Annotated in this window: 35 protein-coding genes and 1 pseudogene (1 of these 36 cut by a window edge); 21 read left to right on the top strand and 15 right to left on the bottom strand. The window is 67.1% G+C overall.

Annotated features, from left to right (window positions below; all coding sequences use genetic code 11):
• Positions 1-1802 carry the 5' portion of a hypothetical protein gene (locus J5X86_RS42830; protein WP_208522028.1) on the bottom strand. The gene continues 241 nt to the left of window position 1, outside the view, so the window shows 1802 of its 2043 coding nt (coding positions 1-1802); the start codon lies at positions 1800-1802; the stop codon falls past the left edge of the window.
• A gap of 281 nt (positions 1803-2083) precedes the next feature.
• Positions 2084-2632: a hypothetical protein gene (locus tag J5X86_RS42835; protein ID WP_208522029.1), complete on the bottom strand. Its 549-nt coding sequence runs from the start codon at positions 2630-2632 to the stop codon at positions 2084-2086.
• A 1005-nt stretch (positions 2633-3637) separates the two neighbouring features.
• On the opposite strand from J5X86_RS42835, the gene J5X86_RS42840 reads away from it, so the two are divergent.
• Entirely contained in the window at positions 3638-4729 is a 1092-nt protein-coding gene (locus tag J5X86_RS42840; protein ID WP_208522030.1) for an integrase core domain-containing protein, read from the top strand.
• Between the two features lie 14 nt (positions 4730-4743).
• On the opposite strand, the gene J5X86_RS42845 is transcribed toward J5X86_RS42840, so the two are convergent.
• Positions 4744-5658, bottom strand: a complete 915-nt coding sequence (locus tag J5X86_RS42845; protein ID WP_208522031.1) for a hypothetical protein — start codon at positions 5656-5658, stop codon at positions 4744-4746.
• Between the two features lie 120 nt (positions 5659-5778).
• On the opposite strand from J5X86_RS42845, the gene J5X86_RS42850 reads away from it, so the two are divergent.
• From J5X86_RS42850 to J5X86_RS53085, 4 genes are all read left to right on the top strand, one after another.
• Positions 5779-9708: an ATP-binding protein gene (locus J5X86_RS42850; RefSeq protein ID WP_208522032.1), complete on the top strand. Its 3930-nt coding sequence runs from the start codon at positions 5779-5781 to the stop codon at positions 9706-9708.
• 520 nt (positions 9709-10228) lie between these two features.
• A complete protein-coding gene (locus tag J5X86_RS42855; RefSeq protein ID WP_374229400.1) occupies positions 10229-10603 on the top strand; it encodes an integrase in 375 nt (124 codons plus the stop codon).
• 630 nt (positions 10604-11233) lie between these two features.
• Positions 11234-11434 (top strand): hypothetical protein, encoded by a 201-nt coding sequence (locus J5X86_RS53080; protein ID WP_374229406.1) that lies wholly within the window; start codon positions 11234-11236, stop codon positions 11432-11434.
• A 719-nt stretch (positions 11435-12153) separates the two neighbouring features.
• On the top strand, positions 12154-12549 hold the full coding sequence (locus J5X86_RS53085; RefSeq protein ID WP_374229401.1) for an integrase core domain-containing protein: 396 nt from the start codon (positions 12154-12156) through the stop codon (positions 12547-12549).
• On the opposite strand, the gene J5X86_RS53090 is transcribed toward J5X86_RS53085, so the two are convergent.
• On the bottom strand, positions 12513-12686 hold the full coding sequence (locus tag J5X86_RS53090; RefSeq protein WP_374229403.1) for a VOC family protein: 174 nt from the start codon (positions 12684-12686) through the stop codon (positions 12513-12515). The two genes, J5X86_RS53085 and J5X86_RS53090, sit on opposite strands and share 37 nt — an antisense overlap.
• 527 nt (positions 12687-13213) lie before the next feature.
• Here J5X86_RS53090 and J5X86_RS42870 point away from each other — a divergent pair.
• From J5X86_RS42870 to J5X86_RS42880, 3 genes and pseudogenes are all read left to right on the top strand, one after another.
• Positions 13214-14444, top strand: a pseudogene (locus J5X86_RS42870) (IS110 family transposase).
• Between the two features lie 103 nt (positions 14445-14547).
• Entirely contained in the window at positions 14548-15180 is a 633-nt protein-coding gene (locus tag J5X86_RS42875; protein ID WP_308124886.1) for a hypothetical protein, read from the top strand.
• Between the two features lie 514 nt (positions 15181-15694).
• A complete protein-coding gene (locus J5X86_RS42880) occupies positions 15695-16069 on the top strand; it encodes a hypothetical protein (protein ID WP_208522033.1) in 375 nt (124 codons plus the stop codon).
• Positions 16070-16644: 575 nt separating this feature from the next.
• Here J5X86_RS42880 and J5X86_RS42885 read toward each other — a convergent pair.
• The 5 genes from J5X86_RS42885 to J5X86_RS42905 form a co-directional block, all read right to left on the bottom strand.
• Positions 16645-17883 (bottom strand): tyrosine-type recombinase/integrase, encoded by a 1239-nt coding sequence (locus tag J5X86_RS42885; RefSeq protein WP_208522034.1) that lies wholly within the window; start codon positions 17881-17883, stop codon positions 16645-16647.
• A gap of 112 nt (positions 17884-17995) precedes the next feature.
• The gene (locus J5X86_RS53095) at positions 17996-18358 is read right to left on the bottom strand and encodes a helix-turn-helix domain-containing protein (protein ID WP_374229407.1); all 363 of its coding nucleotides are present in this window, start codon (positions 18356-18358) and stop codon (positions 17996-17998) included.
• Positions 18359-18695: 337 nt separating this feature from the next.
• Positions 18696-19646, bottom strand: coding sequence for a TRM11 family methyltransferase (locus tag J5X86_RS42895; protein ID WP_208522036.1), 951 nt, complete (start codon positions 19644-19646; stop codon positions 18696-18698).
• Between the two features lie 17 nt (positions 19647-19663).
• Positions 19664-20215, bottom strand: a complete 552-nt coding sequence (locus J5X86_RS42900; RefSeq protein WP_308124887.1) for a hypothetical protein — start codon at positions 20213-20215, stop codon at positions 19664-19666.
• Between the two features lie 447 nt (positions 20216-20662).
• A complete protein-coding gene (locus J5X86_RS42905; RefSeq protein WP_208522038.1) occupies positions 20663-20842 on the bottom strand; it encodes a hypothetical protein in 180 nt (59 codons plus the stop codon).
• 426 nt (positions 20843-21268) lie between these two features.
• On the opposite strand from J5X86_RS42905, the gene J5X86_RS42910 reads away from it, so the two are divergent.
• The 11 genes from J5X86_RS42910 (at position 21269) to J5X86_RS42960 (ending at position 34485) form a co-directional block, all read left to right on the top strand.
• A complete protein-coding gene (locus J5X86_RS42910) occupies positions 21269-22048 on the top strand; it encodes a hypothetical protein (RefSeq protein WP_208522039.1) in 780 nt (259 codons plus the stop codon).
• A 318-nt stretch (positions 22049-22366) separates the two neighbouring features.
• The gene (locus J5X86_RS42915; protein WP_208522040.1) at positions 22367-22741 is read left to right on the top strand and encodes a pilin; all 375 of its coding nucleotides are present in this window, start codon (positions 22367-22369) and stop codon (positions 22739-22741) included.
• 308 nt (positions 22742-23049) lie between these two features.
• The gene (locus J5X86_RS42920; RefSeq protein ID WP_308124888.1) at positions 23050-24690 is read left to right on the top strand and encodes a hypothetical protein; all 1641 of its coding nucleotides are present in this window, start codon (positions 23050-23052) and stop codon (positions 24688-24690) included.
• A 6-nt stretch (positions 24691-24696) separates the two neighbouring features.
• The gene (locus J5X86_RS42925; protein ID WP_208522041.1) at positions 24697-25644 is read left to right on the top strand and encodes a PrgI family protein; all 948 of its coding nucleotides are present in this window, start codon (positions 24697-24699) and stop codon (positions 25642-25644) included.
• Positions 25645-25700: 56 nt separating this feature from the next.
• Complete coding sequence (locus J5X86_RS42930; protein WP_208522061.1) at positions 25701-27497, top strand: ATP-binding protein; 1797 nt, start codon at positions 25701-25703, stop codon at positions 27495-27497.
• Positions 27494-29896 carry a type IV secretion system DNA-binding domain-containing protein gene (locus J5X86_RS42935; RefSeq protein ID WP_208522042.1) on the top strand — a complete coding sequence of 801 codons (2403 nt, stop codon included), beginning with the start codon at positions 27494-27496 and terminating at the stop codon, positions 29894-29896. Before J5X86_RS42930 ends, J5X86_RS42935 begins: the two co-directional genes overlap by 4 nt.
• 65 nt (positions 29897-29961) lie before the next feature.
• Positions 29962-30972 carry a replication-relaxation family protein gene (locus J5X86_RS42940; RefSeq protein ID WP_208522043.1) on the top strand — a complete coding sequence of 337 codons (1011 nt, stop codon included), beginning with the start codon at positions 29962-29964 and terminating at the stop codon, positions 30970-30972.
• Positions 30972-31913 (top strand): NlpC/P60 family protein, encoded by a 942-nt coding sequence (locus J5X86_RS42945; RefSeq protein ID WP_208522044.1) that lies wholly within the window; start codon positions 30972-30974, stop codon positions 31911-31913. Before J5X86_RS42940 ends, J5X86_RS42945 begins: the two co-directional genes overlap by 1 nt.
• Positions 31910-32797: a hypothetical protein gene (locus J5X86_RS42950; protein WP_308124890.1), complete on the top strand. Its 888-nt coding sequence runs from the start codon at positions 31910-31912 to the stop codon at positions 32795-32797. The genes J5X86_RS42945 and J5X86_RS42950 overlap by 4 nt, the downstream gene beginning before the upstream one ends.
• A gap of 119 nt (positions 32798-32916) precedes the next feature.
• On the top strand, positions 32917-33753 hold the full coding sequence (locus J5X86_RS42955; RefSeq protein ID WP_208522045.1) for a MarR family transcriptional regulator: 837 nt from the start codon (positions 32917-32919) through the stop codon (positions 33751-33753).
• Between the two features lie 351 nt (positions 33754-34104).
• Complete coding sequence (locus J5X86_RS42960) at positions 34105-34485, top strand: hypothetical protein (protein ID WP_208522046.1); 381 nt, start codon at positions 34105-34107, stop codon at positions 34483-34485.
• A 65-nt stretch (positions 34486-34550) separates the two neighbouring features.
• Here J5X86_RS42960 and J5X86_RS42965 read toward each other — a convergent pair whose 3' ends face one another.
• Positions 34551-35213 carry an HNH endonuclease family protein gene (locus J5X86_RS42965; RefSeq protein WP_208522047.1) on the bottom strand — a complete coding sequence of 221 codons (663 nt, stop codon included), beginning with the start codon at positions 35211-35213 and terminating at the stop codon, positions 34551-34553.
• 206 nt (positions 35214-35419) lie between these two features.
• Here J5X86_RS42965 and J5X86_RS42970 point away from each other — a divergent pair, with 206 nt between their 5' ends.
• Positions 35420-36028, top strand: coding sequence for a hypothetical protein (locus tag J5X86_RS42970; protein ID WP_208522048.1), 609 nt, complete (start codon positions 35420-35422; stop codon positions 36026-36028).
• A gap of 661 nt (positions 36029-36689) precedes the next feature.
• The gene (locus tag J5X86_RS42975; RefSeq protein WP_208522049.1) at positions 36690-36830 is read left to right on the top strand and encodes a hypothetical protein; all 141 of its coding nucleotides are present in this window, start codon (positions 36690-36692) and stop codon (positions 36828-36830) included.
• Between the two features lie 244 nt (positions 36831-37074).
• On the opposite strand, the gene J5X86_RS42980 is transcribed toward J5X86_RS42975, so the two are convergent.
• The 5 genes from J5X86_RS42980 to J5X86_RS43000 form a co-directional block, all read right to left on the bottom strand.
• Complete coding sequence (locus J5X86_RS42980; protein ID WP_208522050.1) at positions 37075-37488, bottom strand: hypothetical protein; 414 nt, start codon at positions 37486-37488, stop codon at positions 37075-37077.
• A gap of 34 nt (positions 37489-37522) precedes the next feature.
• On the bottom strand, positions 37523-37999 hold the full coding sequence (locus J5X86_RS42985; RefSeq protein ID WP_208522051.1) for a hypothetical protein: 477 nt from the start codon (positions 37997-37999) through the stop codon (positions 37523-37525).
• 92 nt (positions 38000-38091) lie between these two features.
• Positions 38092-38847, bottom strand: a complete 756-nt coding sequence (locus J5X86_RS42990) for a DUF317 domain-containing protein (RefSeq protein WP_208522052.1) — start codon at positions 38845-38847, stop codon at positions 38092-38094.
• A 46-nt stretch (positions 38848-38893) separates the two neighbouring features.
• Positions 38894-39613, bottom strand: coding sequence for a DUF317 domain-containing protein (locus J5X86_RS42995; protein ID WP_208522053.1), 720 nt, complete (start codon positions 39611-39613; stop codon positions 38894-38896).
• Between the two features lie 704 nt (positions 39614-40317).
• Positions 40318-40944, bottom strand: coding sequence for a VWA domain-containing protein (locus tag J5X86_RS43000; protein WP_308124891.1), 627 nt, complete (start codon positions 40942-40944; stop codon positions 40318-40320).
• Positions 40945-41019 lie beyond the last annotated feature (75 nt).

Below are 41019 nucleotides of genomic sequence, written 5' to 3' on the forward strand. Positions count from 1 at the left end.
AGTGCAGTCTGCATCCAGTACGCGAATGCCTGGGCCACGATCGGGGACCAGGCATTCGTGGGCAGGGCGCTGCGCCACATGTCGGTCAGCCACTCAGTCGTGATCTGTGAGTCTGTCAGGAGGGCTGGCCCGTTGGGCGTGCGGCGGGTGGCGAGGTGGGCGAAGGTGCTTTGTGCCGCCGACTGCTGGGGCTTGCGGTGGTCCCCAGCCCACTGGGTGAGCTGCTTATGGATGGCCGCTCGTTGGTCGTCCTGGTCCCACAAGACGTTGAGCGCCTGACTGATGGCTGCGGTGGCCTTGTCGCTGTGGACGGTGTCCTGGTGTGCGGGGGTGGCCAGTTCAGCGATTCTGCTCAGCATGCTGGTCGGGTAGATGGTGGCAAGTCTCTGGAAGGCCTGGATGAGGACGACTTTGAAGTCGGTGCTGAGAGCGTCCGTCTCTTTGGCCCATCTCCGGTAGGCGCTGCGGGCCAGAGCGCCGGCGTGGTCGTCGATTGCGGCGAGCACCAGCAGGTCGCATGCGGCATCGGCGTAGGAGGAGGACCATTGTTCGGCCAGCGAGCGCAGGAGGCTCGTCCTGCGGTGGCGCGCGGTGTAGTGCACGGTCCAGTGGCTGACTCGCTGGGCCAGTGGTGCAGCCAGGTCTGATTCGCCCAGCGTGGTGACTTGGGCAGCGGTCCAGCGGGTGAACTCCTCCAGAAGGTGAGGGCGGTCGTCGAGGAAGTAGTCGACGACTGCTTCGGCGTAGTTGTTGTACCGGAAGCGGATGGTGCCGTCGGGCTGCAGGTCGGCGTTGGCTGTGTGTGTCAGTGCGACGACCCCCAGCCCCTGCTGGCCGCTGCGGGGCTCGGGCGTCTCTTTGAGTGCCGCGGCCAGGCTGGCGGACGCCTCGTAGATCTTGTCCGAGCTCGCGCCCTCCAGTACAGCGGCCGCCAGGAGGTAGTTGCGGTAGGCGCTGTCGCTATGGGTGTTGTGCCAGTTGAGAAGCTCGGTGCGCCAGTCTTCAGCGGCCTTGACCACCTCCAGGACCAAGCCCTTGAAGTAGTCGGTGTCGGGCGACGCGTCGGATGCCGGGCGGCCGTTGCGGCGTTCGATGTCCTCGGTGGTGATGATGGCATTCGCCCAGGCGGCCACTTGCGCCGGCAGAAGGGAGTCGAGGCTCCTGCTGATGGGCTCGGGCGAGAGCCATTTCTCAATGTTTATGGCGAATGGAGCCTGTTTCAGCTGCTTGCGCAGGATGTCCTTGCGTGGTGGCCCTTCCAGGGGCCTGGCGATTTCCGTTGCTCCCTGACCGCATTTGGCCCATGCCGTGATGCTCATCAGGACGACGAGACAGGATCCCTCGGGCAGCCGGTCTGCGTCCTCGACCAGTTCGCGGCCGAAGCCGGCGGAGGGCTGCTCCGCGCGCAGATCCAGGATCCATCCAGTCTTGGTCTCTTGCAGTCCTGCCATGCCGAACGGCGCATCTGGTTCCCGGCGCACTTGGCGGGTGTTCTCGCCAACACGACGGCCCAGTACGTCAAGGGCGGTACTGAAGCGGCCACTGCCGTGTACTCCCGTCAGGACGACGACCGGCCATTGGTTCAGGATCTTGTGTATGGCCTGGTCGTCGTCTTCGTTGCGGACGTAGGTCTTCAGCTGTGCAGCGACTTCTGCCGGGGGCAGTGTGACGCCTCGTAGCCGGCGGAATCCCTGCTCGATGAGAGTGCCGATGACGGTGCCGCGGTTTGTGCCGATACGCTGGCTGACCTGTCCGGTCCAACCGGGTTCGGTGATCTCCTCGTGGAGGTCGGTGTCTTCCAAGCTGCCGTCGGCTTCAGGGGTTCGTTGTTGCGTGGGAGCGTCCGGCTTCTCCCGGGTTTGGGGTGTCGGGACGTCTTCGGGGAAGCCGGGGACAGGGGAGACTCCATGCTCGCCAGGTTCGGATGTGTTGGACGACGCCGTGGTTGGGTCAGGAGCGGGCGCCGAGAGGGGGTGTGGTGCAGGGGATGGGGCAGTGGCCGGGGGTGCGTCCGGGGTTTGCGGCGAGGCGGCGCTGGAGGTCACAGGAGGTCCTTCTGGAGGCTGGCACGGGAAGTGAGGATTCAATCCTGGGATCGCCTGGCAGGGCTTCCGATGTTCCGGGCACGCATGCCGGTGACTGTGGCCCCTTCGGCGACAGTGGTGATGTCCTGGTCTGTCTCCGCGTATCCACTGATGGTTTCGTCGGCATGCATGCCGGTGACGTGGCCGTGCACGGTGTCGATCTTCTGCCGAGAAAAGGGACCAGAAGGCTGCCGGTCCCCCTCCCCCTGGAACGTCAGCCGCTGTCCGTAGAGCTCCTCTAGCCTGCCGCGCAGCCGCCCCAGCACCCGTAGCAGCTCGGGATTACCCACGTCGACGGGCGACTCACCGCGGTGGTACGAGCCGAGAGCATCGCGCAGCAGCTCCAGCTCTCCCCGGTGCGTCGCGAGTCGCTCCTCATCGACGGTCAGCGGCAGGGTCAACTCGCCCCGCAGCGGCACGGATGCCGCCAAGTCGGCCTCAGGTGCGCCATGCCGGTCCAGAAGGTTCGCAAGACGCTGGTAGAGGAACGTGAACGTGGCCGGCAGCCCGGCACCGAGCAACGCGGATAGAGCACTGAAGTCAGACATGAACTCCCCCTGGCTCGCGTCGATTCATGCCAGAAATTCTCACTCGCACACCAACGGCGAAATCACCTCTTTGAAAATATGACCGAAAGGCATCCATTCCCCCTCCGTCACAGACGTTTCTCCTATATCAGGAGTCACTTAAGTGAGAACGCTTATGACTTCACGTCTCGTATTCGCGGCCTGGTTCCGCCCTCGGTTTCCCGTGTACAGGTCCCTTGTCATGTCCGGCTCTTGGGCTCTGCGGCGGGAGATGCCCGTGCAGCCGGTAGACCAACTCATCAGGGTGCCTGGCCAGGCGTTCTCGGCGCCAAGCGGCATCGAAGGAGAGCTGGCCACGGCTACGGGCCATGGCCCAAGCGGCACGGCTGCTAGTGATGGGCGACAGCAGTAATCGCGCGAGAGTCAGACGCATACCGTTCAGCGTGACCGTTCGGATTCCGGGCGACTGATGCTTCTCTCGCACTCTTGGGACGCAGGACGCACCCGCATCGCGAACCAGACATCGCGATATTGGCGAGCGAGGCTCTTCCCTCTTGGAGCCTGCACCCTTTAGCTCCTGCAAGGCCAGGTCGATCTCTCCCCGAAATCGCACCTAAAGCGATTTCCTGATCGCATTTCCTGACCGGACGCAAGGGCGCGCTCTGGCCTGTGCCGCTCCTCAGGCCCCAGCGCAGGCCGACTGCTCGGCGGGATCGCACCGCGTGGGCGTCTGGAGGCACGCCGAGATTGCCGTCCAACCGGGAGGCAGTTACTCAATGTCCCTGTGGGTGCCGGAAACTGTGTCACCCGAGGTGACCGGCGGGCTCGGATCTGCCAGAGCACAGGAAGCCGGCGAGTGCTGTGCGGCATCATGCTGGGTCGTGGCGATACGTCTGATCTATCAGCTCTGCGGGTGCCGGTAAATCATCCACGCAGGTGAGAGCTTGATCAGAGATCTTCGACTTTGGCCGATGCTCACCCCGGCGTCTTCACCTGCACAAGGCCCCGACGGCATCATGATCTGTCGTGCTGCTGCGCCTGGCCTACCTCGCCACGACCAACACCCTCGCGTTCCTACGCCTTCTCCCGATGAGCAACAGAGACAAGGACGTCGAGATCCTCGTGCTTCGGCACCAACTACTGGTCCTACAGCGCCAGGCGGGCAAGCCCACCTTCACCGACAGCGACCGCGCCATCCTCGCCGGCCTGCTCCACCACCTCCCCAAAGACAGACTGCGGCACCTTCTGCTGCTGGTCCGCCCCGACACGGTCTTGCGCTGGCATCGCGAACTGCTCAGGCGGCGCCATGCCGCGACTTGCGCACCTAAGCGACGCGGACGCCCACGCACCATCCGATCGATCCGCGCCCTCGTCCTGCGCCTGGCCAGAGAGAACGCCTCATGGGGATACCGACGGATCCACGGCGAACTCGCAGCGCTGGGGATCAAGGTCGCCGCCTCCACAGTCTGGGAGATCCTCCGCGAGCACGGCATCCCACCCGCACCCGAACGGCAGAGCACCACCTGGGCCGACTTCCTGCGCAGCCAGGCCAAGGCCCTCCTCGCCTGCGATCTCTTCGAAGTCCGCACTCTGACGGGGGCGCGCCTGTATGTCTTCGCCGTCATCGAGCACACCACCAGGCGCATCCGGATCCTCGGTGTCACCGCGCATCCGACCGGGGACTGGATCGTGCAGCTCGGACGCAACCTCCTCATGGACCTCGAAGACGCAGGCAGCAGAGCGAAGTTCCTGATACGCGACCGCGACTCGAAGTTCACAACCGCCTTCGACACCCTGATGACCGACGCCGGTCTCAATGTCGTCACCACCGGCATTCGGATACCACGGATGAACTCGCTCATGGAGCGATGGATACAGACCTGCCGCACCGAACTCCTGGACCGGACCCTGATCTGGAACCAGGGCCACCTCCTCCACGCCCTGCGCGAGTATGAATCCTTCTACAACGAACACCGCCCGCACAGAGCCCTGCAACAAGCCGCTCCCTGCCGCCCGCTACCCACACCCATCACGCAACAAGCCCAGCTTGCCCACCTGGACGTCCACAGACGAGACCGACTCGGCGGAACCCTCCACGAGTACCAGCGAGCGGCCTGAACTGCGCGGATGATTTATCGGCACCCACACAGTCCGGCGCGTTGGGCCCCGGTGGGCCGGTAGCCGTAGCGGGCGATGAAGCGGTCGAGGGTCTCGCGCTGGCGTTCGGCGAGGATCTTGTAGAGGCGTTCGGGTATGCGGATCGCAGCGTCGTAGTTGCCGACCTTGGTCTGGTCGTGCCAGAACATCGCCAGGCCGCCGCCGTAGCGGCCGATGCAATCCCAGCGAAGCTTGATCACCTCGCCGATGCGGCGGCCGGTAGTGACAGTGGTCTCCCAGATGTCGCGAACACCGTTGTCGTTGATGTCGTAGGTGGAGGCGAGTTCGGCCAGGTTCGTCTCATCGGCCAGGGCCCGGGCGACCTCGTCGAGGAAGGGCCGCCGCGCGGTCCGGCCGATGGTGGCACCCGCTGTGGGGAATGCGCTTATGAACTCGCGTTCCAGACACAGCACTTCGGCGGTGTCGGTGTCCAGTGCGTCGCGCATCAGTTTGCGGACGGCGTTGAACACGACCGACCGCGTGACGGTGGCGACGATGCTCGCGCTCCCGTCCGGCCGCTTCACGGCCAGCGAGGGGAGCCCTTCACGTTCGCGATGGCGCTGGTCGGCGACGAACCGTTGGGCGTGTTCTTCCCGCAGAATCGCGGGATCGTGGCCACCGCCCGGCGCCTCGACTTCCAGGAAGACTCCCAGCTCACGCGCCGACCGCAAACACGCCACCGCCGATCCTGGCGGAGCGTCAGAACAGCGGGCGGCCTGAAAACCACCGCCCGCCCCGCTCTCGCTTGGCTTTCTCTCTGCTGCGGTGCCCCTGGCCAGGGGCACCGTCACGGCACCGCGCCAGCATTCAGCGGATGTCATCACGTTGCCATCACGTGTCACACGCAGGCAAACAGCGGGCCTGCCATCACTGGCAAACCCGCTGGTCACACCGTCGAGACGACAGGATTTGAACCTGCGCCCCCTTGACCCCCATTGTGGCATTGATGACAAGATGGCGCCGATCGCTCGACGGCACTGGACGACAATCCTCAGAGGTGGGCGTACGGCATGCGAGAAGGTGATGCCCGCAATGTGTTCGCCGGCAAGTCCATGGCGGGGACCGTGGTGCAGGCGCGGTCAATCGGCAGGCTGTATGTGCAACAGGGCGGCCCGGAGGCCGAGAGTCAGCCCGTAACGGACATTGCCTGGGTGCGGACCGCCGTCGGGTCAGCAGTGTGGGAGCACGTGCGAGCGGCGAGTGACGTCGCCTTCTTCCGGCGCCAGGTGGGGTTGATCGTCGAGGAGCTAGCCGGGCTGAGCGACGAGGCAGAGCGGACGCTGGGCGCTGATCCGTGGCGAGACCCTGAAGTTGCGGTGCGTTTCGTGGAACGCCTCGAGTGGCTGATGGGCGACGTGGACGACCAAGCGCCGTTAGACCTCTATCCCGCTGAGGCCGCGTTGCTGGTGCTCATTCCATTTTTCTATCGCACACACGCTCTGCGCATGGCGGCCCAGTACTCGGTGGTCGATCCGGCCCGGCTTACACGAATCCCAGACGCGGACGCCGACCGGCAGTCCTACGAAGCGTTCGCTCAGGGGCACGACATGCTCATCAAGCGTGCGTTGCTGCGTCCCGAAGCAGCAGCGCCGATCGGCTGGTGGCTGTTCCACCGATGGATGATGAGCCGGCGCGACCACGCGAGCCAGGACGGGGCACGCGAGCTCCTGGAACTGATCCATGAGCCCGCGCAGGCGCTAGGAGAAACACTCAGCGCCCCCAGGGTGACCAGGTTTCTGCACGGCGTACGGCGCGGGCCGGACGTTTGCAATCCGGAGTTCCTCGACCTGTTCCCGGCCGATAACCGGGTTCGCGCCCCCGGTCATCAACGCATCCGCGAGCAAAGGCTCTTGCTGCTCGTCACGCTGGCCTACGGGGCCTGCCTCGACTTGACCGCCTTGCCAAGCATCGTCGCCGAGCACCTCGGGATCCCGCATCCGGTGGATCTGGGTTTGCTCCGTAGCACCGTGGAGCTGGCCGTTTGGGGCGGCACGCCGAAACTTCCGGTGCTGCGGGCGGAATGCCATCACGAAGCCGTCATCGAAGGGCTGCGTGATCACACGACGCGCGTGGACGAGATCCTGCACGCGGTCAATCGAACAGTGCTGGAACGGATCCCACATCTCATGCCCGCCCTGCCGACCAGACTGTCGGCCGACGGCGTCGTTCCAGCGGAAGGCGCCTTCGACGGCTGGGCTGGCTTCCGCCTCGACGAACGCCGCATCCGTGACCTACTCATGGGCGTCCAGCTCTACAAGGACCGCGATCTGGCAGTCCGCGAGCTGTACCAGAACGCCCTGGACGCTTGTCGGTACCGCCGCGCCAGAACGCAGTACTTGGACCGCCTCACGACGTCGGCTTCCCACTCGTACGAAGGCCGCATCTCGTTCAAACAGGCGACCGACGACGACGGGCGATCGTACCTGGAGTGCCGCGACAACGGCATCGGAATGGGAGATTCCGAACTGCGGGGTGTGTTCTCCCACGCCGGCGCGCGCTTCGCCGAGCAGGCAGACTTCAAGCTGGAGCGGTCCGCCTGGGCCCAAGTCGATCCGCCGGTGGAGTTCCACCCCAACAGCCGCTTCGGCATCGGGGTTTTGAGCTATTTCATGCTTGCGGACGAGATCCGCGTCACCACGTGTCGAATGGGGCCCACCGGCGTGCCAGGCCCGGTACTCGAGGCCTCGATCTTCGGTCCCGGCCATCTGTTCAGGATCGTGAAGCTGACCGAGCGTGGCGAAGAGCCGGGCACCCGGGTCAGGCTGTATCTGCGCGACGAGCCCCGACGGGCCGGTGCTTGGTCTTGCATCGACGTGCTGGAACGCCTACTAGGCATTGCAGAGTTCCCCACAACAGCACGGCAAGGGAAGCGCCACGCCGAGTGGATACCGGGGCAGCTCAAGCCCAGGAAACAACCCGCTGGCGAACGATTCGGGCTCCATACACACGGTGTGCAGGTCGCTTGGGACGATGCGCCAGCAGGCATTCAATTGATCTGGACCGAAAAGGGCGGCGCGCTGCTGGTCGACGGCCTCGTCGTCCAGCCGGCCACCCGCCGTGGCGTGCTCTCGTCGGCCGACTCTGGTCTGACTGGCGTCGTCATCAATCTCTCCGGCAAATTCGCCCCCGAGCAGCTGTCCGCCGACCGCAGTCAAGTCCTTGACGACCTCTCGTCACCACTACAGGAATTGCTGACACACGCCGCTGACGTACTCCTCACCGTAGAAAAGCAGCTGCCCAGCTTCCAATGGCTCTGCCAGGTGGCCCACGGGAGCCTGGAACTGGCAGATATACTAACCGGTGCAACTATCGAAACGGGTCGCCAGCTGCAATATAAGGGGCTATATTTCGACGTCGCACGGACGGGAGTTCTTCCGTCCGACGCCGAACTCATGCAGGATGGGCAGCATCCATACGAAACTCGTAAAGACATACCCTGGTCATTCGCAGGCGAGATACCTGATCATATCTTCCTATGGAGACTACTCGCTCACCAGCCCAACCGGACGCTACAAGAGCTGACGCACTTCTGCCCGGAACTCGCCGATGCCGGTCCCGTGCTCCCCGCGATGCCGTCCGACCAGTTACTGATTACACACAAGGGCGACAACGGTGAATACTGGAACTGGAACCACAGCCTCGGCCCATCATTGAAGGGCTTCACGGATGCTATGAGGCGCTTGAATCTCTCGCCGCGAGCCGTGGCACACCGCGGCGCTCGGCTTGGAATCCATCACTTGCGCCCCGACGGTTTTCCGGATGACCCGCTGATCTCCGAAGCAAACCTCGCTCCGATCATCCAGGACACCTACTATGGAGGATTATTCCTCACAGATGGTTCACCCACGGTAAATGAGCTGATGTTGGGAGCTTCTCGGGCAGACATGAGCGTCACCGAGATGGCCGACAAGTGGCGCGGGATCGGTCGCGAGGTACCGGACGCGGTGGTAAAACTCGCCCTAGCGGCCGAGACCGACACTTTGCTAGTGGTGGACTCGGAAAGCGCCAAGTTTGGATGGCTGAACCCGGGCGAGCCCGTTCCGCCCGGGCGCATTGCTCAGGCAAGCATGGGACTCGGCTTGCCAGTTCCAGAAATTTGCGCCCGGCTACGCGAATACGGTCTCGACTTCGACCACCGTGGGCTGCCCGATCGACCGGGTCAAGCGACCCTAGTTCTACTGCGTAACCACTGTCAACGTCGGCCATGGTTGAGCGGATCGGCGACCATACCTCCGGCGCAGATTCTCATAGCTGCGGAAAAACTGGGCGTCAATCCGAACGCCGTCTGGCAGCAGTACATCGACCTGGGATTTACGCCCCTCACCCCCTTTCCCAGTGATGCCAGAGCGGAGGACCTCTCCCTCTTCGACGACGGCCCAGGTGGTGATGAGCCGGACTACCTTCCACCCGGACCATTCCCCTATCGAATAATATTCAATGCCATTTCCTCCCAGCGTCCGCTGAAAGCCGTGATCAGTCGACTTCAAGATTACGGATTCGTGATCCCGCTCCGCATCCCTGTTCACCTCGACGCGTTGGATGAGGAACTGTTCCAGAGCTTCGGTCCCTGTTCCTGGTGGGACGTGTACACAGGCGACTCAATGCCCTTCGCCAATCTCGTCGTGGCTGCACGATCGCTGCACCGCAGCCCACACGAGATCGCCGAACGCCTCAACTCCTACGGCATACAGCCCTCTTGCCCCGACCTTCCAGAGGGACTCTCCTTTAGCGACGCGCTAGAGCTCCTCATCGTGGACAGGCACGAGGATCACTACCTCTCCAAGGAAAGCAAGGTGTCGCTGCAGGACCTGCTCGATCGATCACGCTCGATGAGGACCACCGTCGCCCAAGTGGTCGCATGGCTCAAGGAATTAGGCATTCCAGTGCCGGATGTCGGGGAGACGGTGCGGACGGCACTCAGGCGCGTCCCGCGCCCCTGAGCTGGGCGTTTCCTGTGGATGGTGAGGTTGCGCTTGCCGAGAATGTCATCCGCCCTGGTCGGATGCCTGCATCGGGACTGGCGGTCGTCGGCCTCGTCGCTCGAGTAGGCGCTCTCGAGTAGTCGGTGGTTCACGCGTCATGATGATCGCTCGTGTTTCGCTGTCTTGAGTGATCAGGTTCCGGCGGTGGCCCAGGCTGTGAGGACGGCCTGGATTTCTTCGGGTTGTGCCTGGTGGGGGGTGTGGGCCGCGAAAACGGTGGGCGATGATCGTGCGGCGGAGCTTGGCTGTCATGTCCTCGAAGGAGGGCTGGGTTTTGGTGGTGTACCAGCGGGCTCTGGCGCGGTGCTCGTCGGTATCGGCGGTGTGCCGCTCGAAAAGTCATCGCTGCACGTCATGCCGCATATCTTGTGCCGCTCGAAAAGTCGTCGTCGCAGGTGGGAGTGGTACGGTGTGCCGCTCGAAAAGTCATCGCCGCAACTGAACGGGGTGCGGTCAGTTCGCTGAGATCATGCCTTGCATGATCGTGTCCTTGTTGTACAAGGTGACCCGGAAGCTGCTGACCGTTCCATCGGTCCTCCTCCGTCGTGGGACGGCGAAGGACGCGGAACTGTTGGTGCTGCGGCACGAGAACGCAGTCCTGCGCCGCCAATTGACCGGACCGGTCCGCTACGAGCCCGCCGACCGGTTCTGGTTCGCCGCCCTGTCCGGGCTGATACCCCGGCGTCACTGGCATGAGGTCTTCCCTGTCACTTCCGGCACCCTGCTGGCCTGGCATCGTCGGTTCGTCGCCGCGAAGTGGGACTACACCGCGCGCCGACGCTGTGGGGCTCGGTTATTCATCGCTGCTGGTCAAACGCCCCACCCGGCGTGCAGAGAGCTGCGACCATGGTGAGATGATCGTGTCGCTTCTGTACCAGGTGACTCGACGCCTTCTCGCCGTCCCGACGGTGCTTCTACGGCGGGACACCTCGAAGGAGGCCGAACTTCTCGTCCTGCGCCATGAAAACGCCGTGCTACGACGCCAACTACAAGCACGAGTACGGTACGGACCCGCGGACCGCCTCTGGTTCGCCTCTCTGTCCTCGCTAATCCCCCGCCGCCGAATCGACCCCGCACCACGCCGCACCGGCCCAACCTGGCGCGAGTTCCTCTCAGCGCAGGCCACCAGTCTGATCGCCTGCGATTTCCTCCACATCGACACCATCAGCCTGCACCGCCTGTACGCCCTGATCTTCCCCGAGCACCACACCCGGCGCCTGCACATCGCCGGCGTCACCGCACACCCGACCGCGGCCTGGACCACCCAGCAAGCCCGCAACCTCGCCACCGACCTCGGCCTACGCATGGACTCACTGCGCTTCCTCATCCGGGACCGCGACAGCAAGTACACCGACGCCTGCGACGCCGTATTCCAAGCCGAGGACATCGAGATCATCAAGACGCCGATCCGCGCGCCGAAAGCCAACGCCCACTGCGAACGAGTGATGGCACCCTCCGCCGAGAAGCCCTCGACCACATACTCATCCTCGACGAAGCTCACGCCCGCCATGTCCTGGCCGAACACCAGAGGCACTACAACGCACACCGCCCCCACCGAGCCCGACACCAACTACCTCCCCAGGCCCACCAACAACCACCTCCGGTCCTGAAACCAGCCAGCCGACGAGTCCTGCGTACCCGCATCCTCGGCGGCGTGATCAACGAGTACAGCTATGCCGCTTGACCAGGAGCGACGACTATTCGAGCCCCACAAGCTTCTGCTGCTGGCGTAGGGCAGGTGCTGGCGGGACTGGACGTATGCCTGCACGAGATCAGCGACGGGCCTGCGCCGTTCGGAAACCCATCGCTGCTGCTCGGAGCAGGTCTGGCGTTCCATCACGGTCTGCTGGAACCCTGTCCGGGTGATCGTCTCTTTGGTGTACCAGGTGGCTCGGAAGCTGCTCGCGTTGCCGGCGTTGTTGTTGCGCCGGGATGCGGCCAAGGACGCGGAACTGCTTGTGCTGCGACACGAGAACGCGGGGCTGCGCAGGCAGCTCACGAGGCCTGTACGGTGAGAGCCAGCGGATCAACTGTGGTTCGCGGCGCTGTCGTCGCTGATCCCCCGGTGCCGGTGGGCGAACATGTTCCCGGTGACGCCCGCGACGCTGTCCGCGGTGGGGCTACCGACGGATCCAGGGCGAACTCACCCGGCCCGGACGCCCGGTCGGCTCGACGACGGTCTGGGAGATCCTCACAGCGGCGGGCATCGATCCAGCCCCATGCCGGGGCTGCCCGACGTGGCGCGAGTTCCTAACCACGCAAGCCGAGTGCATCATCGTCTGCGACTTCTTGCACGTCGAACCTGATCGACCTGCGCCGCGTGTATGCGCTGGTGTTCTCCGAGCATGGCACACGCCGACCGCACATCGCCGGCGTGACAGCCCATCCCACCGGGCCCGGACGGTGCAACAGGCGAGAAACCTCGCCATCGAGTTGGGTGTACGGGTGGACTCGCCGCGCTTCCTGCTTCGCGACCGGGACGCGAAGTACACCGAGTCCTTCGACGCAGTCTTCACGGCCGACGACAGCGAGATCGTGCCGACAGTGCCTCGGACTCCCCGGATGCACGCGCAATGCGAACGGGTCATCGAAACCCTGCGGCGCGAGGTCCTCGACCACCTGCACATATGGAACGAAACCCATGCCCGGCAGATCCTCGAGGCCTACGTCCATCACTACAACCGCCATCTCCCGCACCAGGCCCGGGCACAGCTCCCTCCCCTCGCCCACGAGCACCCGAAGCCCATGAGCGCTCCGACTGCTCACCGGCTCCTACACACCGAATACTCGACGGCATGATCAACGAGTACAGATACCCTGCCTGACCAGTAGCGACGAGTTTCCGAACGGCACACGAACCCGAGAACCTCCACGTAGAAGGTGATCGCCTCGTCGTAGTCACGCACGACCACGGTCACTAATCCAAGATGAGTCACCCGACGATCACGCCGTCGTCCGGTGCACCTCCTCCAACCCGGTGAACCTAATTCCTTGTTAACGGTGCCGCGAGGAGATGTGAGCCTTGCGGTGCTGTTCGAACGCTGGACCGTGACGTCTAAACGTTGCCTGGCGGCTGACGCCTCGCATCAGAGCGGCGGACGGGCCGGCGTATCTCGTGGTGGCGGTCGCGTGGGCGCCGGGTGGATGCCTTCGGCGAACACGGCGTTGATGCCTCCGCATAGAGCGGTGACGCTCGGTGCCTTCGCGGCCGCCGCCACGTCAAACACCCGTCGCATGATCACTCGTTGGTGTTGGTGATGCGAGCCCACCGCACGGTGACCTCTCGAATCGCCCGAGCCGTTCGAGCTCCCACATAGACCGAGGCACGTGGGGTGAGCTGGTGCCACGAACGGCTGCTGAGGTGGCGGACCGGCCATGGGGTCGAGTCCTTGAATTAGGCCGCTGCGTGGCCCGCATGCACTCGTGACCAGCGCAAACAGCTGATGCTCAGGGGAGGAGCAACTTGATCTACTGCGGAATCGACTGGGCCGAACGAACGCACGATGTTGCCCTCGTCGACGACTCCGGCCAGCTGCTGGCCAAGCGGCACATCACCGATGACGCGGCCGGCTACCGGATCCTGCTGGATCTGCTAGCCGAATACGGTGACACCGGAAACAACCCGATCCCGGTGGCGATCGAGACCTCCCGGGGCCCGCTCGTGGCGGTGCTGCGGACCGGCAAGAGGCAGGTCTTCGCGATCAACCCGATGGCCGCCGCCCGCTACCGCGACCGCCACAGCGTCTCCCGCAAAAAGTCGGACCCCGGCGACGCGCTGGTGCTGGCGAACATCCTCCGCACGGACATGCACGCCCACCGCCCCCTGCCCCTGGACAGCGACCTGGCCCAGGCCGTGGCCGTCCTCGCCCGTGCCCAGCAGGACGCGACGTGGAACAAGCAACAGTCCGCCAACCAGCTCCGCTCCTTGCTCCGTGAGTACTACCCGGCCGCCCTGAACGCCTTCGCCAAGTGGAACAACGGCCTGTGCCGGCCCGAGGCCCGCGAACTCCTCAGGACCGCTCCCACCCCCACCAGGGCCGCCCGGCTGACCCGCACGCAGATCTATGCCGCGCTCAAACGCGCCGGCCGCAAACGCGGCATCGAAGCCGAGGCCGACCGGCTCCGCGAGGTCTTCCGGGCCGAGTGGGCCCACCAGCACGCCGCTGGTCGAGGACGCGCTCGGCAAACGGATGCTGGCTCTATTGGTCCAGCTGGAGGCTGCCTGCACCGCAGCCGACGACCTCGCCGAGGCGGTCGAGGAGGTTTTCCCCCAGCACCCGGACGCTGACGTGATCCTCAGCTTCCCTGGTCTCGGCGTCCAGCTCGGCGCCCTGGTGCTCGCCGAGATCGGAGACGACCGGCAGCGGTTCGCCGACGCCCGCGGCCTGAAGGCATACTCCGGCTCCTCACCCATCACCCGAGCCTCCGGGAAGAAGTCGTCCATCACCCGTCGGTGGGTGAAGAACGACCGCCTCAACCACGCCGGCTACCTGTGGGCCTTCTCCGCCATCACAGCCTCACCCGGCGCCAAGGCCCACTACCGCAGGCGGCGCGATGACCACGGAGACTGGCACGCCGCCGCCCAGCGCAATCTGTTCAACCGCCTGATCGGCCAGCTCTACCATTGCCTCCAGAAGCACACACTGTTCGACGAGAACACGGCCTTCCCCACCGAACTCGCGGTCGCCGCTTGACCTGTTAACCGCCTGAGGTGTCTATGCAGTCACAGCACCTAGCCGTCGCGCAGAGGTACCATCCCCCACCAACATGAAAACGACCGAGACGAGGGAGCTTGTGGTGGACACCTCCGCCAGCAACACCACTCTGAAGTCGCAATACGCGGCGCAGATCACCGCCGATCTGGAACGCAACTCCGCCGAACACGAACGCCTCAGCTCTGAAATCACGGCACTGCAGCAGCAACTGTCGGCGCTGGAAAACAACCGGGCGCTCCTGCTCAGCATGCGGCGGACCCTCGGTGACGAAGCCACCGGTGACGTACCCGAGAACACCGACGTCAGCAGCTTGGAGAATGGCTCGTCCGCTGCGCGGAAGACTGCATCGCTGCCAGGAGCACGCAAGCCGAAGAAGAACACCAGCACGACCACCGGCCAGCGGAAGGGGGCAGAGTCGGCCAGGAACCGCCCCAAGCGGGCGCGGAAAGCGGGTGCACCCACCCTCCGGGACCTCATCCGTGACGACCTCGCCCAGCGCGGGGAACCGCGCTCGGCAATCGAGGTCACCGCCGCCCTCACTCAGGCTATTTCTGACCGGGAGATCAAAGCCACTGTCGTGCGCAGCACTCTGGAGTCACTCGTCGCCAAGGGCGAAGCTCACCGCACCAAGCAGAAGCGGTCCGTCTTCTACTCGACTGCCGCCCCAAACACGGCCGCCGGTACAGCGGAGCCCAGCGAAGGAACCCCTTCCTGAGAGGGATTGCACAGAACATCCGGCGTTGCGCCACGCCGTCCGAGAACCCGCGAGCATCACTCACTGGAGGACGCCGATCCTCAGACGGCAGGGAGAGGGAGGGCTTCAGCCCGGACAGCGATCACGACATTGGCGCCCCAGTGCAGGGTGTTGTAGATGGGGGCAGCTGTCGGTGAAGACTCCGGCCAGAGTCTCGGCTTCCTCCTGGATGACTCCGCTTAGCCGTAGGTCGAGGCGGACTCAGGCGTGCCGGGTGGGGTCCTGCGGGTCCCGTTCGTAGCTGACGTGGGCCTGCGCACATCGGGAACCGAAGCGCATCAGGTGCAGCTGTCGAGCATGCCGGTCAACGCGGCACGTTCCTCCTCGTCTGTGGTGAGGGCATATGTGTGCTTGACCGAGATCCACGCACGCGCGTACGTGCAGTGGAAGCTGACCAGGTCAGGCCCAGTCAGCCCCTGGAGTGATGAGCAGTCAACCGCCGTAATTTCCATGACCCAGTTCCGTTGAGCTGACCATGAAGAAGAAGATCTGTGCAGTCGCTGCGACAGCGTTCCTTCTGGGTGGCACTGCCTGCCCCGCGCACGCCGACGCCACCGTCAAGAAGGGCAAGGTGGGTCTGGTGGTCAAGGGCAAGGGGCTATCGGTCAACCAGGCCGGTGGCTGGATGGACGGCCACGGCACCGGCGTCAGGGCCCGCCTCTACAGCGTCTACAAAGGTGTCTGGACCGATATCACCCGTTGGAAGGATGCGACCCCCACATCCGGGGGGATGACGAGGTTCTCGAATGTGAACTGGAGGTTCAACGGGCGGAAATTTTCGAACGGCGCCTGGTTGTGCATCGAGTTCAACAAGACCGACAGTCGGCCCTGTGCGAAGATCCACCGTTGAGCTCAAGGTGGTTGGGCGGGCCCGCGTCCGCCGTTACGGTCGTCGCTCTGGCGGTGTCGAGGAAGTCGGCTGGCCAGGCCTGTCCACTCAGTTACTCCGTGGTGTCGTCGCAAGGCCTGATGTCTGAGTGCTCTCGCAGGCGATGCGGTAGGTAACGCCTTCGCGCGCGGTCGCGACGCACGCGGTCGTAGTCCCGTACTGTCAGGACGGCGCCCGGCCGACCGTCTCCGCCGTCACCTTTGCGCTGGACTGTCCAGCCCAGCGCAAAGGTGAACTCGGACAGTTCCTGCTCGGCGCCATGTGAGCGGGGCGTCGATGACGACTGCGGACCTGACCAGGCCGGTGAATCGGAAGCCGTGCGGCAGTTGGTGTGTCCGACCAGTTGGTGTCCTGGCCTTCCGCCGACCGCAGCAGGCGCAGTCGCGGATGTGCCAGCGTTCGTACCGCTCGGGCGTCACCGCGTTCAGTCCCCGTCGGTGAGCCGGACCCGGGTAGGGCGCTGGGCGACAAGGTTGATGCGCCGCCCAGCGCGACCGCGGCCGTGCGGCGCACCGAGGGCTGCTCCGCGGTGTGAGTCAGGGGGTGATGGACTGAGGTCCTTGAGGGCCGAGGTTGCGGCGGTAGCGCTCTAGGGAGCGGTGCCAGCGGGTTTCGAGACCTGTGAGGAGGCGGGCGTCGATACTCGCGGTGACGTGAGAGTAGATGTCGTCGATCTTGCCTTCCATGATGTGGCCGAGTCTGCGTGCCTGTGCGACTTGGGGGACGCCGTCTTCGATCAACCAGGTTTTGTGGGAGTGTCGCAGTCCGTGAAAGGTCAGTTCCTTTCGGATGGGGGGCCATGTCTCATCGCGGTAGCGTCCGCCGCTCACAGCCGGGGCCCAGAGGCGGCGTTGGAAGCCGGAGCGACGGAGATGCTTGCCGCGCAGTGTGGTGAAGACGAAGGGGCGGGAGGAAGCAGCGAGGTCGGTATTCAGAAGTTGGGTGAGGAAGGATGGGAGGGTGACGGTGCGGACGCTCGCGTGGGTTTTGGGGTGACCGAGGGTGAGGTGGCCGTTGACTTCGTGGAGGGCTCCGGCATCGGCGGTGATGTGGATGCGTCCGTGTGTGAGGTCGAGGTTGTCGCGGTGGAGGCCGGCGAGTTCTCCCCAGCGCATGCCGGTGTAGGCGGCGGTGATCACCAGCAGACATTGATTGCGGGAGGCTAGACGAAGGATGCGGTGGGCGATGGTCAGGACTTGATGTTCGTCAGCCCAGGCACGCTCGTGCCGTGGTTCTACGCGTCCTCGTCCCCGTTTGCGGGGGCGTACCGGGTTGGTGGTCAGGAGGCGGTTGTCGACGGCGTCGGCCATGAGCATGGCGAAGAGTTTGCGGAGGCTGGTGATGGTGGTGGCAGCGTAGGTGTCGCGGAGTCGGTTGAGCCAGATCTGGACGTCTGCGGGGGTGATCTGGTCGACGGGGGTGGTGCCCCAGCGGGGCAGGATGTGGCGGGTGAGCAGGCTGCGGTAGAAGGCTTCGGTGTTGGGGCCGACGTCTACGGTTTGCCACCAGATCTCGGCCCATTCGGCCACTGCCACCGTGGGCTCCGAGGTGGTGTTGTGGCCAGTCGGTCGGAATGGGGCGGTCGGCGCGGCAGGTGGGGGCGTGGGTTGGCTGTGCTGTCTCGGTGTTTCAGCCTCGGGGTTGGTGGTCAGTTGTTCGGCGTGAGTGAGGGCGGCTTGTTTAATTTCGAAGGTGCCGGGGACGCTGCCTGCTTTGCCGTCCGGCTTCCAGTACCGTACGCGCCATTTGTTGCCACGTCGTTCGACCCATGCCATGAGCAGGCTCCTTGCGGTGTGCGGTGAGCAGGAGGCGACCGATCGGTCGCCGGGCGTCCATGGACGCTCGGCGGGCGGGCGGAGCGGAGTCGCCCTGTCGGGTGAACGTGGGTCAGGATTTGGCTGGGTGGCGCGGTCCACGAGCGCCGTTGCGGATGATGGCGTTCAGGTCGTCGTTTGAGAACCGGAGATGGCGTCCGACTTTGGTGTAGGGGATCTGGTCTGCGGCGGCTTTCTTTCGCAGCCAGGAGGGCGGGACCTGCAGCAGGAGAGCGGCTTGTTGCGCAGTGTGCAGCAGCTGGTAGGGATGGGGTGTGTTCGAGTCCGGCTCGGAGGGTGTGGGAGGGGCTGGCCTGACGTCCGGGTGGTGTGCCGAGGCGGTTGCGTCCGTTACGGAGGGGTGATCGGCTCCGTGGGCAGAGTTGCGACGGGCGCGCGCGCTTGCTACGCGGTCCGTGAGCAAAGGGGGGCGCATGCCGGCGGGCGTGGGGGTGTGGTGCGGTTTCTGCACTGTGATCCTCGGTGTGAATCTCCAGTGGTACGTAAGGCGTGGTGGCTATGGGCTGCGCGCACCTTGAGTCACGTCTTAGGCGGGTGGGCTTGTTGGATTTGCCTGGGTCAGGCCCCTACGCGAGGTCGTGGATGGGGCACGTTTTTCTCGCGGCGATGCACAGACGGGCGCATGTGTCAGGCGACGTGGCCGCCGATGGCGGCCCGGACGCCAAGGTCCAGGCCGCCTACCTGGGAGGACAGATTGCCGATGCGCAAGCCGCTGCGACAGCTGGGCATGGTGGCGGCTGGCTGTGTCGGGTTCACTGCCTGCTCCGTCGGCCGGCCGGGGAGTAGTGACAGCGCCTGGTCGTCGGCAGAGCGGGGCGGTGAGTGCGCGCGCAGGTCCTCGGGTGGGATGGGGCGGTGCACTTCTGAGGGCGGGTGAAGATGAGGACGTCCTCGTGCTGCACCAGGTGGAGGGGGATGCCTTGGCGGCGCGCGTCGCGGACGTTCTTCATCTGGAAGAAGGAGGGGCGAGCGATGAGTCGGTTGCCGCGGATGCCGGCGAGGAGGGCGACGCAGCGTTCCGCTGGGACGAGTCCGGCGGCTTGTCCTGCGGCGAGGACTGCGGAGGGGAGGTCGATGAGTTCGCCGCGTGTCCGCCATGGGCGGGTTGTGATCACGGCGGTGCCGCCTGGGCGCAGCATGCTGTGGCATTGGGTGAGGATCTGGGTGAAGGCGTCCAGGAGCTGGTCGGTGGAGACGTGGGCGAGGTTGTGCGGGTCGCGGCTGTAGCGGTAGTCCTTTTTGACCACGCCTCGTTCTCCGGTTTCGCGGCTGGAGCGGACCTGGCCGTGAACGGATGGTCCGTACGGGGGTGAGGTGACTACCAGTGCGATGTTGCTGTGGTACCGGGTGTCGACGAGGTGGGTCAGTTGGCGGGCGTCGCCGCATACCACCTGGCCAGTGCCGTGTTCGGTGTGGCGTGTGGTGTGGGTGAGGTTGGCGTGGGCGAGCTGGGCCCAGCGGGATTCGTACTCGACTCCGAGTGCGTGGCGGCCGAGGTGGATGGCCTCGACCAGGGTGGTGCCGATGCCGCACATGGGGTCCAGCACCGTCTCCCCCGGCTTGGTGTAGGTGCGGATGGCGTGGGCGGCGATTGCCGGGAGCATCTTGGCCGGGTGTGCGTTCGAGCCTGGCACATAGCGGTCGGTTCGCTGGGCGGGGGCGGAGGTAGGGGCGGTGTTCCATACCGATTCCCGTACAGACATAGCGTTCCCCTCTTTTGTTATGCGCTGGTGATCGCGGACAGGACGAGCAGGTCGGAGTGGATCAGTCCGGGCGGGGCGCCTTCAGGTGGCGTGGGCTCGATGCGGTCGTCAGTGGGGTGTCCGTGGACGATCACGATGTGCTGGAGGTAGCGGAATCCAGCAGTGCGGGCCGAGGCGATGAGGGAGCCGAGGGGGTCGGTGAGGCGTCCGGCATCGCGGTGCTGCCTGGTGGCGAGCAGGAGGATGCCATCGGTGGGCAGAAGACGGTGGGCGCGGTGGAAGAACCCGGACCAGCCGTTCTCCATAGCCCCTGGTGCCTCACCACAGACGAGGGTTGGGCTATCTCCGGGAGAGGAGAGGGTGTCGGGGTGCAGTTCGGCAAGCAGGAGCGGACCTACGGCCGAAACCCTGGCGTGGTTCAGAGCGGTGGGGTAGGTGACACAGCGGCTACGGGCGTCCATGCCCGGCTTGGTGTCGCGAATGGAAATCTTGATCAGGGGCGCGAGGCTTTGGCCGGGATGGCGGGTGAACTCGGCGCGGATCTTGTCGATCGCCCAACACGGCAGCACGCTGCCCCGAGCAGCGACATCGCTGCGGTCGTCTGGGCCGGGGAGCCAGATGGTGGTGGGCAGTGAGCGAGAGGCACCTGAGCCGCTGGGTGCGCGTCCGTGGGAGGGGGATTGGGGCATCGGCTGTGGCACCCGGGGATGGGATCAGGCCGTCTGGTGCTGACGTGGTCAATAGAGATCCCGGGGGTGGATCTTTGCCATCTCGCACGGTGGATGCGGTTCGCTGCTTCCACCAGGTGGGTGATGGCTCTGACACTGGTGGCTCGTCGGTCATTGGGTTGAGCCGCAGGTCAGCGCGGGTACGGGCCGGTTGCGGGCCATCAGGGAGCCAGCTCAGGTCTGCTCCACTGCCCGTCCCTGCCGGGGGTCGCGGGGCTGCACGCCGCAGGGGTTTGAGTGCTGTCGGTCGCTGTGGTTTTGGTCAGAGTGGCGCGGTGAAGTGGTTCCTCAGTGTGCGGTGCAGGAAGTGGCAATCGCCCGTGCCTTGCGCAGCAGCAGCTTGTCGTCGCCCACTTCTGGTTCTGCGGCCCGGTTGTCCCACAACTGGTACCAGCCGGCGAGGGCCAGCAGCAATATCACTGCGGCGAGCAGTCGCCAGCCGTGCTCACCGACAAGGTCCCTGTACAAGTCAGGGAGGAGACCTCCCCTCAAGGTGGTCGCCGCCCATAGCAACCCTGCCCCTGCGGCACCCTCGACGCTCAGGCCCCTGTCCTCGCCCTCGATGAGGATGCGCGGAGCGTACTGCCGATCTTCACACCGCTGATTCCCAAGCGCAGGCTCCGGTCCAGCTCGGGGCATGCGCTGAAGGTTTGAGTTGGAAGGCTGAAGAGTCGGATCGGGGACGTCTTCAAGATTCTTTACGTTCGATTCAGACTGCGCCCGAACGGTCATCGATCCTGCTCACAGGGGGCGAGCCAGTGACGAGACATCGAACGCAACGGGCAACGGTCCTGTTTGTTGTCCGGCACTGGTAGGCCGGTGGGTCGGTGGTGGCGCGGTGGGGTGAAAGGGCTGGCGGCGGAAGTTGTCCGCACCTCTCACAGGAGTCGCGTCATGCACTACCGCCCCTCACCCTGCCGCTCGCACTCGGTCGTCCCCTCGCCGCTGGAGGAGCTGGAGCAGTCGTTTCTTGTACTGGCTCACGCGGCCACACCACTGACTTTGCCTGCTCATCTGGTCTGTGACGAGCCGTCGGAGGGTGTGTGGCCTGTAGACCAGATCCGTACTCGGCTGGCTCATGCCAGCACCCGGCCCGAACTGCGGACGCGTACGTGGTGCGAGGTGGTACGCCGTGCGCAGACGCTCGGGGAGCCGTGGACGGTGGTGGCCATGGCGATGGCGGTTCCGGTGCTGCGCCGGATGCTGGCCCGGTTGTCCCGGCCGGCCCATCTGGAGCGTCAGGAAGTCGAGCAGGAAGCTCTTGCCGCTGTGGCAGCCGCCCTCGCGGAGGTGAATGCGGCTGGTCCGGGGGTGGACCGTGAGCTGTTCGCTGCGGCGGACCGGGCTGTGCACCGGCTGGTCTACGCTGCTCGCCGCCGCGGCGAGCGTGAGGCTGACGAGCCGGCGGTTCACCTGGGCCGGCTGCGTGCCCGTGACAGTGTCGGGGAGGGGGCTGGTGTCGGGGCGGGGGATGAGTATCAGGTGCTGGTTCGCGCGGTGCGGGCCCGGGTGGTGGACCTGGCAGAGGCGCAGCTGATCGCTCGCACCCGGCTGCATGGGGAGTCGATGGGAACGCTGGCTGGCGAGCGCGGGCTGAGTATGCGTCAGCTCTATCGGCACCGCAGCGCGGCAGAGCAGCGCCTGGCCTCTCACCTGCGTCACCGGGCCCAGTAGAGGGCTATGCGAGGGACTCCGGTGCCCAGGGGCGTCAAAAGCTCCGGCCTGGATTCTCTATCTGAGGTACATGGGGGCTTCTCCCGCGCGTCGGAAGGGGCTCTCGGTCTGGGAAGAGCAGCTCGTCAACGCTCGTGAGTTCCAGGCCGTGTGCTGGGTGGGGTGAGCACTGCGTCTCGTGCTGACACCCCGAGAGTCATCCGGTAGCCGCCCGAAGGAGGCCGGCCCCGGGGAAGGATCCGCTCACCCCCTCCAGTTCCCCTCTCGTCCTGTGTTGCCTGTCTTGGCTGCTCTGGTGCCTGCTGGAGGTGCTCTGCCATGCTCAGCCGTTTGCGTCGGCTTCCTGGCGCGCGTCAGTTCTTGCGTTGTGGGGCCCGGCTGGTGTTCGCCGTGCCTGTGACGGCCGGGGTGCTGTTGGCGGATCCGCCTGTGGTGTGGGCCGCGGCCACGATCCCGGAGGTGATCTCCAATCTCCGTGACGAGATCGTGGGTTTGCTTGCTGGGCTGGCCACGCTTTTCTTCACCTTCGGCGGCCTGCGCTATCTGATGGCTGGCGGGGATCCTGGTGAGATCGAGGCATCCAAGCGGGCGTTGAAGGCCGCGGCGATCGGCTATGGGCTGGCGATCCTCGCCCCGGTCCTGGTAATCGTGTTGCAGCAGATCGTGGGCGTTGACGACGGCGGCGGGCAATGACCCTCACCCGCCGTTTCCTCGCTGTCCTGTTCCTGACGCCTCTTGTGCTCGTCGTCAGCGCCGGTCCGCACGCGGTGCCGGACGTGCAGGCGGCTCCTGTGCTTGCATCCGCGTTTCAGGCGCCTGCCGTACCGGCTGATCCGGAGCCACAGCCTGGTCCGGCGTCAAGTGCGCCCGAGCCTGGGGCGGGTCCTACCCGGCCTGAGGCCACGCCCGGGCCGAGCCCGGCGCCTGGCCGTCCCTCTCATAAGCCCTCACGGCGGCCCAGGCTGGAGCCGGCACCCGGCCCGACGCCTCCTGCTTGCAAGGTGACCAGCGGTGACTGCTCCCCAGCGGGCTGGGGCTTGGACGGCTTCTTCGACATCCCCGGGATGATCGTCAACGCGATCACATCATTTCTGGGGATGATCGTCGAGCAGATCATGAAACCGCTGCGGGAGCTGCTCGCCGACACCTTGCTCGCCACGCCCGACGTCACTCAGCACACCGACCTGAAGCGGATGTGGGCCGGGGCGCTGGGCCTCACGGCCGGGATCTATGTGCTGTTCGTGGTCGCGGGCGGGATCACGGTGATGGGATATGAGACCGTCCAGACCCGGTACGCGCTCAAGCAGATCGCCCCGCGCCTGCTGATGGGGGTGATCGCCTCGGCGGTATCCCTGACGGTCATGGGCAAGACCATCGCCCTGGGCAACGCGCTCTCCCACGCGATCCTGGGGATCGGCATGACGGATGCCGGGAAGGGCCTGGTCGAACGCGCCCTGCCCTTCTCGCTCTTCGGCGCCCCAGGGCTCAAGATCTATCTGCTGATCATGTCGATCGTCATGATCGCGCTGATCCTGGCCGTGCTGATCGGCTTCGTGGTGAGGGTCGCGGTCATGGCGCTGCTCGCCGTCTCCGGCCCCTTGGCACTCGCTTGCCATGCTCACCCCCTCACCGACCCCATGGCCCGGCTGTGGTGGCGTGGTCTGGCCGGATGTCTGGTCATCCAGGTCGCGCAGTCGATGACGTTCATCGTCGCGCTCAAGCTGTTCTTCGCCCCCGGCGCTACGGCACTGGGGATTCCGTACTCGGACCAGCTGGGCACGATGCTGGCCGGGCTCGCTCTGTTCTGGGTGCTGTTCAAGATCCCCGGCTGGACGATGCAGGTCGTCTTCCGCTCCACTCCGGTCCATCATCCGCAGGCTCCCACCGCGATGCGGATCCTGCGGACCCTGGCCGTGTACCGGCTCATGGACCGCTACCTGCCCAGCGTGTCCCTGCTGCGCCACGGCTTCGGTGGAGGTGGCCGTCCCGGCGGCGGGGGCGGGCTGCCCGGTCGCGGGCCGGGCAACCGACCGCCAAGACCGGGGCCAGGGCCCGGCATAGGACGGTTCCGGCCCGGCCGTGGCCCTATCCCCACGTCTCCCTCCGGCCCAACGACAGCCTCGCGCACCAGCGCAGCCACCACTGGGGCGCGGAAGCCGGAGGGGCGAGAAAGTAGTGCCCTTACCCCTGGTACGCGGCACGCGGTCCTCGCCGACGGATCGGCGCACACACCGGCGATCAGACGCCCGGCCTCCGGCGCATCGGCTGGCCGTCTGCCGTCTGGGGCGCAGGCCAACACCTCCCGTACTTCGATTCTGAAAGGTCCGCGTGCGGTGATCCACCCTGCACAGGCGCGCCGCAGGCAGCAGCTGACGTTGCCCGTGGCCGCGCGGCGTATCACTGGCCGCTCGCCACGGCCTGTCCAGACCTGGCTTCCGATCCGGGCCGAGCGCATTCCGCGGAGACAGCCCGCCGCGGCCCATGACTCGTTTCTCCTGTCTTCGGCGCGGCCGGCTGCGGGCTCGTCCGCTCCGCGGATGCGCTCGCGTCAGTTGGTGCTGCCGGTGCCAGCCGAACGGGTGCGCCTTCGGCCTGCCCGTCCAGCGCAGTTGCGGCTGCCGCTCGAATCGCCTTGGAGGTGAGTGTTGATGACGGATGTGCACGACGATGGTGTTGCCGCTACCCGCATCCCTGCGGACATCGCGCGGCCCGACCGGGTGCTGGGGCCGCTCACCGCGCGTCAGGCGGCGATTCTGGCAGTCGGGGCGCTGGTGCTGTATGGCGGGTACTGGCTCATGCGCCCGTTCATGCCGCCGCTGGCGTATCTGGTCATGGTGGTGCCCGTGGCGGGGGTGGTCACGGCGATCGCGGTGGGCGCTCGGGAGGGTATCGGGCTGGACCGATTCTTGCTGGCTGCCCTCGCCCACGCCCGGGCCCCGAAGCGGCGGGTGCACGCACCGGAAGGTGTCCCTGCGCTGCCCGGCATCGTGAGCGAGCCGTTGGCCAGGGCGGGCGGGTCTGCACCAGCGGTGATGCGGATGCCGATCGGCGGGGTCGGCCCGGTGGGCACGGTGGAGTTGCGCGGGCAGGGGCAGGCAGCGCTGGCGACGTGCTCGCCGGTCAACTTCGATCTGCGCAGCGGGGCCGAGCAGCAGGGCCTTGTGGCGGCGTTCGCGCGCTGGCTGAACTCGTTGACCGGGCCCACCCAGATTCTGGTCCGCTGCCATCGCACCGACCTCGCTCCCCTGGCTGGTCGGCTTCACGAACACGCCCCGGCCCTCCCCCACCCCGCGCTGGAGCGCGCGGCCCGCGCGCACGCCGACTATCTGGCTCAGCTTGCGGCGGGAGGCGACCTGCTGGGCCGGCAGGTCGTGCTCGTCGCGCGTGAAGAAGTGCCACGGCATCCGCGGCGGTCTGCGGCGGGTAGCGGGCGGGCTGTCCAGCGCGTCCGGGAAGCGGTGCGCGGGCTTGCTCCTGCGGACATCAGCGTCACTCCGCTGGGCGCCGAGCAGACCACGGCGCTGATCGCCGCTGCCTGTAATCCCGAGGCCCCAGCACTGCCGCTCGGGACGGACGTGGAAGGAGGCAAGGCGTGATCCGGCATTGCAGAACCCGGCGCATTGCGGGTGATGAGCTGGTCCGGGCCGGGGCTTTGCTGGAACCTTCGGGCCCGGAGGCTATCGAGGTTCATGCCCGCGCTCTGGCGATCGGGGGCCACTTGGCCTCCACGCTGGTGGTGACCGGCTATCCGGCCGAGGTCACCCCTGGCTGGCTGTCGCCCCTGCTCAACTTCCCCGGGCACCTGGACGTCGCTGTCCATATCGAGCCGGTCCCTAATCCGGTGGCGGCGGCCGGGCTGAAGAAGCAGCGCGCCCGGCTGGAGTCCGGCCGGCGCGGCGGGTTCGACAAGGGACACCTCGACGATCCAGAGGTCGAAGCCGCCGCTACGGACGCGGCCGAGCTGGCGTATCGGATCGCCCGGGGTGAGGGAAAACTGTTCCACGTCGGCCTGTACATGACCGTCCACGCCGCGGACGAGGAGACCTTGGCCGAGCAGGTCGCCGCCGTCCGGTCAGTCGCGGAATCGCTGCTGATGACGGTCGCACCGACCACGTATCGGGCGCTGCCTGGATGGCTGGCCACCCTGCCGCTGGGGATCGACACGCTGAAGATCCGCCGCACCTTCGACACCGCGGCCCTGGCCGCCTGTTTCCCTTTCATCAGCCCCGACCTGCCCCCACCCCCCGAGGATGCCGGGGCCGGGGCTGGTTCGCAGGTGCTGTACGGGTTGAACGCCGTGTCGGGCGCTCCGGTGCTGTGGGATCGCTTCGGGTGCGACAACTACAACTCGATCACGCTCGCCCGCTCCGGTGCCGGTAAGTCCTACTTGGCCAAGCTCGAGCTGCTGCGGCTGTTGTTCAGCGGGGTGACCGCCTCCGTCGTCGATCCGGAGAACGAGTACGTACGCCTGGCCGAGACCGTCGGTGGACAGATCATCGCGCTCGGCACGGACGACGTGCGGCTGAACCCCTTCGACCTCCCCCACCATGCTGAGGCCAGGGGTGAGGACGTGCTGACGCGGCGGGTGCTGTTCCTGCACTCCTTCCTGGAGGCGCTCTTCGGCACCCCGCTGGGGGGAGCGGAGAAAGCCGTCCTGGACCAGGCGCTCCTTCGCGCATACGCCCGGGCGGGGATCAGCGCCGACGCGCGGACCTGGACACGTACCCCACCGGTGCTCGCCGATCTGGCCGGGGCTCTCGCCGAGGAGGGGAGTGAGGCGGCCGCGGGGCTGGTGGAGCGGCTCGCGCCGTATGTCACCGGTTCGCATGCTGGTGTCTTCAATGGCCACAGCACGGCGAGTACCTCAGGGCATCTGGTGGTCTTCGCTCTGCAGCAGCTGCCCGAGGAGGTCAAGGCTCCGGCGATGCTGCTCGCGCTGGATGCCATCTGGCGACAGGTCACCGACCGCGGCAGGAGCGGTAAGCATCTGGTGGTCGTCGACGAGGCGTGGCTGCTGATGCGCGATGCGGCGGGCGGGCGCTTCCTGTTCCGGATGGCCAAGGCCGCCCGGAAGTACTGGACGGGGCTGGCCGTCATCACGCAGGACGCCGATGACGTCCTCGCCTCTCCCCTGGGCCGGGCGGTGGTCGCGAACGCGGCAACCCAGATTCTGCTCCGCCAGGCTCCTCAGGCCATCGACACGATCAGTGAATCCTTCCGGCTCTCCCACGGTGAGCGGGAGTTCCTGCTGTCCGCCGAGCGGGGCGAGGCGCTGCTGCTGGCCGGCGAGCGGCACAAAGTCGCGCTGATCTCCGTGGCCGCGCCCGGCGAGCACGAGATCATCACCACCGACCCGGGGGAACTCGCCGCCCAGCAGCTGGGCGACGACACCGGTCCCGATGACCTCTGCATCGATAATGGCTCTCAGGACGAAGCGTGGGGCCTATGACCGTCACCCCACTCGTGGCCGCCGCCGGACCCCACGGCCCCCTGGTGGACTTCCTCACCGACCCCGCTGTCTTCTGGGCAACCGCCACGGAGGGCGTGCTGGACTGGATCGCCCCGTACGCGCCCGCGTTGGTACCGGTCACGACGGCGATGGCCGTCTGTGCTGCCGCGGCCCATGGCCGAGTGCGGCGCGGGCGCCAGCAGCGCTTCGCCGACGGTGCACGCTGCGTGGAGATCTTGGCTCCCCCGCAAGTGGCTGCCAAGGGCGGTGAAGTGCTGTGGGCGCAGCTTGCGGGACTGCTGCGGCCGTGGTGGCGCCGCTTGACCGTTGGGCAGCCGCATCTGGGATTTGAGTATGCGTGGTCGCCCACAGGGTTGGGGCTCCGGCTGTGGGTGCCGGGGACGGTGCCGTTGGGGCTGGTGCGGCGGGCGGTGGAGGCAGCCTGGCCCGGTGCCCACACCCGCGTCCTGGACCCACCGGAGCTCATCCCGTCCGGCCACGTCGTGGCGGCGGGGCGGTTACGCCTGGCGCGGCCGGAGGTTCTGCCGCTGCGTACCGAGCACGCTGCCGATCCGCTCCGGGCTCTGCTGCAGGCCGCTACCGGCATGGGCGAGGGTGAGACCGCGTTCGTGCAGATCCTCGTCCGGCCAGCGACCGGGTCCGCGTTGCGGCGGGCGCGCCGGGCGGCGCGGCGGTTGAAGGCCGGACACTCGGCTCCGCGTCTTCCCGCGCTCGGCGCGCTCCTGCTGCACCGGCGTCAGCCGCTACTGACGGGCCGGCAGGATGTCGAACACGGTGCCGCGGTCCGCCAGTCCGCAGCCAAGCTGACCGGCCCTCAGTGGCAGACGGCCATCGCCTACGCCGCCACCTGCACGGCTGCGGAAGAACGCGCGAGGGATCTGGTGCGGGGGCGTGCTCACGCACTGGCTTCCGCGTTTGGTCTGTACGCGGACCGCAACTGGCTCGCCCGCACCCGCCTCCCCCGCCCCGGGCGGATCCTGGAAGGCCGTGTATTCCCCCAGCGCACAGCGCTGCTGTCGGTCCCGGAACTCGCGGCCTTGGCTCACATGCCCCTTGACTCCGACGCACCCGGTCTGCGGCGTGCGGGAGCCCGCTCGGTGCTGCCGCCACCCACGGTTCCCGAGCCCACCCCCGGGGCGGGAGTCAAGCCCCTTGGCCGTTCCGACACTGGTGCCCGCCGGCCCGTGGGCCTGGCTGTCGCTGACGCCCGTCATCATGTGCATCTGATGGGCGCTACTGGTTCCGGCAAGTCCACTCTCGTCGCCCACCTCGTCCTGGACGATGTCCGCCACCACCGTGGTGCGATCGTCATCGACCCCAAGGGCGATCTCGTCACCGACCTCCTGCACCGTCTGCCCGACACCTGCGCCGACCGCCTGGTGCTCATCGACCCCGACGACGCCCATGCTCCGCCGTGCCTGAACGTGCTGGACGGTGCTGACATCGACGTGGTCGTCGACAACATCACCGGCATCTTCCGCCGGATCTTCACCGCCTTCTGGGGCCCGAGAACCGACGACGTCATGCGCGCCGCCTGCCTCACCCTCCTCAAACACCGCACCCACAGCGGCCAGCTGGTCACCCTCGCCGATGTGCCCCGCCTCCTGGGCGAGCCCGCCTACCGCCTGCGCCTGATCCCCACCATCAAAGACCCCGTCCTCCGCGGCTTCTGGGCCTGGTACGAATCGATGTCCGAACCCTCCCGCGCTGCCGTGGTCGGCCCGGTGATGAACAAGCTGCGCGCCTTCCTCCTGCGCGACTTCGCCCGCCGCGCCATCTCCGCCGGCCCCTCCACGTTCGACCTCGGCCAGGTCCTCAACGGCGGGATCCTCCTGGCCCGCCTGCCCAAGGGCGCCCTCGGCGAAGAGACCGCCCGGCTGCTCGGCTCGTTCATCGTCGCCGGGACCTGGCAGGCCGCCTCAGCTCGCGCCCGCACCCCCGAACACCAGCGCATCGACGCCGCCCTCTACATCGACGAAGCCCACAACTTCCTCACCCTGCCCTACCCGCTGGAGGACATGCTCGCCGAAGCCCGCGGCTACCGGCTGTCCATGGCCCTGGCCCACCAGCACCTCGCCCAGCTCCCCCGCGATCTGCGCGAGGGCATCTCCGCCAACGCCCGCAACAAAATCTTCTTCAACACCTCCCCCGAAGACGCCTCCGCCCTGGAACGCCACACCCTCCCCACTATCACCGCACACGATCTGGCCCACCTCGGTCCCTACCAGGCCGTGGCTCACCTGCTGACCGGCGGCGCGGAATCCGCCGCGTTCACTCTCACCACCCGGCCCCTGCCACCGCCCGTTCCCGGCCGGGCCGCCGACCTGCGTACAGCCGCGGCAACGCGTACCGGCGCCCGGACCCCCACCCGTCCCTGACACCCCGCGCCGCAACCACGGGCGCTTGTCCGAACCATCCTCTGACGCCTTGGCGGTGACCTGTCATGTCTGCGCTGCCCCGCCCTGCCTTCGGTCCTGGCTCCCGTTACACGGCACGCGCCTCACTCACCCGCCCCCGGCCCACGCCAACGCCTCACCGTGCGGACGTCGTCGCCCTCACCCATCGTCTGACCGCCCGCGATCTCTGGCTCACCGCCATGGTCCACGAGCACCGCGTCCTGACTTCAACACAACTCTCGCGCCTGGCTTTTCCCAGCCTTCGTTCCGCCCAGCGCCGACTGCGCACGCTCCACCAGCACGCCGTCCTGGACTCCTTCCGGCCCCTGACCCAGACCGGCACCGCACCCGAGCACTACGCCCTCGGACCCGTCGGTGCCACAGTGCTCGCCGCCCACGCAGGATGCGAGCTCACCACCCTCGGCTGGCGTCCCACCACCACCGGCCGCATCGCATACTCACCCTCCCTCGGCCACGACATCGGCGTTAACGAACTCCTCACCCACCTCGCCGCCCCCGCCCAACACGCCTCCAGCGGCAGCCTGACCGTGTGGCTGTCAGAGCGTTCCTGCGCACGGCGTTGGGAGGACATGATCCGGCCCGACGCCTACGCCCACTGGCACACCCCCACAACCAGCACCGGCACCCCGTGCCTGCTGCCGTTCTTCTTCGAATACGACACCGGCTCCCAGCCCCTGGCCCGGGTCGAGGCCAAACTCGTCGGCTACGCCGCCTTCACCACCACCACCAACACGCGCCCGGCGCTGCTCATCCACACGCGCACCGCCTCCCGCGACCGCGCACTGCGTGGCCGCCTCGCCCAAGCCGCCCACGATCTGGGTCTGCATGTGGCGACCTCCTCCGCCGACTTCACCACCGACACTCCCTGGGGCCCCTGGTGGGCCCCACTCGACCTTGCGGCCCGCCGAACCACCCTGACCGGCCTCGCCACCCTGTGGACCGACCTCACCCCAGCCGCCGGCCTCGAGCCCACCGACGCCGACACCGTCCTGACCCTCCCCGTCCCTCCCCGCCCGCCCACGGCACCGGAGGGCTGATGAGCCTGCTCGCCAAGACCACCACCGGGATCGGCTGCACCATCGTGGCCCTGCCGCTGCTCGCCGCCTTCACCGCCGCCGCACTGCTGAACTCCCTCATCCCCGGATCGAGCTCGGGCAGTGTCCCAGCCACTCGGGGTAAGAACGCGTTCAGCGACATTCCCCCGGGCATGCTGGCCCTCTACCAGCGCGCCGCACCGCAATGCCCGGGGCTGTCCTGGACCATCCTCGCCGCGATCGGCAAAGCTGAGACCGACCACGGACGCCACCCGACCATGAAATCCTCTGCAGGCGCGGTCGGGCCCATGCAATTCCTGTCGTCGACCTTCAAGATCTACGCGTATCCAGTACCGCCTGGTGGGAAGAGACCGCCGACCCCCTGGGATCCGGTCGACGCGGTGTTCGCCGCGGCGCGCCTGCTGTGCGCGCACGGCGCCCGAGGCGGCAAGGATCTCAAGCGGGCGATCTACGCCTACAACCCCTCCCAGGCCTACGTCGCCGACGTCCTGCGCATCGCCCGCCACTACGCCGCCGAACTCTCCCCCGTGGCTTCCGGCTCCGCCTCTGCGGTGGTCGCCTTCGCCCGCCGTCAGCTCGGCACCCCCTACGTCTGGGGCGGCGACGGCCCCGCCGAGGGCGGCTTCGACTGCTCCGGCCTGACCAAAGCCGCCTACGCACCCATCGGCATCACCCTCCCCCGCGTGGCACAGGCCCAATACGACGCCGGCCCCCGTCTGCCCGCCGGAGCACGCCTCATGCCAGGCGACCTGCTGTTCTTCGGCACCAGCCCCCACGCCATCGCCCACGTCGGCATTTACACCGGCAACCACCGCATGCTCGACGCACCCCACCCCGGCGCCGTCGTCAGAGAAAACGCAGTCCGCCTGACCAGCCCCGCCTACCAGGGCGCGACCCGCCCGAGTCTGCTCGGTGCGCGGTGAGCACACAGCCCACCCCGGACGACGTGGACGCCTTGCTGCGTGCCCTCGTACGCATCCTGTCCGGCGTCGCGGTCCTCGCCCTCATCTTCACCGCGGTCAACGTCACCCTCTTCGCGGTGGACCATCACATCCCCTGGCCGATCGCGCTCCTACTCGATCCGATGGTCGCCCTCAGCCTCACCAGCGTTCTCTACGCCGACGCACGCCTGGCCGCCTGGGGTATCCCCCCGCCACACTGGTCAACCGCCCTGCGCTGGTCCGCCGGCCTGGCCGCCACCGTGATGAACACCTGGACCTCCCTGTGGCCCGACGACAACATCGGCTGGCCCCGTCACGCGGACCCCGCCGCGGTGCTCCTGCACGCGGTACCGCCCCTGCTCCTGATCGGCTTGACCGAAACCGTGGCCGCCTACCGCCGGTGCACCTTCCGGGTCCACCCGCACCCCGCCACCGCACCCCCATCCCGCCAGCACCGGGAGCAGTCCGGGAGCGCCCCAGGAGCACCCGCACCCGCCGTCCCACCACCCACCGAACACACCCATGGCAAAGACAACGGCCCGACAACGGCCACGACGCGCCCCGACAGCCCGCATCACGTCCCCGCCGAACCCGTAGACCAGCCCGATACAGAAAACCGCGCAGACGCCGACCTGTACGCCCGGGCCCTCGCGCTGGATCTGGCGGCCCGCCAGTGCACCGGGCAACCAGTCAGCATCCGCCAGCTCCGCCGCCATCTGCACCTGGGTCAAGAACGCGCCCGCGAGCTCCGCACCCGTCTGGACGCCTACCCCCGCCAAGGTGCACCCGCACCTCACCCCGCACCCGAGACCGCACCTGACCAGCGACTCGAAAGTGCGCCCGCGCGAGTGAGGGGAACGGCTTGACTTGTCGGCCGCCGCAGAGCGTCCATGGTGGTCGCCCGCGGACCACCGCGTAGGCCACGCGCCGCGAGCACCCCGGCCGGGGCACTCTCCACACCCACCCCCTCGCGGGAGGCCCCACCATGTCAACCACCACTCACACCCGCCCCGTCGCAGAACCCGACCGGCCCGGCGCTGCTCAGCTATCCGGCGCCGCAGCCGCCCTATGGGCCGCGCTGAACGCCCATCCCGGCGCCACCAGCGCCACCCTCGCCCAGACCGCCGGACTGGGCCGATCCACTACGACCAAGGCACTGCGCCACTTCGAACAAACTGGTCTCGCCCGCCGCGAAAGCGCCGCTCCCGACGGCAACGGCCGCCCCGCCAGTCACTGGCACCCGACCCCCACCACGGCCGACGAGGCCAGCCCCCCGCCCGAGACTCAAGACGAGCCGTCGACCGATACCGATGACGGCCAAGAACCGCCCGCCGAGCCCAACGACCAGGCCACACCCACCACCGACGCACCCACACGCAGCGACGACTCCTCGGTGGATGGCGACAGGAACGGCCTCCAGGACGACCGGCACAGGCCGGAGGCCGAAACTGACCCAGCCCACGGGCCCCTGCAGGGGACAGAAGTCGGCGACTCGTCGCCCCCGGAGCCCGCCCCCGAGCCTCCGACAGGAAAGGCCGTACCGCCCGTCACTCCCGAACCCACCCAGCCGAACAGCACCATCACCAGCGGATCCAAGGTCCGGCTCGCACGCGGCGCCCTGCGCGACATGGTTGTCGACCATCTGACCGCGCACCGTGGCGAGGCATTCACAGCCACCGGCATCAGCAGACTCATCGAAAAGAGCTCCGGAGCAATCGCCAACGCCCTGGTCACGCTGACCCAACGAGGGATCACTGAGCAAGTCACCGAACGCCCACGCACCTACCGACTCGCGACCACACACAGCGACGACGATATGTGAACGGGCACGGACTGGGCCAGGGGCCGGGTACCTGCCGCAACCGAGGCAGGTGCCGGCCCCGAAGCGCTGAGCTGCCCCGCGCAACACGCCGCCCCGCCTAGGATCCTTGAGTTCTAGTAGGCGGGGCGGCGCCGTCAGGTTAACGGGCGAGCCTCGATCTCCCCCACCGCGTGGGCCGACGGTACCGCCGTGTCCCAGACAGAGCTCGGACACGGCGCTGACCAGGCCGGACAAGGACCGGCTGTCCGGGACAAGCGGCATCTGTTCCTCTGGCCGATGCGCGCCAGCAAGACTTCGACGGGCCGGAGCACACCAGCTCCAGCACAGATCTCATCGATCCAAGGGGGACAAATGAATCTTCGTCGATCTGTAGTCGGTGCGGCGATACTTGCCGCCGCTGTCGTGGGGGCCGTTGCCCCGACGGCCAGTGCGAGAACCACCACACCCGCCGGGACCTTCGGCCCGTGCGGTCAGACACGGGACGTCTACCTCAGCGGCGCCGAGGCACACTGGACCATCAACTGCGGTTCCGGCAACAAGGTCACCGTCAACGGTTGGGTGAAAGACACCAACGGCCCCAGCGACAACCAGTGCGCCCAGGTCTACGCGTACTTCCCCTACAGCGGGACAACCAAGTACAGCGCCCGAGCGTGTGGAAACGGCCAGACGGTCAACTTCGCACTCTCCGGCACGGGTACAAGCGCGGATGTCTATCTGCGTGAGATCGGCTGACGCGTACAACGAGTAGGCACGTGGGCGAGGCCGCAGCTTGTAACTGCTGCGGCCTCGCCGTCGTGTCACCGTGCGAGGACGATGGTGATCTCTGTGTCCGGGCATTCAGCCGCCAACTGCTCCAGGGCATCAGCCTCCACCAGATCGACCGACAGGCCCCAGCGGGTCTTGACCACAGTCCAATCCGTGACGTATCTGCAGCGGGCCGTGGGGGACGATGGCAGCCACTCGGCTGGATCCTGGTCGGCTTTCTGCCGGTTCTCGCGCGCAGTCACCGCCACCAGGGCCCGCGTGTCGCCGAGGTCGTTGGCGTATGCCTGCCGCTCGGCTGGTGTCCAAGCCGAGGCCCCGGAATCCCACGCTTCGGCTAGGGGCACCATGTGGTCGATGTCCAGGGCGCGGGCCACCGACTGGTCGGCGTCGTCGTAGTAGGAGTGCCACTGGCCGCCGGAGATGCTGCATCGCGGGCCCACCGTCGGCGGCACGGTCGCCTCGGCGATCAACACCTCCGCCCTCGTGTTGCACTGATCGCCATCCTCGTCCACCCAGTGCCGGAACTTCGACCGCTCGTAGCCGGTACGGTCCTCGTCCGCCACAGACAGGTCGGCGATTGCCTGCCGCAACGTCGTCGTCACCGTGTCGCCCGGATCCGCCGACGCCGCGGGCACTGAGCCGGCCAGAGCCGCCGCCGTCACCACACCGACCGCCAGGGCCTTCAGCTTTCCCATGCCGCTCCTCATGTAGGGGTCGGCACAGTCGTATCGGCAGCGGCGAGACCGGCGGTCGAAAACAGAGGGAAGATCACTCAAGGGCAGCCGGGGGTCATCATCTCGGGCACCTCATCACAACTCGGCTACCAATCACGCACGCTCTCTTCACTCGGGGTCCGGCGCGACTACGGTCATACCCGCATGTACCACACAAGGGGGGCGTCATGCGCACACACCACATTGCGGTGGTCATACTCGCCGCCACACTGCCACTCGCCGCATGCAGCAGCGGGGATGACGACAGCGAGGACCCCAAGCCGAGGGCTGCGGGGAAGAGTTTCGACTGCACCACGCAGGACACGACGCAGGCCGAATGGATGGAGCACTGCGCCGACAAGGCCACCGAGTCGGCCGAGCAGTCCAGCACCGGGCTCACCTTCGGGAAGGCGTACCGCTGGCCCGACGGGCTCGAAGTCTCCGTCACCAGCGCCAAGGTGGTCACCGAGTTCGGGGAGTACGACTCCAAGCCGGATGCGAATGAGACCGGATTCCGGGTCGAGCTGGAGCTCGCCAACAAGGGCAAGGCCGCGGTGAAGCTGGACGACCTGTCCCTCATCACCGAAGGCGCCACCAACGGAGGTGAGGCGGCCTCCACCACCTACGACGTGGGCTCGGAGCCGCTGGAAGGGCGTCTCGCGCCGGGCATCACCGTGACGAAGAACGATGATGAGGTCCTTGAGACCAAGTACGGCAAGAAGATCGTGGTCACCGTGCAGCGAGCCTCCGAGAACCTCGACCTCGAGTTCCCCGAGTTCAGCGGCACCATCCAGTAGCCGTAGACGACAAAGCGCCCCGCCGCCTGCCTTGGGCAGGGGCGGAGCGGTAATCACGGCGGCGGCCGGGCGGCCTTGCTGTCGTAGTTTCGGCGGCGGGGGCGGTGTTCACCGGCGTGCCCATGTCCATTGCGGTCGTGTCCGGGATCGGGATGGTCGGCTGCGGGGCGGGCTGCTCATCCTGGGTCGGCAACGTTGCTTCTATGGGGCACTGCGGGTCGAGGCCCAGGCGCGGCAGGCCGGTAGACGGGGCGGGTCCTGCGTCCAGCGTCTGTTGTCCGGACTGCTGGATAGCTCCTCTTCAGCCTCCGGCGCTAGCGGAGTCGCCGCACCCGGCATGTCCGCAGCCTCCACAGGAGCCGCCGCTATTGCAGGCGCACGGGCAGTGTCCTGCTCGTCTACGGCTTGGTGTACCGGTTGATGTGCGTTGTCTGGGTAGGGAGGCTGTGGGGGGTGTGGTGGGGCGGTCGGGGTTGGTGCGGTGTGCTGCGGTTTCCAGGAGGCGCAGTCTGGCGATGTGGGGGCGTTGGTCGAGGCGGGTCAGGTAGTGAGGGAGGGCGGGGTCGGTCAGGCCGGTGAGGTGCCATCCGGCGGCGGTGACCAGGTGTGAGGCGGCTTCTGTTTCGAGCCATGCGGCGTGGTGGGGCGAGAGGTGGCTGGCGTGTTGGTTGCAGACGTGCTCTGTCGCGGTGGTCAGGACGTCGGCGAGTGGGGATCGCGCGGTTGTCGCGTCACGTTTCAGGAGGCGCTGACTTTGGATGAGGATCTTGTGGACAAGCACACGGTGGTCGTGCAGACCTGATGTCGTCATGGTGATGCCTTTCGCGAGGTTTCCGGGTGGGGCTTGGTGCGTGTGCAGAACGTCGTGTGGCATGAGCGTGGGTGGGCTTGGGTGATGCGGGTCGCGATTCGCTGGGTGGGCGCGGTCCGTCGTCATGCGGGCGCGTGTGCGATGCGGCATGTTCGGCGCATCGTCCGTGAGCCGGGTGCGGTGTCGGTGACGGGCGCTGGTCCGCAGGGAGGCGGTGCTGCCGGGAAGTGGCCCGTTATGCGGTCAGTAGGGCGAGCTTGTAGGCGTCGAGGGCCAGGTGGAGCTGGGTCCTCTGTTGCACGTAACGGTTGGCGTGCATGTCGATGGCGCGGCTGGCGTGTTGAAGGAGCCCGATGTCGTCGGCGTGGTCCGCGTGGGTGGAAGCGTGGCGAAGGTGATCGCAGGCGCAGCTGGCGTAGTAGTGGAGTTCGGTGTGGAGGCGGTCGGTTTCTCGTGCGGTGGCCCACAGCAGGTCGGCAAGGGGGCCGAGGGCGGTGTCCGTGATGTGGCGGTGGCGGCGTAGCGTTGCGTAGCCGTCGTTGCCGAGGGCGGTGCGCAGGGTGGTTTCTCCTGGGCCTGCGGGGGTTGTGGGTGGGGAGTTGGCGGGACGTTGGGTGCTGTTGCGGATGCGGGTGGTGGGGTTGTCCATAGCAATCCGTCTTTCGGTAGTGCGGGAGTGGGTGTTACGTGGTTTCGCCGTAGCGGCAGGTAGGGGTGTGGGCTTCGTCGGTGGTGAAGGTGTCGGGGTAGGTGGAGGGGATGGGGCCGTCGCTCAGTGGGGCGGGGCCGGTGGCGAGGTAGGTGCCGAGGTCGGCGAGGTGGCGGATGGTGGCCAGTGGTACGAGGGCTGCGCATGCGGGGCAGGGGCCGAGGAGTTCGAAGGCGTCGTCTTCGTGGAGGGGGTAGCGGGCGAGGAAGGTGTAGTGGGTGCCGGTGGCCGGGCAGGTGGCTGTGGCCAGGAGGGGTTCGCCGGGTGTGGTGCGGCGGCGGTGCCAGTCCGGGGTGACCGTGATGCGGTTGAGGTTGACGCTGATGGTGCTGGCCAGGCGTACGGCGGTTCGGGCGTGGCTGGCGCCCTGGTAGGGGCCGTATTCGCTTGCGGCGGCGGTGTGGTGGATGAAGGTGGCGGCGTGCTGGGCTTGTTCGGCGATGGAGGGCATGGACGGTTCTCCTGTGAGGTTCACGGTGTTCGGGTTGCGGTGCCGCCGCCTTGGGGGTTCGGTGGCGGTCGGCACCGGTGCACCCGGCGGGGTCAGGTGAGGGTCAGGGAGTCGCGCAGGGCGGTGGGGATTGATTGCGGGTTGCGGGGAAGTCCGGTGGGGTCGGTCATGGCCGTCAGGAAGGCGGCGATCAGGTAGGCGGGGGTTGCTGTGGTGAAGGCGGCGTGCCAGGTTCGCTGCGGGTATGCCTTCGCTTGGGCGCCGATGATCCAGGTGGGTTCTGTGTGGAGTTCGGTCCGCGCGTTCCGGCCTTCGGGCGAGGGGTAGTAGTGGGCCCATGCCTGGCCGTCGGGGGCGTGGTAGCCGAGTCGTTCGCCGCAGTGTTCTCCCTGCCATCCTGTGTCGGCGAGCGGGCGAAGTGCCTGTTCCCTGTCGCCGGGTCCGGCCAAGTACAGGGGTGTTCGGTGGTGGGTGGGTTCATGGGCGAGGGCTGTGGTGAAGGCTGCGATGATTTCGGGCGGGGTGCTGGTGGTCCAGTGGGCCATCCACGTCATGGGGCTGCCGTTGGCCGGGCGGGCCCAGGCTCGCCACATGGTCCGCTGCCGGGGGCTGATGCAGGGCCGTTCTTCGGGGTGGTAGATCACGCACCGGCGCCCGTCAGGGGCGAATCGGTGGATGGTGAAGCGCTCGTCGCAGTACCTCGGCCATCCGGCCACATCCAGCGGTGCGAGTACTTCGCTGGCATCTCCTGATCGGGGTCCGGCCAGGTAGCGGGGACTGACCTTCAGCAGTGTGGCGCAGGGCTGCTCGTATGCGGGCAGTTGGTTGTGGGAGTGGTGTGTCGTCATGGGACCTCCGCTGGTGGGTGCGGGCGTTGCTGGATGGCGGAGTGGATCAGGGGAGGCGGGTGATGACCAGTGCGCCGATGTCGGGGCCGGGGAGGGTGTGGCGCGGGACTGGGGTCGGGTCAGTGAGGGCCCGGCACAGGGCGGCCATCAGATGCGTGGGAGTGGCCGGTGAGGCCACGGCGAGCCACAGCACGGCCCCGTCGGTGGCGCGGCGGGCGGCGCACAGCCAGTTCGCTCCGCCTCGTCCCGTCGTGTTGGGGAAGGCGGCGGTCACCACGACCGCCTGTTCGTTGGGGGCGTACCAGGTGTCGTCGTTGCGGCCGATGTCGCGCATCCATCCCGCTGTGGCCAGCACGCTGGTCGCTTCACGGGTGGTTCTCGGCGGCAGCAGGTAGTGGGGGCCGTCCTCGGGAGTCGGGCGTGGGGTGTCGTCGGCGAGGGTGGCGGCGAAGGCTGCGGTGATCTCCGGTGGGGTGTCGCGGGCGAACCACACCGTCCAGGCGGCGCGTGCGTCGGGGGCTGGGTGGGCCGTGAACTCCCAGGCCATCAGCGGCTTTCCCGGACACCTATGATCGGCTTGATCGGGGAGGTAGCGCGATTGGCGCAGGCTGCCGGGAGCCCGGTAATCGGTGTGGTTCGCGTGTCGGTCGATCTGCCAACCGGCGGCCAGGAGCACCTCCTCGGCTGTGGTCACGGCATGGGGGTCGGGACCTGCGAGGTAGCGGGGGGCGATCAGGTACGGAGGTGTTGTAGCGCTGTCGCGCATGATGAGCTCCTGGTGTGACGTCGTTGGTGGCTGTGGGTTTCTGATTGACTGTGGGTGTCGTCTTGGGCCCGGGGTATTCGGCGCGGGGCTGTCTGGGTGGCCGGAGCTGTGTCGGTTTCCGCTGCGAAGGTTTGGTAGCGGTTTGCCATGACGCAGTTCTCCTTCTGATTGGAATAGGGAAATAGAGGGCTGGTTTTGTCATATCGGGGTGGTGAGCTGTTGTCGCGGGCATCCCCTTGAACCTGTCGCCCGGTTGAGTTCGCAGGTCAGGCGTCAGGCCAGGCTAGGTTGGGGCGGTCGCTTGGTTCGCAACTCCCCCGCGCCACACATGGAACCGAATCTGGCTCTATGGCGCACAACTTCCCCTTTCAGGCAAACCACTCCCGTAGCGGATTTCCCATTGAGAGCCTTTTCGCTAACACCTTTTCCGGGAATTCCCGGGAATGCGACCAATCTAGCTCGACATCACGGGTGAGGCAATTCAAATAGGGGCTCTGAATTGCTGGAATTATCGTGAATTCGCGACGCGATCAGAGGTGAATCTGCGGGTGGGCGACGGATAGTGTCGCGGGCCGCGTGATGTCCGGCGCGTTCCGTGGCGGCCGGTAGGGCCGGGCCGGAATGCGGGTGGGGCCGGTCCCGGCCCGGTGGGGCCGGGACGTGGGTTCGCTGAGCTGTCGATTGTTGGGGGCTCAGAAGCTGCGCTATCGGGTGGTGGCGAGGGCGGTGGTTGCGGCTTTGGCGATCGCTGTTGCGGCGCGGGCCGGGTCGGTGAGTTCCAGCAGCGTGGTGCCGGGCAGCGGGCAGGGGTCCGGGGCGAAGGCCAGCCACAGGACTGCGCAGCCGGCTTTTTGCAGGGTGGTGATGCGTTGGGCGGCCTGCGTGGCTTCCTCGGGGTGGTAGTAGCCGTCGGAGGCGATCACCAGCAGGCGGCCTGCCCCGGGTTGGGTGAGGGTGAGCCCGGCAGATAGGGCGTCGATGGTCTCGGCGAGGCTGTGGCCGACGCCCCCTGCTTGGAACTGGGTGACCCGGGTGGGGATGCGGCCGGGCGAGGTGATGGCGGTCAGGGAGCGGTTGTAGGCGACGGTTGCGGTGCGGGAGTCCGGGTCGGTGAGTGCGGTGGCTTTGGCCAGGATCCAGGCGGCCGAGGAGATGGGGGCAGCTGCGGCGTTCATGGATCCGGAGACGTCGACGGCGATCCCTACGCGTAGTGGCGGGGTTGGGTGAGGCTGGTGTTGGGTCCGTGTCCAGGGTGTGGCGGTGGGGGTGGCACCTGCGGTGTCCGCGTACTCGTCTGAGTGCACCACTGCGTACGAAGTTATGTGCACCACTGCTCAGGCCACGTCGGTCTCCCGCTCGATGGCCTGGAGGCGGTTCTTGAGCCGGTAGCTGTTGCCGTTGATCGA

The organism is Streptomyces sp. NEAU-YJ-81, from assembly GCF_017592595.1.
GTDB lineage: Bacteria > Actinomycetota > Actinomycetes > Streptomycetales > Streptomycetaceae > Streptomyces > Streptomyces hygroscopicus_B.

What these genes read in the sequence shown, in the direction of transcription:
- J5X86_RS42835 (WP_208522029.1), bottom strand. Translation starts at nt 2,632, where the DNA reads ATGTCTGACTTCAGTGCTCTATCCGCGTTGCTCGGTGCCGGGCTGCCG.
- J5X86_RS42925 (WP_208522041.1), top strand. Translation starts at nt 24,697, where the DNA reads ATGACGGATGTGCACGACGATGGTGTTGCCGCTACCCGCATCCCTGCG.
- J5X86_RS42915 (WP_208522040.1), top strand. Translation starts at nt 22,367, where the DNA reads ATGCTCAGCCGTTTGCGTCGGCTTCCTGGCGCGCGTCAGTTCTTGCGT.
- J5X86_RS42880 (WP_208522033.1), top strand. Translation starts at nt 15,695, where the DNA reads ATGAAGAAGAAGATCTGTGCAGTCGCTGCGACAGCGTTCCTTCTGGGT.
- J5X86_RS42985 (WP_208522051.1), bottom strand. Translation starts at nt 37,999, where the DNA reads ATGCCCTCCATCGCCGAACAAGCCCAGCACGCCGCCACCTTCATCCAC.
- J5X86_RS42885 (WP_208522034.1), bottom strand. Translation starts at nt 17,883, where the DNA reads ATGGCATGGGTCGAACGACGTGGCAACAAATGGCGCGTACGGTACTGG.
- J5X86_RS42960 (WP_208522046.1), top strand. Translation starts at nt 34,105, where the DNA reads ATGAATCTTCGTCGATCTGTAGTCGGTGCGGCGATACTTGCCGCCGCT.
- J5X86_RS42850 (WP_208522032.1), top strand. Translation starts at nt 5,779, where the DNA reads ATGCGAGAAGGTGATGCCCGCAATGTGTTCGCCGGCAAGTCCATGGCG.
- J5X86_RS42970 (WP_208522048.1), top strand. Translation starts at nt 35,420, where the DNA reads ATGCGCACACACCACATTGCGGTGGTCATACTCGCCGCCACACTGCCA.
- J5X86_RS42895 (WP_208522036.1), bottom strand. Translation starts at nt 19,646, where the DNA reads ATGTCTGTACGGGAATCGGTATGGAACACCGCCCCTACCTCCGCCCCC.
- J5X86_RS42965 (WP_208522047.1), bottom strand. Translation starts at nt 35,213, where the DNA reads ATGGGAAAGCTGAAGGCCCTGGCGGTCGGTGTGGTGACGGCGGCGGCT.
- J5X86_RS42910 (WP_208522039.1), top strand. Translation starts at nt 21,269, where the DNA reads ATGCACTACCGCCCCTCACCCTGCCGCTCGCACTCGGTCGTCCCCTCG.
- J5X86_RS42990 (WP_208522052.1), bottom strand. Translation starts at nt 38,847, where the DNA reads ATGACGACACACCACTCCCACAACCAACTGCCCGCATACGAGCAGCCC.
- J5X86_RS53095 (WP_374229407.1), bottom strand. Translation starts at nt 18,358, where the DNA reads ATGCGCCCCCCTTTGCTCACGGACCGCGTAGCAAGCGCGCGCGCCCGT.
- J5X86_RS42955 (WP_208522045.1), top strand. Translation starts at nt 32,917, where the DNA reads ATGTCAACCACCACTCACACCCGCCCCGTCGCAGAACCCGACCGGCCC.
- J5X86_RS42855 (WP_374229400.1), top strand. Translation starts at nt 10,229, where the DNA reads ATGATCGTGTCCTTGTTGTACAAGGTGACCCGGAAGCTGCTGACCGTT.
- J5X86_RS42940 (WP_208522043.1), top strand. Translation starts at nt 29,962, where the DNA reads ATGTCTGCGCTGCCCCGCCCTGCCTTCGGTCCTGGCTCCCGTTACACG.
- J5X86_RS42980 (WP_208522050.1), bottom strand. Translation starts at nt 37,488, where the DNA reads ATGGACAACCCCACCACCCGCATCCGCAACAGCACCCAACGTCCCGCC.
- J5X86_RS42935 (WP_208522042.1), top strand. Translation starts at nt 27,494, where the DNA reads ATGACCGTCACCCCACTCGTGGCCGCCGCCGGACCCCACGGCCCCCTG.
- J5X86_RS42945 (WP_208522044.1), top strand. Translation starts at nt 30,972, where the DNA reads ATGAGCCTGCTCGCCAAGACCACCACCGGGATCGGCTGCACCATCGTG.
- J5X86_RS42995 (WP_208522053.1), bottom strand. Translation starts at nt 39,613, where the DNA reads ATGCGCGACAGCGCTACAACACCTCCGTACCTGATCGCCCCCCGCTAC.